Raw genomic sequence first — 44,494 nt, 5'->3', positions numbered from 1 at the left:
GCAGTTGGCATTGCCGGCGGATCGATAGACTCTCATGATCGCGCTGAAGCAATCCTTGGCGATCCGGCGCGCTCATCTTTCGGACCTCCTGGCTAAGAAATCTCGCTCGACCGTCAATTGTCCGATCTTGGCGTGGAGCTTCTCGACCTCCAGTTCGTGGGCCACCTCGCCATCCCGACCAGTGCCCGCGTCGAACGCACGAACCGCTTGATCCTGAAGCTGCTTCTTCCACGCATAAATCTGGTTCACATGCACCTGGTAGCGCTGCGCCAGATCCGTCACCGTTGATTGTTCTCGCAGCGCCTCCAAGGCGATCTTTGCTTTCAGCGCCGCATCGATTTTCCGTCTCGTCTTCTTCATGGTCCGCTCCGTTTATCAAAACGGAACGGCATCCGCACCACCTAAGCCGCCGGTCCAAAATCCGGGGTCCACTTCAGCATCGCCCCTCAAATCTTGCACAAAACATGTCTGTTCTTAATCCGCGCTTCGGTACCACGGCGATAGCGAACGCTGCATCATCCAGCAGAAAGACGGCAACTTCAAACGCACGGACATCCAGCGCTCGCCTGAAGGACGATGTCGTGTCCTCCACCGTCGGCGAACTGGATGGGCCTCGCGCTTAAGTTGCCGAGACCTGATCGCGACTTAAGCAACTCGTCAGGCATGGCCAGGAGGTTGTGATCTGATTCCGCTGCCTCGCCAATTGTGTATTTGCAAGTCATTTTCTTTTTTCGTCAGCGGGTCATCGTGGGATGCAACCCGGCGTGCCAGAAGAAAACCGGACTGAGATAGACGAGCTCATTTGAAACTGCTCGGGCGCCCTGAATCGAGGGAGCTCTCCGTCCGCGATGACGCGAAGCTGGCGGGCGACATCCGATTCCGGCTGACGATCGTGCATTCCATATGTTTTCCAAACCGAACTGATCAGCCGCTGGATCGTCTTCTTCAGAGTACAGCTCGGCATGGAGCGAAACGGAGCACCGGTGGTACAAGGTCGCGCCCTTTGAAGCCGCGTGTGATCTGCCTAACAGCCTTCGCAATCAGGAGCGCGTAGTCCGAGTAAATTTGGCTCGCGATGCTCGTGCTGTATCCTCGCAGTCCAAGGACTGTTAGGGTCAACAGGTGTCACGAAAAAGCCCCCGGCGGGCATGCCGGAGGCCTTCTTGGAGGTTTACAAGAGCAGTTCGGTTTTCTCCTTCCGCTGTTTTAAGGCAGACTCACCAGTTCCGCTGAACGCGGAGCATCATCTGGAGGCTGTTCTGGTCCTTCAGCTCATAAGTAGCCGCTGGTTTGGCAATGCCAGCCTGCACCGGCAGGTTCACAGTACTACCGCTCGCATACTTCTGGTCTAGCATCACGTAAGCGATATCCGCCGAGAAGGTCATATTCTTGACTGGGGTCCAGCGCGTGATCAGACCAACAACCGAATAGTTGAAATCAGGGTTGCAGCCGGCAGCACCGCTTGAAAGGGCAAGCGTTCCGACGAACGCGCCGCAAATGTAGCCCTTGGCCGTGCTATTGTAACGGACAGCAGCCCAGGCACCGTAGACGGCCGTGTTCCAAAATGGATTCCAGTTGTGGGTATAAGCGCCGTTGAAGCCGTAGGTCGTGGTCAACTGCTGGTCAGACCCGGTAACGAAGACGGAATCAGAGACACCGGCAAGGCCGACGCTCTGGTAAGCTCCTCCCAGACCCGTACTGCCGTACATTGCGTAAGTGTACGCCGTATAAGGGTGGAAGTTGTAACTGCTTGCCCCGTTGGTATACACGCCCTGGACGTTGATCGTATCACGCTCACCAGTCGGGATGTTTTTGATCGACAACGCCAGCTGTCCAGCCCAGCCCCATTTGTCGTCAGGATGGCCGGTCGTTTCGGCAACGCCATAGTAGCCGGCGTGGTTGTTATGCGCGGCGACCGACGCCTGGAAAAGACCCCAGGCTTGGTCAACTCGAAGCGCCGCGACGAGGTCTGGAGTTCGCGTACCGCCGATGTCACCGGCACCGTAGGTACCCGTGGCCAGACCCGCTGCCGTCGCGCTGCTTACGTTCCAAATGTTGGTCGTATATCGGGTGACCTGGTCCTCGGCCGAGAAGCTGAGCGCGATGCCGTTCCCTAACTCGGCGGTATAGGCGAATTGATTGACAGCTTCCCAGCCGCCGCCGCCCGGCAGGCCATCGAAGCTGTTCCCTGGATAGTTGGTCCAGGGAGAGGAGAACTGCGACTGCGCTCTACCGAAGGTGAAACCAGCGAACTGGATGAACGCGTAGTAGATACTGAGGTTACCCCCGGAAATCTGGCCGCTACCGCTTCCTGCGGGGTTGGTGCCGCTATAGGCCGTCGCGCCATTAACGGCCGTTGTACCGGCACCATTATAGCCGCCCGCGGTCCAGGTGAAGGCCAGCTCAGCGTACGTGCGAAGGACACCATATTCCGTGACCGTGCGCGTATCGACGTTGAAGTCGAAACGTGATTGAGCCGTGTAGTAGTTGCTGAGGCGGTTGCGCGCGCCAGCGACGCCGCCGGTGGCGGCACCCCAGACGCCGTTGGTGCCCACCACGGTCGTGGCGCGCACGTAACCACCCAGCTTGATGCAGGTGTCGCTTCCGGGGATGTAATAGAAGCCGGCACCATACAGCGAGCAGATCTTCACGTACTCGACTGCCTTGGCCTTCACGGGAAGATCGGCCGCCTGCACTCCCGCGCTAGCAAACATTGTCGCAGATGCGAGCATAATACTCTTCGTCAGTTTCATGGATGAACCTCCAAGTTGGAAACGTCGTTTCCGTCCTTCAAAGATCCGCCGCTGCTAGCCTCACCTACTGGGCGGGTGCTTGACGGACGACGTCGAGGCGCCCCCTCTCCGTCAGTCCAAGATCTAATTCGCGACATCAATTGTCGCAATTAATTAATGACAATAATTACATATCGGCCAGAAAACGTTGCTTTTCTGCCACAAGTGCGGCAGCCTCATACAAAAGAACCCCCAGGGGGCATCCTGGAGGTTCTCCTTGGAGATTAGAACATGATCGCTGACGAGCCTTCCAGCCATCTGTGCAGACGCTAGCTTAATTAATTGTATCTGTCAATTGATTTATTACATGATGGCTATGCACGAGCAGCCTTTCCCCATCGACTTAACCCGGATACCTCTCTCGGGGCGGTCAGGGAAGCTGCAGGCCCAAGTTAGGCGGAATCACTAAACATGGCTGACAAACAAAAAATCGATAGAGCCGTTAGGGACTTCATCTGGAACATTGTCGAAATCCATTCCCAACTTGAGGAAATACACAAGAGCTGGGCCCAACTCTTGGGACTAACCGAGCCACAGTGGTTGATCCTAATGGCTATCGACGAACTCGATGAGGGTCGCGGTGTCTCGGGGATAGCGGTCGCAGGCAAACTGCGAATCCATCCGGCGTTTGTCACCAACCAAACGAAGAAGCTAGAAACAATGGAGTTTCTGGCACGCGAACCATCGCTCGATGATGCCAGGTTCGTCCAAATGTCCTTAACTCAAAAAGCCTGTGCAGAAATTTCGAAACTGGCGATCAAGAGAGAGGCCCTCAACTCCACATTATTGGACGGTTTAGATGAGGCGTCGCTTGACTACCTCAATAAACGGCTAACCTCGATCGCCAAGAATACCCGGTTGGCATCGCAAAAGCTTAATATAGGCGTATTGTAGGCGGGAATGGACCAGAGCGGCTAAGCCTCACCGTTTAAACCATTCAAGGATGGCCCCCTTTGTCTGCAGCCAACGTCTGAACCGACGTCGAGCAGTTCAGCGATCACTCGCTACGCCTTCGAAACAAGCTTGGCAAAGCGAGCACATTGACGAGTGACTTAGCGGTGGACCAGAGCAAGGGCTGCACCGCGATTTTTCGTTGTAATTCGGTCGTAATGGTCGTCACCAGCAATCGTTAGTCGTCCCGCGGGGTGGAGTTCCTGGTGCGAGCGGTGGATTGAGTTTCCGTTTTCGCCGCGGAGTGGAGCGATGGGCGGAGATCTATTCGCCAGGCTGGATTGTCAACGTGAAAGCACGATCTGATGCAACGACAAGATCGATCGCGCAGCCTCTACAGCGACAAAGGCGGCAGAGGGCCGAAAGCTCAAGGCAGGGGCTCAATCGAATCCCGGTTTGTCCAACGATGGTCGAGCGCCGTGGATGCTCTATTCCCTCAGGGCTTCTTAACGGATTAGCTATGCAGCTGCAGCGCTGAGCTTTTTCTCCAACCATCTGAAGATGCTTTCGTCTGAGGTCACGAAGTTGTCCACCTCCCCCCCGGGACCGCCTTGAATGATCTGAGCCATAGCCAAATCCAAATCGATGCCCGCCGCCATACAATCCGCCTGTAGTTTGACGGCCTCTGAGATGCTGACAATCCCGCGCCCACCGGCTACGACGAGTATTGGACAAATCAATTGTCGTGCTAATCGTGAGCGACACGCCGCCACCACGTCCTCATCTGCGTCATCTTGGGTGCTCGTCATCCAGCCAATGGATCCTCGAGTCCGCGTCCAATTCCAAATGCCAGCGTCGCAAACCGCCGCAGCGACCCGGCTGTCATACGCGGCGAAATCGGTAGCTAAGGCAGCCGATAATCCATCTCCATAAACGGCGATTCGACTGGCATCGACGTCAGGCCGAGCCGACAAATGATCTAAACAAAGAGACAATAAGATTTCCGATTCGCCGCGAGAATGATTTGCGACGTCCTCGTGAGAGACAACAAGGACGGACATTCCCCGACCAATCACAACAGGCAAGAGCCTGCCGAGCAGCGTCGCTCTGTTTTCTTCTTCGCTGCTGATGCAAATGACTGCCGGGGCGCATAAATGGGAAGTGCCAGCAGGCAAACAGTAGGCAGACAGTTCGACGTGATCGCAGCACGTAATTTGCACGCTCTCGACCGTGTGGCCGAGAGCTAATCCGAACCTCTGAACGCCGGCCTCGACTTTGGCTGAAACGTCTGCACTGTCTCGATCATCGTTAGCAAGTAGCCTCCTGGCAATTTCGAAGGCTGTTAGCGCGCAAAGCCACGCCTCCGTGGCCGCACCGAAGGCTCGTTTGCCAGTGTTGAGGTCAGCAAGGCGGCAATAAGCATCGCCGGTGGTTATCCATGTCGCGGCCCAGTCCTGACGACCCGTTTCCGCGCTGTCCGCCTCGGACGGCAGGCTGTCGAAGAACGCCGAGGCGCCCCGCCGTGTAGACGCAAGATCACCCCCCACATGAGGCCAAGCACCAAACTCCATCGATTTGCCCCCGGTGCAGATCGCATGCCCAATCATTGTGCTGCTGGTTTGGAGATGAAACCTATCGGTGAGACAGTGGCTTCTCAGCTTTGGTTGTTCATCTCTTTGTAATAAATATTAGCAAGCTCCAGACGGAGAAATTCCCTTATGGAGAGGCTTGCAACTCCGAAATTCTGTGCCTGAAGCGGATTGTATGAATTTTTCATGCGCAGGCAGCCTCGGCTCCTCGGGAGAAGCAGAGATGGCTATATAATCGTTAACTGCTGGACCGACGATAGCCCGCTACCCTCAACGGTTGAAAGCCGCGCTTAGTGTGTGCTGGCGAGTGCCGGCAGTACGACGGAAGAGAGGGAAGTCGATTGTGCTGTGGTGCCCGCGAAGCGCATGGAAGTTTGAACAGTTCACCATCCATGGTTTCGATATCCCTTAACATCAAGAGGCACCGAGACCATCTCTCGCTGGACATAAAACAGAGCGCTTTCGATCTCCCGCGAGCCTCAAGTCGTGGCCCCTCGAAGCCCGCCCGAAACTGTCGGCCTCGATCGCCACCAGGTGATGTAGAGAACGATCAGCCAGAGCACCGGCAGAAGCATCAGCAGCGACACCACTGCTGCGATCGTCGGGTCGATCTCGTGTCGCATGTTCTCCCACATCTTCAGTGGCAGGGTGCGGATCGAGAATCCCCTGATCAGCGACGATTTGACGACCTCATCGAAAGAGTGGAGGAACGCAAACAGAGCCCCACCGATGATGCCTGGCCGGATCAGCGGCAGCGTTACCCTTCTAAAGGTCTGCATTGGGCCAGCGCGCATACTTTTCGCCGCCTGCTCCAGGCGCCGGTCGAAGTTCGCAAGAGTCGCTGAGACGATCACTACGACGTAGCCGATGGCACCGAGGCTGTGCGTCAGAGCAATGCCAGTTTTCGTACCGTTCAATCCAAGCTTGAGCAATCCGAGATAAGCCGCGATGCCGACGACAATACTCGGCAAGGTGATCGGCCAAGGATAGCCATGGTGAGGGAGCTGCGCAGCCGCGGAAAGGTACGGTTCAGGCCATAGGCCGCGAGTGTCCCGACGATAGTCGATAAGATAGTGACCGCAATGCCGATCTGGATGCTGGTCCATGCCGCGCCGGTCCAGGATGGCTCGCCAAAGAAGGAACGGTACCACTGCAGCGACAGGCCTGAAGGCGGGAATTGGAGAGATGGCCCAGCGCTGAACGACATGATGATTACCAGGACGCTCGGAAACAGTAGGTAGAAGATGACGAACACGACAAACACGGCTCCGATAATCTGCGACCAGCGGCCGCTGCTCGCGGCTTGGTAGAGCTTAGCGGTCCAGCGCTTCGCTCGATATGGAGTGGCAAGCTGATTGAGATAACGTGCAAGTGTGGACATTGAGAGTAGCCAGTTCCACCAATACGCCCGCGCCGGTCCCGCCGGGCGGCCCTGCGTACTGGAAAAGTCGAGCCCGAAAATGGCGAGCATAGCTGCGGCAACGGCCAAGAGGATAAAGGCTGAGGCTGCAACACTTGCGACATTGAAAGAGGTCTCGACCTGACTCGCGATGAACGTTGACAGCATTGCGTCACGCAATCCGCCGAGGGCCGCTGGTGTGATAGAGAAGCCGAGGCAGAGCACGAAGACCAGCAACGAGCCGCTGCGCACGCCGGGCAGGCTGAGCGGGAAGAATACCCGCCAGAATGCGGCAAGCGGGCGAGCCCCCATGCTGCGGGTTGCTGACATCAGCGACTTGTCGATGCCGAGCATGACGCTGACCAGAGGCAGAATCATCACTGGGAGCATGATGTGTACCATCCCCACATAAACGGCCAACCGGTTGTAAATCAGCGGCAGCGGGTTGGAGATTAGCCCGAATTCGAGTAGCATGTTGTTCACCATACCGCCGTCACCGAGGATCACGATCCACGCGTATGTGCGCACCAGCAGGCTCGTCAGATAGAGGATGGCAACGAACACCAGGAGCGCCGTGCGCACGCTCTTCGAAGCGGCGGTGATCAGATAAGCTGTGGGGTAGCCGACGATGAAGCAGATGGCGGTGGCCACCACGCTTACCTCAATCGTCTGCAAGAGCACGCGGACATTCGCCGCTTGGCCGAAAAATGCTTGATAGTTCGCGATCGAGAAAGTCGGCGCATTCAGGCTGTTCAAAAACAGCAAAACGATCGGTATGCCAAAGACGTCGAGCAGGATAGCGAAGGCTGGCAGGGTGAGCCAGATTGGCATTCGGACAAGTTTTTGCAGCGTATTCATTCGCTTCGCCTTCTTGGCGCCTCACGTAGCGACGAAACGGACGTCGGACCGGAGCCATTCCAGCCGCACTTCGTCGCCGGATCGGAAGATCTGCTGACCTGAGGCGACATGCTCGCGCACGACAAACAGGCTGCTCCCGACGTGCACATGGTATTTCCGGAGCGGGCCGGCATAGATCATGTCCGCCACGGTACCGGTAACGTACTGTCTCTGGTCCGCATCGGCACGCTTTGGCGCTGCGGGAGCCGCAATACAGATCCGCTCCGGCCGAAGCATGGGCAAGGTGCCGGACGGCTGCGTCGTATCGGAATGGATCTTGAATCCTGAGTCTTCGATAATGTTAGCCTCACCCAGGAACTTCGCTACGAAGCGTGTTGCCGGCCGGTCGTAGAGAACCTCCGGCGCGTCGGCCTCTTCAATCCGCCCTTCGCGCATGACGATAATACGATCTGAAAGCGTGAGCGCCTCATCCTGATCGTGCGTGACGCAGACAGTCGTAATGCCGAACTCTTTGTGCAAACCCTTGAGCTCGACCTGCATCTGCTCACGCAGATTGCGATCGAGTGCACCAAGCGGCTCGTCGAGCAAAAGGATAGGAGGATCGGCGATCAGTGCGCGGGCAAGCGCCACGCGCTGTTGCTGCCCACCGCTCAGTTGCGACGGCATGCGATCGCCCAAATCATTGAGGCGCACGCGTTTAAGGATGCGCTCGACCCGTTTCGCCCTCTCGGTGAACTTTATGCCCCGCATCTCGAGGGGAAATTCGAGGTTCCGACGCACACTGAGGTGCGGAAACAGCGCGTAACTCTGGAAAACAATGCCTTGGTCGCGCCTATAGGATGGGACCGCAGCAACGGATTTGCCGCCGATCAAAATGTCGCCCGTATTAGGCGCTACGAATCCGGCTAGCAACATCAGCGTTGTGGTCTTGCCGGAACCGCTTGGACCGAGAATAGTCAGAAACTCACCGCGGTGAACCGTCAGCGAGGGGTTGTCGACGGCAGCGATCGGCCCGTACAGCTTGGTGACACCGCGAAATTCGATTTGCGCGGCTTTCTCCAATGCAAAGTTGCGCAAGTTGCACCTCTCGATTCTGGTTGCGTTGCGATGAGCAAGGCCCTCCTGCTCCTCTAAAGTCAGGGCATCCGACATGGCGGCTAGTATATATCACGGATCGGCAAGGCGAACGCGCATCGCCGTCGCCCAGGCCGCATACTCAGCAGTACGCTCAGATCTAGCGAAGAATCCACTCGTTCCAGCGCTCGCGAAGCCGCTCGGTGTTCGACTTGCCGTCTGATCCGCGCTGACCGTACCAATCCACTTGGATAGGAATGAGCTTCGCAAAGTGCTCAGGGTGGCTACATAGCCTGCGACCCACCTCCTCCGGGATTAGCTTGAAAGCGTCGAGGTTGTCGGCCCGAAGGCAACAAGCTTTCCGCGCGCCGCCTGGCGGTCGGCGCGGGTGGCGAATTCGATGAGCTTCTGCGCGCTCTTTACATTCGGACTGCCCTTCGGTATCGCCCAGTAGTCCCAAGTCACTTTGGACCGGTTCCGGTTGATCTCGAGCGGCGCCCCCTGATCGATCAGCAGATTGACCCTCGCATCATAGGAATTCATGATGGTCGCCCCCTTATCCCGCACGATTTGCTGGATCTCGGACCCGTTCGCCCACCACTTCCGAATGTGCGGCTTGATCTTGTCCAAGCTGGCGAAAATGCGATCGATATCCATCGGATAGATTTTGTCCGGGGCCACGCCATCCGCCAGCAGGGCTTCTTCCCAAGGGCCCTCGCCTCCCAACGCGCCGGACACGAGCGAGCGAGCGGCAGGAAACTTCTTGACGTCCCAGAACTCCGCCCAAGAAGTCGGCCGGGGCTTGTTCGCCGGAAACACCTCAGTGTTGTAGGCCATGACGAAAGAGTAGAACAGCGCGGCAACACCAAACGGATGTTTGGCGTAATTGACGAGACCTTCTAGCTCCTCCTTCTTGTAGATCGAGTAATCGATCGGCTCGAGCAAGCCTCTTTGACTTCCAATAAATTGGGTGGATTGACCCAGGGGAACGACGTTAGGCTCATTGTTTTCCTCCCCTTCCCTTCCAGCTTGAATTGGGTGGATTTAGCCGAGTTGGGGGCGAGCGGCGTCATGTTCTTGGAGAGCTCGTCGTGGCTCGACACAGCACAAGTTTGCAAGAGCTTACTCCGCATCTGACTCGCAAGAAAGCCCTCGACGCCACCAGTAGACCGATGACGACCCGGTCGTGCAGCGATTTGGAGTCCGATTGCCCATTCGCAATTTCATTGAGAACGAATGTGTCGCGGTCGCGAGTCAAGAACGGCGTATTTTCAATGTCCAAGCCAGACAGGTAAGCGCAATGGTGTCTGCCGAGCTTGTGAAGCGTGATCATCAGGCTTGTCGTCTCTAGCACCTACGAATCGTACATCAGAGCGCAGTCATTCAAGTCGCGCCTCGTCGCCCGGTTGGCCCGTCGCCTGATGCGACGTGCTCGCGCACGACAAGCTCGGTGCCGTCGACACGTCATGGTATTTTCGCAGCGAGCCGCCATAGATCATATTCTTCACGATCCCGGTGACGGACTGCCACTGGTCCGCATCGACGCGCTTCGGCCCGTAAGATCCGGTCTGACCGAAGCGCACCGAGTAATAGACGATGCCGGATTGATCTTCTTGATTGACTCGTAATCTAGGTCGTAGCTTGAGGTCGCCGACCTTGTAGTTCTCCATGAACACGTCGGCGCCCTTGGACGCTGATGATGTCCGGCCTCGGCCTTGGGGATGTTGACGGTGACCGATTTCTTATTGCGTTGGCGCAAAGATATGACGAGTTGTTGTTCCCATTACCTCCCGGGTCGGTGAGGTGCGTCGGGTGGAAAGCGCGCCGTCGTCGCCGGTGCCCGGCCGCTCAATCTTGATCACCTCGTCGCCGAGATCGGCCAGCATCTGGGCCGATAACGGCCCGCCGAGCACGCGCTTGCAGGGCTACCGACATAAGCGTTTCTCCTGATTATTTTTCTGCGGCGCGGATACGCCCATCGCGATCTCTAATCTCATTTGCACCAGCGACAGCAAGTGTGTTCAAGCTCGATGGGCACATCGCCTGGAGCGGAGATTGCCTACGCCTGATCAGCGGAAGCTTCGCTGACAGCTTCAGGCCGGTTGATACGGGCATTGCTATTGGTCAGCCCTGTTCCTTGTATCATTTTGCAATACTACGAGTGCATCCACCGCGGCTCCAAGCTTGGCAGTGACTAGGAACGGATTGACGTCGATTGAGGCGATGCGGCCACCAGCATCGGCAATCAGATTGGAGAGTCCGACCAGCGCCTTGATCACAGAAGTATCGTTCAAGGCCGGTTTGCCACGGTAACCCCTAATCTTCACGCCGGCCTTGGTGCGGCTGATCAGCCTTTTCGCCTCGCTGGCGTCAATCGGCGCGCCAGCCAGCGCCACGTCTTTCATCAACTCGATGTCGATGCCACCAGTACCGAATAGCACCACCGGTCCCATCTCAGCATCAAGTGAGGCGCCTACTACGAGTTCGAGGTCGGCCTTGACCTGCTGCGCAATCAAAATGCCTTCGAGTTTTGGCTTGCTCTTAAGTTTCCTTACACGTGCGGCGATGTCGTTGAACGCCTTCTTCACCTCGGCCGCATTATTGAGATTGAGCACAACGCCCCCGATGTCGGTTTTGTGCAAGATGTCGGGGCTGACCACTTTCGCCATGACGAGAAAACCGATCTTCTTCGCGACGGCTGAAGCCTCTTCGGCCGTCTGCGCTATCGCCTCCTTCGAGATCGGGATGCCATAGGCCTTGAGCACCTTTTTCGAGGCGATCTCGTCGAGCGGCGCGCCGCTAGCGCGATTCAACGTCTTTTCGAGCAGCGCCCGGGGCTTGGGGTTTGGAAGAGGAAACACGTCCTTGTCGAGCGCAGCATAGTCAATCATCGCCTTGATTGCGCCGACCGCGCGGTCCATACCTTGCATGACAGCGATGTTCGGCAAGGACTTACGCAAGGCCTTTGTGTGCTCGGTAAAGCCGATGGACATCGGGCTGATGTAGATCACGGGCTTGGACGCGGCGCTCGCCATCTCGTTGACGACGCGCAAATTGCGCTCGCGCAATTCATGTGGCGCCTTGGGCAGTTCGGCGTCAATGATGACAATGTCGGTATCAGGATCTTCGATCATGATCTTGATTGATTTCATATAAATCGATGGATCGACCACTGCGGCAAAGCCGGCATCCAGTGGATTGCCAATGATTGAGCCAGGCCCGAGCATCGTGGACACCTTCTCGCTGACGTCCTTACCGAGCGGGGGAAAGTTGAGCCCCGCCGAATGGAACGCGTCAATCAGAAGCGCGCTTGCCGCCCGACAGCGTCACCGCGGCGAGCCGGTCGCCTCTGGGCAATTGAGCGTGAACGAAGCATTCCGCGGTTTCGACCAGCTCATCGAGCCCGCGCACCCGGATCACGCCCTCGCGGGTCGAGATTGCGTCGAAGGACTCGATGGAGCCAGCCAGTGTCGCCGGTATGCGCCATGGCCGCGGCGCGTCCACCCTCGGAGGCCCCGAGCTTCAGCGCGATGACAGGTTTGCCGGCGGCACGCGCTGCCTTGCAAGCATTCCGAAATGCCTCCGTATTGCGTACGCCCTCGAGATAAACCACAATGACTCGGATCGAGGGATCGGAGGCGAAATATGCCATAAGATCCGGCGTCTGCAGTCCGGCCTCGTTGCCGGTCGTGACCATATAGCCGACACCGACGCCGCGGTCCTCCAGTGCCTGGCGGATCATCATCACGATAGCACCGGATTGACCGGCAATCGCGACCGGGCCCTGCTCCATGGTGACGATCCTCGTCTATATTGGTGAAGAGCTTTTCGCCCGCACTCAGATTGCCGAGGCAATTCGGACCCGTTATTGCAATTCCGGTCTCACGCACCGCGGCCTCAAGTTCAACGGCAAGCCGCTGGCTCGCATGGTCCTGCAACTCGCTGAAGCCCGATGTGACGATGGTTGCGGACTGCGCGCCTGCGGCGGCAGCCTCGCGCAGTACTTGGACGACGAAGCGCGCCGGCACCAGCACCAGGACATGGTCGGGCTTTCGGGAAGAGAGGCGAAATCCTTGTAGCAGGTCACGCCCCAGACCGTGTCGCGCTTGGCGTTTATAGCATAAAGCCCGCCTTCGTACTTGTACTTGACCAGATTGTTCCAAATGCGCTCGGCATAGTTGCCCGGTTTGTCGGTAGCATCGACTATCACAATGTTGGGCGGACGCAGCATCGCGTGAACGCCTTTGATAACAGGACTCGCATCGCGCGCAGGCGACCAGTCATCCGACGAAAAGGCCGAAACGTGTGCTTCCATAGTTGCAACTATCCCTTAGTTGATCGTGCCAAGACTGTTCGTATAACTATTTTCAAATCTAGCCAGGGAAAGAGCGGAGCAAATCACGTCAAGATACTCCCCGGGCGCTCAAGCCGTCGGCGGCGCGCGAAATACGGCGGTGAGCAGCACAGAATGCCCATATCGACTAGTCAGCAAGCATGCCGACGAGCACCCACTGTTAGCTTGTAGACCATCCTCATGGAGCGGAATTATTAACAAGCGTATGCTGTGGGGATCCAATAGCGAAGCCGCAGGAAATGAAGGGGGTTCGATACCGCCCGCAGGTCATGGTCATCGGCTGCACGCCAAATTCTAGATCAAGGCGCATTTCCTCAAATATGCTCACAATGCGACCAGCAAGCACGAGAACCAGGCAACTAAGCTGGCGCACCAATCGCGGTAACGCGCGGACATTACATGTTCGTCCAATATATCTCCAGTAATGGTCATCCTGTCGAGGGGAGAAGATTGGCGTCCAATTCCGGAGATCACCTTCGGTGCAGCAACACGGTAATCAAACCACCAAAGTCAGCAGCAAGAGCGGGCAACCATCATTCTCACTAGACGCTCATCGGCGTAGCATTAGCATCGGCTCGAAGAGCATTCAGTGGCGTCACCTCTCTTCTCGCGTACACATCAGCCGGGCCAGGTGCCGAAATTCTCCAATGTAGACTATCGTATGGCCAAATTCTGCGCTTGATTGCAAGAATGCGAAGCTTTTCATGCGACGATCCTGCGGGCCGGGCGCGGCATTTCCGCCGTGCTCCTACCGAGATCGATCTCCGCGCGCGCCTATAGCCCCCATCTGCCGCGATCTCTATCGCAGCCCGATCGTGTAATCAAATTTCGCGAGTTCTGCCATCATCGATGGCGTGATCCTATGATGGTTTCGTATTCTTCCAATCAGTGCATAATTTCCACAGTAGCATGCTCTTTTTTAAGGGAATTCGGCTTTAAAGCGCGCTAATCTTTCATCCATGACATCGCAAACCCAACCATCTCTTGGAGTCCTGCTCCTCGAACGCGGGCTGCAGCCCGCTCCGTCCCGCCCAACGCCGCTGCCCGGCTCGCTGGTGAATCCGGCCACATTCGACTTTCCGATCATCTCGGAGACAGTCGAGGGAGCTTGGGTAGAGAATGTCGTCCGCGGGGATCCAGCCCTTGCGCCGGCCTATATCGCTGCCGCCCGGCGGCTGGTCGATCGAGGCGCTATCGCAATCAGCTCGAACTGCGGCTTCTCTATCCGGCATCAGGCAGCTGTGGCCGCGTCGGTGAATGTCCCTGTGGTGATGTCGAGTCTGCTCCTTCTGCCGGCGTTGCTTCGCCAGCTCCCGCCGTCAGCCAAGATCGCGGTTCTGACGTACGATTCGACGCATTGCGGCCAGGATCTGCTCGGCATTGATGACCCGACCGAGCGGGCGAGAATTGTCGTGGGAGGCATCGAAGGCGGTAAGTTCTGGCATGACGAGCTAAAGCGTCCAGCGCCACCGATCGACGTCGCCGCGATCGAGACGGATGTCGCAGCCTGCGTAGCGCGCCTCCGCGACGCGCATCCTGATATCGGGCTGCTCTTATTCGAGTGTGCGGGATTTCCGTTGGCCGCAGCGGCAATCCGTCGCATCGCGAAATTGCCCGTCTACGACATTACGAGCCTCTGCCGATTGACGATCGCCGCTGTCGTCGGTTGAGGACGCCGAATCCTGACAAATAGGCATTCACGAGGGCGCCGCCGCGGCTAACCATAGATCCTCCCAGCCTGCGTCGAAGCCGGTCTGTTGCAAGCTCGGCGACCTACAGCGGCGGGACGGAGCTCGCGCGGCTTTGCCCCAGGCTGCTCTACGCGGAAAATCCTTGATAGACCTCAGCTCAATGCACGCGGCGCTGCAATTCGTCGATGTGGAGCAAGGCGAAATTGTGCGCTAGCCAATAAACGCGAACGTTTTAAGTTATCCGCGATTTGAGGTCGCGTCTCCTTGGCGGGATCGCCGCATTCTGAGGCGCCCTGCAGCTCACGCATCGAATTGATGCCGTAACTCAAGCTCGCGTCCATAGGCTCGGCCATCCTCAAAGTTGTGCGCCCGGAGCCTGATCTGCTCTCTTTGTGGCGGGAATGCGCGTGCTCCGCGGAGCACGGTCCGTCTGGGGGCTTTTGGGATTCTGGATGCAGGCCCGTGCGGAACCGATGGCCCACGATTCAGTCGCCTAAGCTCAGGGTGTTCGAAGCAACGCACGTCGATTTGACGGGCGTCAACGAGACCAGCGTCGCGATCATAGAATTGGTTTGACGTGAGCAGCATGAACGCTCAGGTGATGGTCCTGTGGCTCAGATCCTCGCGAGCGCGCCTCGGCAGAGCCTCTCTTGTTTCGCGAGGTCCGCTCTTCAGCCCGGTTACTGCTCGTCGGTCGTCTCGGGGGCTAAATCCAGATCTATACATGCCGCGCCGCGGAGGTCAATCGATCAAACCAGCGTGTTGCATGGCTTCGCGGATCTGAGCCTGCGTCTTTTCGGCAATCGGTACCATCGGCAATCTAACCGTCGACGAACATTTACCGATCAGCGACAACGCAAACTTGGCTGGCGCAGGATTCGTCTCAGCGAATAGACCAACATGCAAGGGCGTGAGCTTGTCTTGCAGTTCGAGCGCCGTCAAGTAGTGCCCTGTCAAGCATGCGTTTTGCAAGCTAGCACAAAGGCGCGGAGCTACGTTCGAGGTTACGGAGATCCAGCCGTGGCCACCATGAGCCATAAAGCCGAGCGCAGTAATGTTCTCGCCCGAATTGAATAAAATCGGGCCCCATTGCGACGCGTTGCTGCGACACGCGGCCCAAGTCGTTGGTCGCATCCTTTACCCCGGCGATGTTCTTCAATTCATAAAGCCGTTTCATCGTCTCCAGTGACATATCGATGACAAAACGACCTGGGATATTGTAGATGATTATAGGAATTCCGATCGAGTCGTTAATCATCTTGAAGTGTTGGAAGAGGCCTTCCTGGCTTGGGTTGTTGTAGTACGGCGTAACGATCCATACCGCGTCCGCGCCCACCTTCTCCGCGTGTCTCGAGAAGTCTATCGCCTCTGATGTGGAGTTTGAGCCGGCACCAGCGATTATCGTCACCCTTCCCCTAGCTTCATCGACACACCACTCAACTATCTTTTTGTGTAAGTGAGAGAGAGTCGGACTCTCGCCGGTAGTCCCGACGGGGACTAATCCATGTATTCCCTGCGCGATCTGCCATTCTACGAGTTTGCGAAACGCCTTCTCATCCAGATCGCCTTCATCAAAAGGCGTGACCAGGGCAGTAAAAAACCCTCGAAAGCACGCTTTTTTGGTCATTCGCATCCTTTCAAAAGTTGTCGAGGCCGCCAATCTGTGAAAAAATCTTACCTGCTATTCCTCGATGCCGAACTTTGATCACCCCAGACCGATGCCGGACTATTTGCTCCTCCCTCCCATTTAATTCTACATAGCAACGGTCTATCGACATCGATTTGATGCAACGAGATACGCATCGACGCGTGAATTCGGCACGAGAGCGCCATTTGCGAGAGATTTCGCCGTAGAGAGCACCAAACAGGTCGAATTCATGGGCAGCGCCCTTGTGAGAGATCGAACCGGCGGCAACCGAGCTGTTAGCGCGTTCTTGGCTTGTGAGTTGTGACTCCTCTTGCGGAGCTCACCAAGAAAAGCGGCCTTGAACCTCAGACGGACCGCGCTGAATGTCTTCGTTGATCATCGAGCGGATTCCCGCTAGACCGTCGACTGTATGCTTTCGTCCAACATCTGAATTCCGACGGGTAGCCCTCTCACACCGAGGGGTGCCATTGTGATCGTCGGGCAGAAGCAGCGATATGACAGCATTGTAGTTCCGGACATCGATCGTGAATCTCGACCCCTAATTCATGCAAAATGAGCCGTGTCGTCAATTGGGTTCTGCGTTCGAAGGCCTTTCGACCAATTCCGGCTAACCAGGGCTGTCAGCACTCGTCCGGAGTAATCAGCGCCAACTCCTTGCCTTTGCGCGGGTGGGCTGCATCTGATTCCGCCCAATGTCCTGAACTGCGTATTTCGCAAGAACGGGACCGCGGTTTCGCTCACTGAGGCACAGCAGTTTCACTAATTCGCGGACGGCGTGGTGGCGCTGGGTTTTGGTTGCCTTGTTGTTGAAGTCGATAGGTATTGGTTTTGCTGTTTTGGCCGTCGGTGAAGGGGCGCGAGGCTTTTTCCTTCGCATGCTGTGCGCTTCAAGGATGACACGATAGGCGTTGTGGATGATTCGGTTGGGGATGGCGTCGGCGATGGTGGGTTCTTCGATCATATCATCCATCGGGTAATGAGCAGCTGGGCGGTTATCAGGGTGGATTTGCGCCTGCAGCGTTCTTCGAAGGCTTCGAGGAGATCGAGGCGCTGCTGGTTGTTGAGGGTGTGGGTGCCCCAGTCGTCGGGATGGCAACTGGACACGTGCAAGCTTATCGATGAGGCGAGGGAAGCGGCCGTGGAGGTATGGCGAGGTCTTCGAACAGGCGCGGCATCCGCAAATAAAAGACGGAATGATCGAGCCTGGCGGCCTGGCGTCCAAAGGCGCACACCGGCCAGTTTTTTTCGGCCACGGTCAAGCAGGTGACGATGAGGTCCTCCTGGGCTTTCAGCCAGGGCCTTGTGCCAGCTGCAGAGTGTTGCGCCGGTCAATCCCCCGCCGGGCCGCGAAGTCGATGTCTTCAATACAGGCAACGATGAAGCGTAGCTTTGCTGCGGCCAGGCGATTGGTCAGACGCCGGTCGGCGCGCGTGGCGGTTTCACGATCGATCATCAGGCCGATCCATTCGTCGCGGCCGAGATCGGCGCATTGTCCTGTTAGGCCAATTGCCAGTAGGCCGCCGGCGTGCCGGCAAGTCCGAGGGCCTGCGTTTGGTCGAGAGTCGGTTGGTCACAAATAGCGCAATTCAATGAAAATAACTGCGGTCGCACAAGCTAAGTGAACCACAAAACTCCAAAGAAAAACTGCAGTTCTCTCATGAAGTCATTTCAGAGCCGGATTGAGCGAGCGGCCCGAAGGCTTCTTAGGCGACGCATCGGTATCCACTCGCGTGCGCCATTGTTTCGGCGTGCAATATTCTCTCCTGAGCTGGGGACCCGCGTTCAAAAGCCAACGCCAACTTTGCAAATCGACTAAAAGGAAACTGGCGAGGGATTTGGAATTCGCATCATACGGGATCGCCGGAACGAAATCTCAGTGCTTGCGAAGGTCCTGTCCAGCGTTGACGGCTCCCTATCCTCGACGCTCATCGATCTTCATAAATGTACCGCACGCGCCAGAGCGGCCGTCGGTCCGGTGTGAAGCTGAAATCGCCGGAGTCAAGCGGCTCTCGCGATCATCCGGATAGCGTCACTGTCGCTTATTGGCAGTTGCATCAACAAGTGCTACCGCCAAGCTCACGCCGTTCTGCGAGTAACGTACGTGCAACGTTATCGCCGTGAATGCGCAGCATGTTGAGACGAATGCCGCTACGGCATCTGGGGGTTCAAACGCACTCTGAGCTAGCCTTCGTTTGAAGCCACGCACGAGATAACTGAAGAGGATTCTCTCGCAGCTGCGACCCTGCCGCCTTGTAGATGTGGTCTCGCTGTCAAGTCCGAATGAGGTGTGCAGCAGAACGCCGGTGTCGTCGCGTACAAAGGCTGCGTGCTCTCCCGATCGGCGCCAGGATTTCAGCGGCACTATGCGTCAAACGGGGCGTCTCTCCTGCCATGCCGGATAGTGGGGAGCCTGCGGCGGAACGTTTCAACAAAAAGACCAACATGGATATCCTATTGGGACGTCAAAGGAGCCTTGGACAAGGCTTCCCGGCACAAGGTTGTCGCCAGCAAGTTCAGCGGCCTCCCATTTCTTTTGAAGAACTCCGCGCTTGCATCAGTGGATGCCCACGCAGCATGGGTTCCTCGTTTCTCGATGGAACCCGGGCTCAAAACGATTCGACGCTCGCCGCACGCTTCCGTCAGGCCGGCTTTATATCCTTCGCACGTTCGACGGTGCCTGAAATGTGCATGGCGCCGACGACCGAAGCACGCCGAAATGGCGGGCCGACGCGGAATCCATTCGATTTTGAGCGTTCGTTGGGCGCCTCGTCGGGTGGAGCGGCGGTTGCCGTCGCTTGCCGGGTTGTGCCGATCGCGCGCGAAGTACCGGCGGGCCGACGCAGGTGGAAACTTTGACCAGCCTGTTGCTAGTAAGCGAAAACTAAGATTACAGTCTGGTGCTCAAGGGTCTACTCAGATCCGTCGCAATAAGATAAGCGCGAGTTATTTGCAATTCCGCGCCGCCTCGAAAATCCATACTTGTTTGCGAGCTCCCGGATCGTTGCAGGTGGCTAGCGACTCGACGGAATCGGCATGGGCTTGCGGTGAGCGAGCGCGGCGACCGTCGAGGTACCGATCGGGCCCACTTCGTCGTACAGCCAGCATTCGCCGATCGCGATACACCCTCGGCCGAACGATGATTCATCACCACAAAGCCGATCCATTCCGTACGCATACGACGAAGACCGCCTGATTGACGCATGCGCGCGGGCACGGCGAGCTCTAAGATGGCGTTGCGTGAAGGTCAGGCAGCTTGCTGATCGGAGGGCTGGTCGGTTTGGCGCAGGAGCTTCCATTCCCAGGGCAGCAGTTCGTGCAGGCGCGACGCGGGAAGATCGGCGATGCGGGCGAGGACGTCGGCGAGCCAGGCCTTGGGATCGACCTCGTTGAGGCGACAGGTCGTGATCATCGTCAGCATGATGGCGGCACGGTCGGCGCCGCGCTGGCTGCCGGCGAAGGTCCAGTTGCGCCTTCCCAAGGCGATGCCTCTCGCTCAGCGCAATTGTTGGTCAAGCAGATCCTGCCATCGTCGAGGAAGCGGGCGAAGTCGTCCCAGCACCTGAGCATGTAATTCATAGGCTTCAGGACCTCGGAGGAGCGCGAGAGGGTTTCGCGCTCACGCAGCAACCAGGCGTGCATGTCCTCGAGAAGCGGCTTGCTCTTTTCCTGGCGCACGGCGCGCCGCTCGTCCGCGCCGCGACCGTTGATAGCGCGCTCGATCTCGAACAACGCATCGAGGCATCTGACCGCCTCCAGCGCGATCGGAGAGACCGGTTTGCCCTTCTTACCTTCCCGAGCATTTTTCTCGATGTCAGCCAGCTCGAAGAAGCCCAGCCGCGCATTGGGGCGAAGCAAAACGCCGGCGTAATCGGCAGCACCTTCTTCTGCGGGTCGAACAGCGGCTCGAAGCCGTTGTAACAATCGGCTTGCAGGATACCGGCGAAGGCGGCCAGATGCTTCTGGGGATGCTCACCTCGTCGGTCGCTCGAGGCGTAATAGACCGCCGCCCGCGGCGCAGGCCCGGCGAAGGGCCGATCATCCCGCACATAAGTCCAGATCCGCCCGGTCGTGCACTTGCCCTTCGCCAGGATACGGATGGTGGGGTGAGTAGGCCGGAGGGATTTCACCTCCAGCCTCTCGCAGAACCGGGCGTGAGACTCTCGCCTCACCCGGCCCCCATCAGGCAAGCTTGCCGCCATCGCCGAGTCGCCAATGCACAAAGAGCCTGCGGTTCTCACGCGCGATCTTCTCCAGGAAGAGACGCGCGCGTCCTAAACGGTGATGGAAGCGCTTGTACTTTCGCTTCAGCCAAATAGCCAACGTTTGGTTGATGTAGCGTGCCAGCGGATAGAGCGCTGAGCGGGTGTATTGCCCATAATAAGCGATCCACCCCCTAACCATCGGGTTTAGCTCGCGAGCAATATCGTCCAGCGTCACCTCGGTTCGCCTGCGAAGTTTCAAGCCTCGGACCGTCGCCCGCAGCGCTGATTTACTGACCGCTGGGGTGAACCCACAGAACATCTTCTGCGAATGCGGCCCCAGAACCGATCGTGGCCGGAAGCAGTAGCCGAGAAAGTCAAACATGACCATCTCGCTCTTACCTCGGCGTCGATCATCCTTGCAGTAGACGATCCTCGTCTTCGTAGGATGCAGTTCCAGGCGGCACTCCGCCAGCCGAGCCTGGAGCGCTTCGCGAACGCTTTGCGCCTCCATCTCATTCCGACAATGTACCAACCCGTCATCCGTATACCGACACCACCTCAGAGCGTGGAACGTCCGCGCCATCCAGAGGTCAAATGCGTAGTGCATGAAGAGGTTGGCGAGAATCGGGCTCACCACGCCCTATTGCGGGTCCCGCGGCTTCGCTCGATCACTGTTCCATCCTCTTGCACCATCGGCGCTGTCAGCCATCGTTCGATGTAGAGCAGCGCCCATGCGCACGTCACATGTTTCCGGACGGCCCGCAGCAGAAGCTCGTGGTCGATATTGTCGAACAGTCCCTTGATGTCGAACTCCAGAACCCAATCGTACTTCCAGCACCGCTGGCGCGTCACGCCTACGGCATCGAGAACCGATTTACCGGGTCTGTAGCCGTAAGAATCCGCCAGAAAGATTGCGTCGAGAGCCGGCTCAATCAGTTGTTTGACAACCGCTTGTGCCACGCGGTCTGCCACAGTGGGCACCCCGAGGATCCTTTGGCCCCCACTCTTCTTTGGAATGGAGACGGCGCGAACAGGTGGCGGGAAGTAAGAGCCTGAGCTCATTCGATTCCAAATCTTGTAGAGATTGCTCTTCAAGTCGGACTCGAACTGCTCAATCGTCACTCCGTCGACACCGGCTGCGCCACCATTGGATCGCACCTGCAGATATGCTTCGTACACCTCTCTCTTGTCGATGTTGAACGGTTTGCTCGGCTGGTTCACCGTCGTCCTCCTGTTGTCAGTTGCGACGATGTCCAGCCCACCTGATCCGATCCCTTCGCTCCGGCCCCATTACGAGCCTTCGTCGCCAACACAGATCGGTCCGTCCCAGTGCTCCGCTTCGGTAATCTCGCCTCTGAGCGACTGGTTCCTGCAGTTCCGCGGCAGCGCCTGCATCCGATTCACGCCCCCTCAACGCCGATCGCCACCCGCCCGGTCACCAGGCTTCCGGCGGGCTCATCCCAGAGGGACGACACACCTCTGGTTTTGACGACGATTTCCACGTTACGACGGTTCATCGGCGGGTTCATTTTCATTCGTCTCTCGGACGCCTATCCGTTCGGGTATTCTCGACCGTTAGCTTCAACGCTCACGACCGCGCCTCTTAAGCGAAGGCGCTTGAAGTGATTTGAGACCTACTCCTGAAAGTCGATCCCGAGGGGCCTACCCTCATCGCTGCCACAGCTTGTGCCCACAGATTTTCAGATCATCTCGATCATCCTTTCTGTGTGCTTCTGCAGCACACTGTCGTCGCCATGAAGGCGCTCGGCCGCGAGTACATGGCGTTCGATCAAGTGGAAGAGCGGCATGACGGCGAAGGTCCCGTGGCCGACCTGGTCGGCCAGCGTCGACAACGGCAGGTCGATCCCCTCGGCCTTAAAGCGCGCACTCTGGCGGTTGAGCGGGATATGCATGCCGAACTTGTCGAACAGGATCGTCGCCAGCAATTGTGGGCCGATGAAGCCGCGCGGCGTGGCATGGAACGGCGCCGGCGGCTGGCTGATCTCTCGCAATCGCGGCAGGTGAACTTCTCGCGCAGCGTCTCGATGACCTTGAAGCGACGCGGGATCTCCTCCAACGTCTTGGTCACATCCTCGCCGATCTTCGCCAGCCGCGATCCGCCGCAGCAGGCGCAGCTCGTCGGAGCCTCGATGACGACGCGCTCGTGTTCGATGTCATCCGGCCATGGCTTGCGCACCGGCCGTTTGCGCATAAAGGGGCGGACGTTCTGCGTCTTCGCCGCTGCGGCCAGCGCGGCAAGCTCATCCTCGCTCGCCGTGGTGACGAGTTCTTCCAACTCCAACTCCAACTACTCGAGCAGCCGCGCCGTGCGCTCGGAGCGCTGCCCGTGCAGTTCGCGCTTGAGCTTCTCGATCCGCAGCTCGAGATGCGCGATCAGCGCCTCGTTGTCCGACAGCTCCGCCCGCGCACTGGCAGCCACCGCCTCGGCTTGCAGCCGCGCCTCACGCTCGGCCTGCAGCGCCGCCAGGGCACTCACAAGGTCCGATGGAAGATCGTCCGGCTTCGATATCATGAAGCCATTGAATCAGATCAAGCAGCAGATGCAAACCGTAAAAGCGGCTATCCGACCCGCGTCGGACGCTGGGTTTCTTGAGGGTTGCGCCAATCGATCCCGGACAACAGATAGCTCAACTGCGCCGGTGAGATCGTTACCGATTCACCGGCAACCGATGGCCAGATGAACCTTCCTCTCTCGAGTCTTTTGGTAAACAGGCATGCTCCCTGGCCATCGTGCCAGATCACTTTCACAAGATCGCTGCGGCAACCGCGAAGACGAACAGATGACCGCCAAGCGGGTCTTTGCGCAGCACCTCCTGCACTTGAAGTGCCAACGACGGAAAGCCTCTGCGCATATCCGTGTAGCCTGTCGCGAGCCACACTCGTACGCCGGTCGGAACCGGGATCATCGGCGCACCAGGGCATCGAGAACTCGACGCAGCGCGTCTCCATCAACGTCGCCATCGACCCGGATTCGGTGTCCGCTACCAAGATCGATCTCGATGATGCCCTGACTCCTCCGTCGACGCGCCGGCGCCGTCGTCAATGGCGCTTCGGCCACATCCCGCGGCGGCACAGACGGCCCAATCTTGACCGGCACTAACGGCGCTATACTCGTCTCACTGTGCTTGCAAAGCTCTTTGCGCCACCTGAACAGCTGGCTCACATGAAGGCCGGCCATGCGAGCCACCTCGGAAACAGTGGCTCCGGGCTCGAGCGTTGCTGCAACTAGCCGTTCCTTTTCATCCTGCGACCAGCGACGCCGCCGCTCGACCGATGTGATCACCTCTGCCCGCGAAATCGTCATAGCGCTTCTTCCTAGGATTACCCCCTAGGACCTGCAGCGCGCGCGTCCGTCAAACAAGGCGGCCCTCAACGGCTTTCAATTACCCATAACTTTGACCACTCGGACGGATCCGCTGATCGGCGAAATCTTGAGTCGAAAGAATCACTTGTGATTCCTTGCTGAGCACCTGATTCGCGAGGGGTGCTCTATGGGGCTGAGATTAAGGGATCGATCGGCAAAAGGCTGTTTGCGATCCTTGGAAGGTGAATGTTGGATTGATCGAGAGAGTAGTGGATGCGAGTTTAGGGACGCGCGGCTCGGCGGCAGATTCCGCAAACTGCTCACGCAGATTGGAAGCGCCATGGGACAAAGCATTCCGCTCGTCTGCCAGGATTGGGCGAATACCAAGGCAGCCTATCGCTTCTTCTCTAATGAGCGGGTCAGCGAAGCGGACATTCTGGCCGGCCACTTCCAATCGACACGTGATCGTGCCGCCGCCGCTGAAGGTCTCGTTCTTGTGCTGCACGACACAACCGAGTTCAGCTATCAACGCAAGAAGTCAGAAGCGATCGGCATCACCAAGAGCATAAACAGTGGACGGGATAAGGCGGGCCGCCTCAGATCGCACACGGTTTGCGGCATCCTGATGCATTCGAGCCTCGCGGTTACAATCGAGGGGGTGCCGCTGGGGTTGGCGGTCGTTAAGTTCTGGACCCGGAAGAAATTCAAGGGGACGGCAGCGCTTAAAAAGAAGATCAATCCGACCCGGATTCCCATCGAGAAAAAGGAAAGCGTCCGGTGGTTGGAAAATCTCAAGCAGTCTACGCAACTCTTGGATCATCCGGGACGATGCATCCATATCGGTGATCGCGAGAGTGACATCTACGAGCTCTTCTGCGCAGCACAGGAGATCGGAACTCATTTCCTGATCAGGACCTGCGTCGACCGCTTGGCTGGAGACGGGGATCACACGATCGCCGACGAAATGGACGAGGTCGAAGGGCTCCATCGCATCGAAGTCAGAGATAGCAACGGCGATCCCGACCAGGCCGTTCTTGAGATCAGGTATCGCAAGATTCGCGTCCTGCCGCCGATCGGAAAGCAGAAGCGCTATCCCGCTCTGACCCTGACGGTGATCCATGCCGAAGAGCGCGGGACGCCGAAAAACAGAAAGAAGATCGATTGGAAGCTGATCACCGACCTGCCTGTTGGTTCCCGCACCGACGCCATTGAGAAGCTCGAATGGTATGGTTTGAGATGGAAGATCGAGGTGTTCCACAAGATCCTCAAATCGGGCTGCAAAGCTGAGGAGTCGAAGCTCAGGACCGCCCAGCGTCTGACCAATCTGATCTCGCTCTTTTGCATCCTGAGCTGGCGGGTCTTCTGGATGACGATGCTCAACCGTTCCGCCCCAGACGCGCCGCCAACCCTCGCGTTGACTGCGACTGAAATCGGCGTGCTTGATCGCCTCGTCAACGACAAACCAAAAGCAAGACAGAAAACGCTCTCGCACTATCTGATCAAGATCGCCCGGCTCGGCGGTTATCTCGCCCGCGCCAGCGATCCGCCGCCTGGCAATACCGTCATGTGGCGCGGGCTGTCACGCCTCACTGACATCGCGCTGGGCGCCACGGTCGGAGTAGAATTTGTGGGTAATTGAAAGCCTCAACGGAGGGATACTCCATTCCGTCACCGGCAGGCGATGCAGATAGACTGTCACATCACTATTGATGAAAGAAAGGCCCCGATCCCCGCATTAGCAAAGGGGCTTGCGAAATCAGCACACACAGCAACCCGCGCGAATGGCGCCAACGGTGAGCCATCGACGAGCTCGCGCACCCCCCTCTTCCACTGCGGCTGCGGCCCGAGCGAGCCCACGCGGCCGACGATCGGACGCGTTGCCCACTAGCCGTAAATGCCGAGGCGCGGGTCAGTCGGCGGCGGAAGCTCGGCGGGCTTGGGCGCGTCCCAATTGGGTGGCGACCAAATATTTCCGTCCGAGTTCTGCGTCTTGCGCAGGAGCTGACAGGAGGCGCGCGCCATGCTCACGCCGTCCGAGAAGAACTCCGCTTCCACCACGCGAATGCGCATGCCGTCGCGGATCCGTCGTCGCGTCCACTGGCTTATTGATGCTAGGCAGGCGAAACATATCGACCGTGAGTCGTACCGGGACGAATTCCGGTTCCAAGTGGCGCTACTCTATGACAAAGTCAAGCAGACCGATGACGACGGGGCCGTGCAGCGATTTGGGGTCCCAGGCCCCCTTCGCAACCTCGTTGGGAACCAATGTGTTGCGGTCGCGAGTCAAGAACGGGGTGTTTTCCATGATACGCAAGCCTGAAACATCGACATAGGCGATCAAGACGTTCGCTCTCCATGATGAGAGCACATAAGCTTGAAGCAATCAGAACGATGGCAGCGAGCACACGCTCACGACTTCGCATGGCTCTCGACCTATGCACCTAAATCGATGCGGCCGGAGGCTCGAGAAATAATATGCGTCGCCAGGGCCTAACACACGTGCTTCATCGTCAACTGTGACCTCCAGGCGTCCACTGATGATAACTCCGCCTTCTTCACCAGCGTGAACGAGCTTAACTTTTCCCGTGTCGGATCCCGGCGTGTATGTCTCTTTCATAATTTGCATTGAACGACCAGCCGTATTATCTGAAGATAGGAAACTACGCCTTTGCCCATCTCCGTCAGATCCTTGTTCTTAAAGAAGATCTGCTCCCTGCCCTGCTCTTTCAACGAAAATAAATCCGCCAAACTGATTGGAATGGCATCCAAGATGCGCTTCAGCGCTCCCACAGATGGATTGGTTTGACCGGATTTGATCAAGGAGATGGTCGAGTTAACCACACCAGCCCTCTTTGCTAGCTCGCGCTGCGAGAGCCGATTGCGCTGCCTGATGAAACGAAGGCGAGCACCGATTTTTTCGTTGACGGTCATTCGTGCAACGGTTTGGCTCCTTTCAATGGCCGGTGGAATCTTTCCAGCAAACTTCGTCGACCGAGCTTGCACACGGCAAAAGCGGCTAAACCGGCTTTACCGCGCAATAGGTTCGGCAATGCATGTACCCCCGGCCGGTTGCAGTCGACATGTCAGGTGTTGCGAATCCCGCGCAGGCGTTCCGAGCGCCGGCGCAGCAGCTCGACCGTGGTCAGCACGGCGATAGAGATGAGAATCAGCACCGTGGCGGCGGCGGTGATGGTCGGATTGATCTCCTCGCGAACGCCGGAGAACATAACCTTCGGCAAGGTGCGCTGCTCGGGCCCGGCCACGAAGAGGGCAATCACCACCTCATCGAAGGAGGAGATGAAAGCAAATAGCGCACCAGAGATCATGCCCGGCAGAATCAGCGGCAGAATGATTTTGAAGAAGACGGTAATTGGTGGCGCACCAAGCCCGGCTGCTGCGCGGGCCAGCGAGTAGTCAAAGCTTGTCAATGTTGCGGTGACGGTGATGACGACGAAAGGCGTGGCCAAGGTCGTGTGCGCCAGGATGAGCCCGGTGAAGGTGTTTAGCAGGCCCAAATCGGCATAAAAGAAATACATCCCGACTGCTGTGATCACGACGGGCACGATCAAGGGCGAGATCAGGAGGCTCATTACGGCAGTGCGGTAGGGAAATTTCGGCCGGCTGAGGCCTAGTGCGGCAAGTGTCCCCAGCACCGTCGAGAGTATCGTAACCGACACTGCAACGAAGATGGAAACATACAGTGCGCCCTGCCAGCGCTCGGTGAAAAAAAAATCGTGATACCAGCGCAAAGACAGCGCTGGCATTGGATACGTGAAGAATGGCACCGAATTAAACGACAGTGGAATGATCACAAGGATCGGAGCAACGAGGAATAGAAGTATAGCACCGCAGATCAGCCGGTGCAGATAATACCAGCCCTTCTCCAGCGGCGAGGCATAGACGGAAGCGGCCATCGTTCTCACCCCATCTTGACGCGATCGGCATCGACTAACTTGCCGAAGACATAGTAGAGCAACAGAGTAACTGTCAGCAGGATGGCCCCAAGAGCCGAAGCCATGCCCCAGTTGAGCTCCTCATTGGTGTAGCGGGCAACGAAGTAGCTGATCATCTGATCTCTTGGTCCGCCCACCAGGGCGGGGGTGATATAGTAGCCGAGGCACAAGATAAAGGTCAGCAAACCGCCCGCGGAGATCCCCGGTAAAGTTAGGGGAAAGTAGACCTTCCAGAAGGCGTAGAACGGCCCAGCACCGAGCGAGCGAGCGGCGCTGACAAGGCTCGGCGAGATCGTTTTCATCACACTGTAAATTGGAAGGAGCGTGAAGGGCAGCTGTATGTAGGTCATGGCCACAATTGTGCCTACCCGATTGTAGATGAGTTCAGCAGGCTGCGATATGAGGTGCAATGCCATCAAAACGTCGTTGACGACTCCATGCTGCTGCAGGAGCACAGCCCATGCCGTGGTGCGCACCAACAACGACGTCCAGAACGGCAGCATGACCATCATCAGCAGCAGGTTGCTGGTCTTCAGCGGCAACGTCGCGAGCAGATGAGCTACCGGGAAGCCCAATATGAGAGTCGCAAGCGTCACGCTAACACTGATTTCGAGCGTGCGCATGAAGATGTCGCGGAAAATGGCGTTCTCTGGCGGAGCGGTTACGATCTCGCTGTCAGCGCCATATTGATAATCGACCGAACGCAGCAAGTAATAGGCCGTATGAGCGGACGTTCCACGTTTGAGAAGGCTCCAGACCTCATGCTGCCCCCAGATCGGATTTATCTCGATCAGCGCGGTTTTATATGGGCCAACGGAGAGCATGCTTGCCTTGCGCGCGCTCGACATCACCTCACTGCGGGCTCCGGGAAGCTCATAATTCATTCGCTTGCCAATTGCGCCCGCAGTTCTCTGCGTCCAAGCCTGTTTGAGATCTTCCGCAAGAGCGGCATAGGCGCTCTCACCGGGAAGATCCTTGCCATCCCAGTCACTTAGCGCTGCCATGGTCCGTGGCATTAGCGTCAGCAGCGTATCATCGTAGACCGCATTAAACATCATGCGGCCGATCGGCATGACGAATGCAACCAGAATGAATAGCAGGAGCGGCAAGACGAGCGCGAAGGCCCTCAGCTTACGCCGGCGCTCGACCCGCTGCAGCTTGGTCCGCAGCGGCACGCGGTCGGCCTTGCCGGCCATTTGGACGGCCATCGTCGCCATCGGCTCCTCTCTCAGTTCATTTGCTCGGCCGAGGAGGGCCGGAGCTCCTCCTCGCGGCATCTGTCTTGCCTTACTTCGCAATCCAGGCAGTGAAGCGCTGGCGCAGATCATCGCCTTTGTCACTCCAGAAATGTGCGTCGATCAGCAGTGCATTGTGCATGTTGTCGGGAGCGTTCGGCAGCCAGGGCAAGATCGCCGGATCCACGTGCGGGATCGCGTCCTTGTTGGTAGGCCCGTAGGCGATGTAGCGGGTCTTGTCTGCCTGTTGCGCCGGCGATGCCGCGAAGGCGATGAACTTGTAGGCCTCGTCCAGGCGCGAAGTGCCCTTCGGAATTACCCATGAATTCCAGCCAAGTTCCTGCGTAGCCCACACGAACTCGAAACTCTTGCCGGAATTCTTAATCGCATCGTAGATCCGGCCGTTCCAACCCGAGGTCATCACAACCTGACCGTCCGCAAGAAGCTGCGGCGCCTGGGCACCAGTCTGCCACCAGATGACGTCTTTCTTGATTGTATCCAATTTCTTGAAGGCACGATCGACGCCTTGGGGCGTGCCGAGAATCTTGTAGACGTCTTTGACGGGCACGCCGTCCGCGATTAGCGCCCATTCAAGATTGCCGAACGGGCTCCTAAGCAGTCCGCGCTTGCCGGGAAACTTTTGGGTGTCGAACAGATCTGCAAGGGTTTTCGGGCCGTTTGATAGCTTGATCTTGTCATAGGCGAGTACCGTGGCATAGAAATCGTCCGGCACAGCGCAGTCATTGTCGTCGCCCTCCACGAATTTGGATCGGTCGAGACCCAACCTTTTCCAGTCTATCCTCTCGATAATGCCTTCGGCGCACATTTGCGCCGCTGTCGTCGCGTCGGTTTTGACTACGTCCCAGCTCACACTCTTGGAGTCGACCATGGCGCGGATCTTGGCGACCTCGCCATTGTACTCCCCTTCGGTGATCTTGATGCCGGTCTTCTTGGCGAAAGGTTCGAAGTAGGCCTTGCGCTCACTCATCTGGGCAGCCCCGCCAAAGGATGTGATCGTGAGCTGATCACCTGCAAAGGCGGGCTCCGCCTGCGCAAGAATCACAATTGCCAAGCCGGTCATGGCCAAGGCGTTCGCAATTATCAGTGACTTCCTCATCGGCTACTCTCTCCCTGCTATATGAGACTAAGAACGGAGGCGGTATTCAAATCTATCCGGCGGAGTCTTGAATTACGGAGCGTCCAGTGCCCGACAATCTTCCATTTTCCAGCCGATCGTGATCGCTGCACCCGGCTCGACCTGAACCGCACCGTCCGAATTCGGCAGCTTGACTACAAAATCATCATGGCCGCAGACCGAGACCCGGGTGCGCACATGGTCGCCGAGATAGATCACTTCTGCGACCCGCGCATCGAAGACGTTCGGCAGTGAGCCTGGCGAAGGATTCAGCTTCACACGTTCCGGACGCAGCGACAGCACCGTCGGTCGGCCAACCGCCTCGACATTGATCGCCAGCGCCCGCACGTTGCCCGCACCAGGAATTTCCACTTCGCAGGTCGTGCCATTCAGCGCCACGACCTTCCCGCTCAGTTGGTTGTTTTCGCCTATGAACTGGGCAACGAACGCATTGCGTGGCTGTTCGTACAGCTCGGCGGGCCCCGCGAGCTGCTGAATGACACCGTCGTTGAACACCGCAATGCGGTCGGACATGGTCAGCGCTTCGCTCTGGTCATGCGTCACATAGACCACAGTAACTCCGAGATCTTCATGAATATGTTTGATCTCAAGCTGCATCTGCTCGCGCAGCTGCTTGTCCAGCGCGCCCAGCGGCTCGTCCATCAGCACAAGCTTCGGATCGAAGACGAGCGCTCGGGCAAGTGCGACGCGCTGTTGCTGGCCGCCGGAAAGCTGTCCGGGACGACGCTTGGCGTAGGCGCCAAGCCGAACCATATCGAGCGCCCGCTTTATTCTGGCCTCGATATCGGTCTTGCCGAGCTTGCGGACCTTGAGCGGGAAGGCCAGATTCTCCTCAACGGTCATATGTGGAAACAGCGCATAGTTTTGAAACACCATGCCGATGTTTCGCTTGTGCGGGGGCATGTTATCGATCGAGCGCCCCTCCAGAAGAATCCAGCCCTGCGTGGGCGCCTCGAAGCCGGCGAGCATCATGAGCGTCGTCGTCTTGCCGGAGCCGGATGGCCCGAGTAGGGTCAGAAACTCCCCCTTGGCGATGTCTATGTTGAGATTCTTAACGACCAGCGTTTCCCCGTCGTAAGTCTTCTGCACGTCGGAAAACTTCACAAAGGCATTGTTCGTGGCTGGCATCTCGTTTCTCCTCCCCTCGCGCCGGTTTAGCGTCGCGCCGATCACTAGATCACAATGTGCTTCTTGAGGACGTGCAGCGACGGCTGACCAAACGGCTCATAGTTTCCTACCTTGCGTATTTTTGACTCTGGGACCTTTGCGGTCGTCCTACTTCTTCTTTTAAACGCAAATAGTATTGGCTGCTCCTACTGAATTTCGCCGATATGCGGCCTTGGCTAGGCGAAATTCTGCGCTTTTGGATCGAATGCGACAGTTTTCTTTCGTCGACGACCTGCGCCGATGCGAGCAACATCTCTGACAGCGACTGAAACGGCACGTTGGGACGGCCGCTGGGATCTTGGTGTCTGAGCTATCGACGCAGCGGCGGCGCCTCTGAGAGGCGGCGGTAGGGTAACCATCACCTGGACCCGCACGAAGCCGCGAAGCCGCACTGGGCACGCGGAGTTTTCCCGACCCGTTCAGGATATGTGGCATGGTCGTCTGGTCGGGCCAGGCAGATTTCGCGCTCCAAGGGTCCGGCGGTGATCAGGCAGACGGCGCGCGCGGACGGCAAAGATTTTGGATTGAGTGTTCGCCCATCAAAGCCTTCTCGCCTCGTTAGTGCGCCCGCGATGAATTTAATACTGACTTATCGTTTAGGTATATTTTTCATCCTTTGTCCGATGCCGCTTCTAATTTTTCGTAGGTGTTCTAGAACGAGATCAATGGAGGGAAGTCGCTTGCCGACGCATTGGGCCGTTGTCGCGAAATTGGTGGAAGAACGGATCGTCAGCGGTGAATGCCCGGTCGGCTCCGTTATTCCGACGGAGCTGGAGCTTACCGAGCAGTTCGACGTCAGCTGGTCCACCATTCGAGCGGCCCTGAGGGAGTTGCAGCAGGCCGGAATGGTTTCTCGCCGCTGCAATGCCGGAACTAGGGCTGCACGGCCTTCGGTTGGTCCCGCCAGCTTTAACCAGACCTTGGCCGATATCGAGGATGTGGTCCAATACGCCGCCAAGACCGAGCGACGGGTACAGGAGATCGAAAATGAGACGGTAGATGACCCTACTCTACTCGAATCGCTCGTGGGCCAGGCTTGTTTTCGCGTGTCGAGTGTTCGTCTGTCCGCAGTCAATTCTGCTCCCCCGCTGTGTTGGACGGACGTTTATGTTAGTCCAACATTCGCCCCTCTCGTGCGAGAAAAGATCCGTGGCTATCGAGGACTTATCAGCAATCTTATCGAAGAGTTCACCGGCTATCAGACGATCGAAATACAGCAGCGGATCATCGCGACGGGGTACCAAAGCGGATCGCCAAGCTTCTTTGCACAGAGCCGGAATCCGACGCGATCGAGATTGTTCGCGTCTATCGCGACGTAAAGGGACGAGCCTTCATCGCAAGTCGCAGCATCCACCCCGCCGACCGTTTTGAAAGCCGCTTGCAGCGACCGCGCTCCGCCAAAAGTCTTCTCGCCAGGAGGTGAGGGTTGCGCAAGCTGCATACGGTTCATCCGTCGGCTGGTCGAGCGGAGCTCCTCCTTTTTGGTCTTATGGCGGATTCGAGCCTCGCGCTGTTGCTTTTTCGGAAATTACTACTGAACAGACGCCTCGTAGATGGTGCGCTCCATTGACGGAGGTGCTTGCGGTAGCGACGTTTCTCTTTGCAAATTTCTCCCTTTGATCTTTACTGCGCCTACGTGGGTACCTTCGCGTCTCGCTTCATATACAGCACGCGATCGACCATTTGTCTGGACCGCCCGAGATAGTTGACGGGATCGCAATGACGTTCCACCGCCTCGGCGCTGCCCAGCGCGTCGACAAGTTCAGGCAAGGCAAGTAGGACGTCGTGCAATCGGCTTCCACGCTCGCGTGCCTCACGACAAGCCGCATAGACGAGGTCGTGCGCGCTGCCTACCAAGCTTTCTTGCAGCAGCCATCATCACCGCTTTGGAAACGATTAGCCGTGATGTAAGGTCCAAATTCTCACGCATCCGCTTGGTGTCCACGGAAAGTCCGTCGATCATAATAATCACGTGCGAGCAGGCCGCAGCCGTAAGAATAAAGCTTTCCGGCGGGGCTATCCATTCGAGAAGCCAGGGTCCGGTCGCGCGCTCGAAATCCTGCACCATCGCGTCGAGAAATTAGCCCGACATGCTGCCGCACGGCTTTTGAGATTGCCACAACCAGTTCGCAGGAGATCGGATTGCGCTTTTGGGGCATCCTGCTCGACGCGCCGCGCCCCTACAAACGGCTCGGCGACTTCACCGAACTCGGTCGAAATCATCAACATCACGTCGGTCGCGACCTTCGCCAGCCATCCCGTAATCAGTCCAAGCAGGCCGACGATCTCGGCCACGTTGTCCCGCGCTGCGTGCAAGTAAAGGCCGGTTGCACCAGACCGAGATCCTCGCAAAGTGCCGCCTGGACCTCAAACCCACCATCGCCAAGCGAGGCGAGAGTGCCGGCAGCACCGGAAAGCGAACCGACAGGCACGGGCGCGCGGAGATCGGTCAGACGATCCAGATGACGACCAACCATCGAGAGCCAGACAGCGACCTTGTACCCGAACGTTATTGGAAGCGCCTGTTGGAGATGCGTACGCCCCGCCATCGGAGTGTCGCGGCGACGCGCTGCTAGCCTCGTCATCTTCTGCCTGATAGCCAGAAGCTTCTGTTCCAGGAGCTCAATGGCGAGCCTAATCTGCAGAACACTAGCAGTATCTATGATGGCCTGAGTAGTCGCGCCCCAATGCACGAAGCAGTCGGCATCGCCCGCCTGCTCGGCGAGTTGATGAACAATGTCCAGGATCGGATAGCCGACATTGTCGGTTTCGCGCTGCAGTCCCTCGAAGTCGCCTGACAACCGCCGACGGCATCCTCAATGGCGGCAGCTGCTTGAGGCGGAACGATTCCAACCTTCGCTTTAGCTCGCCCGAGAGCGCCCTCGACTTGCAAATACCGCTGAACCAGGCCCGTGTCGGAGAAGATGTCGCGCATTTCATCGTCGCCAAACATGTTGCGGAAGACGGCAGAGTTCAGCATGCGCTTGCCCTTCAGGTTACGATGAAAATGGCGCGGGCGCCTCGTTGGGACGCAACGCGAGCTCCCGGCGAACGCGTCCAAAATTTCCGCGACCTACGCTATCTGCTCACGCGTGACGTCGTAGGTTGAGCTCGATCCGATGCCCGATTTTCCAGAATTTTGCCTTCGCCCGGAAAGTTCGGCAGCACGCGCGTCGCCCGCCAGTCGCAGAAGATCTCCGGCGCGCCCAAAGTGGTGCAGGTGGGCGAAATGCGAGTTGCCGTATTTCGATCGGACAATGGCTTTTACACGATCAGCGGGCCTGTTTCAATATCCGGACCGGAAAAGCACTGGACGAAACAGCAGAAGTAGAGGTGGCGACGTATCCAACACGCGTCGAGCGCGGCATCGTTCAGGTTGATCTGTGACACACGCACCCTAATAGTCGGGGCCGGCCAATCCGGTCGCCGTACGGCCGAGCTGTTAGGTCGCCTTGATTGCGAGCGAAATATCTTGCTCATCGGCAACGAAGACGAACTGCCTAACGATCGGCCGCCGCTCTCGAAGGAACTTCTGCTCGGCGAAGAGCGGCCTCGTGGGCTGATGCAACGTACCCACGATGCCTTCGTAAAGCAGCGCATTGACCTTCGTCTCGGCACCCGTATAGCTCGACTCAATGTCCAGGCGGCGCATGTCGAAACGCAGGCTGGTGATCTCATCCCATACGATTCGTTAGTTATCGCTACCGGCGCGCGAGCGCGCGCACGCTGCCTCTCGCTAGCGCGCATAATCCACGCGTGCTCACATTCCGCAGCCTTGCCGATGCCCGAGCTCTGAGGGGACGACTCCGGCCGGGGGCGCGTCTAGCTGTTATGGGGGGCCTTATTGGGCTTGAGGTTGCCGCTGCTGCGACGAAACTAGGCTGTTGCGTCACGGTGCTGGAGATGTCGGAGCGCGTCATGGCACGATGGGTGCCGTCCATGATTGGCGCTCGCATAGAGAGCTGGTATCGGCTGCCGGCGTTCGGATCCGGTTGGCCTGCCCAGTACGCGATGTAAGACCGGAGCGGCATTGCTTGCGCATCGCTACGGATGGGGACGAACTTGAAGTCGACGTCCTTCTCGTTGCCATTAGTGCTGTTCCTAATACCGAGCTCGCGCGCGAAGCGGGCATTGCCGTACAGGACGGCATTCTCGCTGACGAGTGTGAGCGCACCTCGATGGCATCGATCTTCGCAGCCGGGGAAGTCGCTCGTGTCCCCCAGTCAGGCGGCCACTAAAAGCGGTTTGAGACCTGGTAGGTCGCACAGTACCAGCCAATCGCTGGTGGCGCATGCAGTCTGCGGGGTCGACAAGCCTTATGTCGAGCTATCTTGGCATTGGACCGACCAATACAAAGCATAACATCCAGATCTTAGGGGACTGTGGCGTGGGACTGGAGTGGCTCGAGCGTGAGAACTCCGAGGGCCGCTTAGCAGCACTGGGTATCGACCCCGATGGACGCCTCCAAGGCCATTCTCCTAGACAACGGACGTGAGGTAACGCCGCTGCGTCGACTCATCGAAGCGAACCGTCCAATAACGCGGGAGCGACTACTCGACGCGTCGCTTCCATTTAAGCAGCTCTGCGTTGAGATTGCATCTTAAGCATCGTTGCCTTGGAAAGGGATGCCAGCTTAGTCCAGCGCCCAGCTGTACACGAAATCTTCGAGATGTGTGACGAACCCGCCCCCCAGCTCGGCTTGATTGCGGACCGGATCTTCGTGGCATAGGTCTCAGACGCATAGATGCTGAGTGTGTGGTCGGTCAATTTGGAAGGATCAGCCGTCCCCACTTCGGCCGATCGAGGATAGTCGCAGTATCCGCCTCTCTGCCTGACAACGAAAACGTGCAGGGAAGCGGCACGAGATGAACGATGAGTCCTGGATGTTTGGCCGCCAGCGCTCCCAAGCGGTCGACGAGAAAGTCGCTTCCTTAGCCATCCGATGCCCCGAGGCGCACCGTGCCAGTCGGTCGCTTCGGTGGTCGCTTGCGATGCTTGGGCCTACTTTGAGAAACTCGCTCTCGGCGCGTTCAGCCGACGCGATCAGGTCCTCGCCTGCCACCGTGAGCGCGCAACGAGCGGAGTGACGCTCTAGCAGCTTGACAATAAGACTCTCCTCCAACGCGGCGAGTTGGCGAGCAACAGTCGCATGGTTCAGCCGCAACTGCTTTGCTGCTTCGAGGATCTGCCCAGCTCGGGCCGACACTTCCAGGAATATCCGAACCCGTTCCAATCCATGGACTACAGTTTCCGCACAGAGCCGCAAATTCGGCGTTGATGTACAAAACTATTCACTCACTGGACGCCTTCAAGGAACCGATCAGGGCGCAAACCATGTCCACGACGATTTTGAGGTTTCATGAAGCCGCGCACAGCGTTGCTTCAAGCCAGCGAAGGAATTCTTTGTCGCTCCCGCCTACGCAACGGAAGACTCGATGCTAAATCAATAGAGATTTGATATTAACCGCCGGATTTGCGAGCGCCTCAGCCTTGGGAGCAAGCCCTCTGACGATCATTATCTCGGCTAAACGTATTTCCTTGGCGATCGCACCCAGGCTGCCGAAGGCGCATGCGGCGACCAGGCGTCCATCGGCGGCCAGGTAAAAGAAGAGGTGGCCCTTCGCGCCAAGGTTCCTGGCTACCGGGACGTTCTCTTCACGACAGAGACCGGCGATTTGGAGCGTCTCGTCGTATTGATCTGACCAAAACCACGGGACGTTCTCGTAGGGGCGGTTCGCACCCAGCATGTTGGCTGCGGCCGCCGCACCCTGTTGCCACGCGTTGCGCCATGCCTCCAGCCTCATCCGCGCGCCGTAGAGGCGATGCGGGAACGAACAGCAGTCGCCTGCCGCGAAGACGTGCGGATCCGAGGTAGTCAGCGTCTCATCCAGCGCGATGCCGTTGTCGACGGCCAATCCAGCCGCTTGCGCGAGTTCGACGTTTGGCACGACGCCGATCCCAACGAGCACCAGATCGGCGAGGTGCGTGCGGCCGTCTGCCAGCACGACCTTGGAGCGTCCTTCATGCGCGTCGATACCCTCGACCATGGCCCCGCTCTCGATGCGCACGCCCGCACGCTCGTGCTTGGCCCTGATGAGTTCGGCCACGGGCGCTGGGACTGCCCGCGTCAGCAGACGCGGGCCCGCCTCGACCACAGTCACCGAAGCGCCTCTCGACACCGCACTCGCGGCAACTTCGAGCCCGATAAAGCCGCCGCCAATGACGACCACCTCGCACCCTCGCCTAATGATTTGGCGAATAGCCAACGCGTCCGCATATGTGCGCAGCGTCGCTATTCTGCTTTCCGGCGCGACCGGAACGCTCAATTTTCGAGGGCGGGCGCCGGTGGTCAGCAATAGTCGTTCGTAGGCCAGCTGTGCCCCGTCGGAGAGGGTGACGGTGTGTGCCGCGCGATCTATCCATTCGACATTCCGTCCTTGGAGATAATCGATTGCCAACTCTGCCAGGCGCTCGGGAGTGACGAGAAGCTTGGGTCCAGGATTCATCTCCTCGACCAGGATCGCCTTAGACAGCGGCGGTCGCTCATATGGCAACATGACTTCGTTGCCGATCAGGATGACTGGCCCCCGCCAGCCGCACTCGCGCAGGGCAACGGCTGCGGCCGTTCCGGCCTCGCCCGCCCCCACGATAACCATTGCGCGTTCGTCGCTCAAACGACCGAACCATGTTCGAGAGGTAGCGCCTCGAATCCCGCGTGCACATCGAAGTAGATCGGCCCACCAGCGTTCTGTGCCACCCTGATCCAGCCTTTCAGTAGCAATACCAGCCCAGTGCCGGACAGGGCGCGCGCGATCAGGGCGACGCGCGCGGGATCGACGCGTGACATGCTGCTGTCGTCAGATCCGGCTCTATTGATCATCGTCAGGTTATGTTTGATGGGGCGCTCGATGCGGTCCACCGTTCCATCGCCCAGAGTGGCTGCAGTACAATCAGGCCTTGCTTCGCCACAATGCTGTCCCCCGCTCTGGCCGGTTCAGATCTTAATAAAGACAGTGTTGCCCTCGACCTTGACCTCATAGCTGCGCAGGTCGATGCATGCCGGCGGCGCCTGTGACTCGCCGGTTCGGTAATCGAACGTTCCGAAGTGCTTAGGGCATTCGATAATGTAGCCATCGACGACGCCATCTGCGAGATGGACCTTCTCGTGGGAACAGTGGCCGTCGATCGCAAAGTAGTCGCCTTCCGGCGAGCGAGTAATCACAAATGTGCGCCCTTCGTGGTCGAAGCGAAGTGTCTCTTCGGACTCCAATGCATCGAGCGCGCACGCCGCCACCCACTCTCCTGCGGTAGTCAATGTGCCGTCCTCTGATTTAGGCCTGATGGCGTCCGCGTCGATGGTGAGGCATGATCTACGGCCACACCTAGCGCTGCCCTCGGCAGAAAGCCAGCTGTCGGCGTGCACTCAGCGCATGCGGAATGAAAGCGCATATACCAACCCGCCTTCTAATGATAATGCGAGACTGGGCGCGAGTACTTCTTAGCCTTCATCCGCTTGTACATCGCCTCGTCGGCCTCCGGCGAACCATCATGCGCCGTGCCGAGCCACTCGTCTAACGGGATCAGACGGTCGCCATAGTTTACCTCAAAGTACTTGTGGTGCAGGTAATGATTGTAGCCATCAGTGTCGATGAACTTCTCGTTGTCCGTCACGATCCGGTCGAATCCTAGATGGCCCCGCGCCGGTAGCAGCGCCTGAATCATAAGCCAGAGCATTGCGTGCAGCGGATGCGAGGGCACGACCAAATAGATCAGCACGCCGGAGAAGTAGATGATGTGCTCATACGTGTGCATCGACAGGCCGGACCAAGGACCCGGATTAACGTTCTTGTGATGGACCTTGTGGATGATGTGGTAGAGCGGTCGGAGATGGATCAGGCGGTGGATCAAATAGAAGTGCAACGACGCCCACATCGGCACGAGCAGCAACAGAGCGATGAAATAGACCGGATGTTGTCGAAGATCGACATAAGGGATGTAGCCATTGGCGAACATCCACCAAGTGAATACCTCATAGGCCGTCCACACCGGCACGCCGCTGCACATCGTCCAGAATACATTCTCGGCGGTCTGGCTTCCGAACACGAACACCGAATTGTCCGTGTCGGGCCATTTGGCATTGTACTTGAAGTCGGTCTGCTGGCGCCGCTGGATGTACAGCACCGTATGGAGGCTGCCATAGACGAGAATTGCCAGCGCCGCGTTGCGGATGAGGATGAGTATTACCCAGCCGGCGCCGACATCCCGCATCGTACTCAGTGAAGGTGTCAGATAGATCCACGCGACGAGCGAGACCGCGACAAAGACCGTAGTCCAGGGCCACAGATACCCAGGATAGCCGAACAGCCAGAGCAGGAATCGCTTCGGCTGGACTGGCCAGACGAAGACGGGAGGGCGCGTTGGCCTTTTGTTGGGCGTCCAGTTCCCCCTTTTGTCACGGGTGCCATATAGGGTTTCGTCCACGCGGCTCTCCAATGCGTTGCGGCAGCCTTGATCGGCGCGCAGGTGACGCCAATCAGATCGTGAATCTCGATCTTATTTCGTGCAAATGAACCGTGTCGTCGATTAAGTTCTGCGTTCGAAGGCTTTTCCTCGACGGATTCCAGCTGACAGGGCCTATAAGCACTCGCCCGGAGTAATCAGCGCCAACTTCTTGCCTTTGCGCGGTCAAAGTACCGCAATTCGATTCCAGCCTAGTGTCCTGAATCAAAAGTTCGATGGCGTGAACGTCTCGGTCACGCGACCGGCGATTCGGGTAGGCTCTTGCCTTTACGCTTCCGTTTGCCCTTGCGTTCCGAATCCTTCTTCCAAGCATCTTGCCCACGCTGCAGTCCCAAATAGAAGGCTTGGGTCGCGTTGCAGATTTCGAAAGCGAGTGGACGTTCTTCGTACACTCGCGACCCGCATCCCGCTAACACTGCGGCGCGCGGAAGATGTTGAATCGGTCTTGGCCAGTCAGCAAGAGAACAGGCGACGCTCAACGGCGCGCAAGCATCCGCGCAGGCGGGATATTGAATTCTGCAGAGACCCGGTAGCCGCGGAGAGACGCCATACGTCACCGCGGAATTCGAAACACATGCCCTAGATAACAGAGTCTGCTGCCGCAACGAAATCGCGTGTTACTGTCGCGCGGTCTGACGTCAGCGAAGCGCCGATTGTGTTGAAAAGACCCCTGTTGAAGCCGAAGGGGATCGCTGATTCATTCCCCCGTGTGGGTGGAGACTTGAATCGATGCAGGCGGCGCCGTTCTACGAGTTCTCGCTTGAACGACATGTTCCCGCCACTCACTTGCTGAGGGCGATCGACCGGTTCGCCGATTTGTCCGACGTCCGGCGGCACCTGGCGCCATTTTACAGCTCGACTGGCCGGCCTTCGATTGATCCCGAACTGCTCGTCCGGATGCTGCTGGTTGGCTACTGCTACGGCATTCGTTCCGAACGACGGCTGTGCGAGGAGGTGCACCTGAACCTTGCCTTACCGTTGGTTCTGTCGGCTCGGGCTTGGCGGCGAGGTGCCGGACCACTCGACTTTCTCCAAAAATAGGCATGGCCGCTTCCGCGATTGCGATCTGCTGCGCAAGTTGTTCGAGACCGTGGTTCGGCGCTGCGTGGCAGAAGGGTTGGTCGACGGGGCCGCTTTTGCGGTCAATGCCAGCCTGATTGCCGCTGATGCCAACAAGCAGCGTTCTGTCGCCGGGTTGATGAGGTTGATTGGGAGGCCATTGCCAGGACGCGCCGACCCGTCCGGGAATATCTCGACACCCTGGATGAGGCTGCCTTGGGCGCGGCGAGCGAAACGGTACCGAAGTTCATCTCGAAATCGGATCTGGCCGCGCAATGGACCGGCGCTCACAAAGGACATGCTTCTTCGCCTACGCCAACAACTACCTCATCGACCTGAAGGTCGCGATCATCGTTGACGTCGAGGCGACGCGAGCGATCCTGGCAGGCCGAGGTCGGCGCGGCACGTACAATGATCGAGCGGAGCGCCTTGAGCTCTGTCCCGAGCGCCTGGCCACCGATACCGCCTATGGCTCGGCGGAGATGCTGGGATGGCTAGTCAACGAGCGGGGGATCGAGCCGCACATTCCGGTGTTCGACAAGTCGGCCCGCGCGGATGGGATGTTCTGACGCGAAGACTTCGCCTACGATCAACAATGCGACGTTTATATCTGCCCGGCAGGCAAGGTGCTGACTTCCACGGGGACCCTGGTGAATGATGGAGCAACACTGCTTTATCGCGCCATCAAACATGGTTGCGACGCCTGCGAGCTTAAGCCACGTTGCTGTCCGAAGGTGCCCGCTCGCAAGATCCCACGTTCAGTCCACGAAAAGGCTCGAGACGTTGCGCGCGAAATCGCCAAGACTGATGCCTATGTCAGGTCCCGGTGCGAACGGAAGAAGATTGAGATGCTCTTCGCGCACCTCAAGCGCATCCTGCGCCTCGACCGTCTCAGCCTGAGAGGCCCGTTGGGCGCTCGAGACGAGTTCCTTCTGGCTGCCACGGCCCAGAAACTCCGGAAACTGGCAAAGCTGATCCCGCTGCCCACGCTCCAGCGCGCTTAAGCGCTGGTAAGCCTGCGCACGCCTCGCTTCTCCGCGCCATCCCTAACGGCACATTCGGTACTTCTTCAACACAATCCGCCAATACCGGACATTCGACTGTTTCCGGGAACGCGACGTTCTCGCGCATGCCCGGACTGAACTGGCTCTGGAGAGCGCGCTATGAGGCCACTCTTGCTCGTCGACAGCCGAACTAGTCCCGGTGATCTGATGCTAGCTGCAACCCAACCGCCGGAATACTCGATAACGGAAGTTTCCATTCAGGCACTGAGCTGTTTGTTTTCTTTTCGAGCACGCATCTACAAAGGATCAGCGGGCGCCCCGATTTGGCGCGTTATTTGGAGTTTTGCAGGCATGATCGCGAACGAGAGCACGCAATTGAGTGCCCGTTCGGTTCACGGCTCTTCAGCGATCCGGTCCCACAAGGCCCGGATCATGTTTTTCATGACCAGCGCGTCCTGCCAACGATCGGAAGCTCTTGGCCGTCTGGACCTGTGATGGCGTAAGGTGGCGGCCCCAGTTCACAGAGGAAAGTGAGAGTCGCGTCCGGTGCGGCGCGCCGCTTCCAGGAGTGCATCCCCTATTCCCACCACCGCATGAACAGAGACACCCAGTGCTTGTGCTGCGGAAAGCCAAGCGAGACCTGCACCTGCTCGCGACTCCCAATCCGGCCATGAATGCCCCAAGCATTGTCGGGAATGCGGTGGATCAGCGCGTGGTTGGTGTCATCGACTGGCCAGGCGAATTCTCGGCCGACCACATAATGCGAGAGATCAGCTGTCAGCCGCAGGAAGCAATCGAGAAGCTGGAGGGTGAAGAACAGATCGGTCGTCATGCGGTCGCGATGGGTCTCGACGTGCACCGCCACACCGGCCTCTTCCGCCAGCCGCCGCCAGCCTTCAAGTAGGGGAATACAAGCCTCCAGCCGCTGCGGACGAATATCCGGCTGCAGGTTGACGTGATCAGCGCCAAGCCGCCTCGAGCACCGGCTTTAATTCATCGACAGTCTTCGGATAGCACTGCGCCTGCCAGATCATGCCGTGCGATCTCAGGAAGCTTGTCGCCTCAGTCGCGAAGTCGGGATCGACGAAGCGCACGCCAGCGCCGTCAAACCCGGCATCGTGGATCATCGCGAGCTGGGTCTGCAAGGGCCATTCCGGAGCATCGGCCAGCCGCCGCTCCATCGCCCAGAGCGACTGCAGGACGCGCAGTTGTTGCACCATCGATCAGGCTCGCGCCGGCATGACCGCCGGCAGCCCGCCACCCGCGCAGTGTCGGAGGCTGTCGTCCTGACAGGTCTTCGGTCCGATCCAGATCGCGGCCCGGGTGCAGGCGGTAGCACATATGGTGTAACGGATGACCAGCACCGGGTCGTGACCGGCACCGGTTTGCAGCCGTAGCGATCCCCCAAAACTACGAACAGCGATTCGTCGAAACGGCCGCACTACGAAGCCAATGCCGAAGGTGAGGAACGACAACAGGGAACCGAAACAGCAGCGCAGCGACTATACCGTAGAGGAAGAAGTCGTACCATTCGAGCGCCGATCCACCGCTCGCGGCAAGGATCACGCGCGGGCAGGAGTTAGCGGCCGCGCCCGACTGCCATCCTAGTGGATCGAATCTAACAATTGGTGCCCTCGTTTGACGGTGGCCACGATTTTGTCTGGATCTGCGGTCCAAGTGAAGGGCTTTGGATCGTTGTTAGTTTCGTCGAGGAAGCGGTTGATGGCGGCCTTGAGTTCGCGGACTGATCGGAAGACGCCGCGTTTGAGGCGCCGTTTGGAGAGTTTGGCAAAGAAGCCTTCGACGGCATTGAGCCACGAGGACGAGGTGGGGGGTGAAGTGGAAGGTGAAACGCGGATGGCGATCGAGCCATTTGCGGACCTTCAGGTGCTTATGGGTCGCATAATTGTCGAGGATGACGTGGACGGCCCTTTTGGCGGGGACTTGAGCCTCGATCTGATTGAGGAAGCGAATGAACTCCTGATGCCGGCGCTTCTGCATACAGCGTCCGATGACCTTGCCTTCGAGCACGTCGAAGGCGGCAAACAGGGTCGTGCCGTTGCGCTTGTAGTCGTGGGTCATGGTGGCGGCGCGCCCCTTCTTGAGGGGCAGGCCCGGTTGGGTGCGGTCGAGCGCCTGGATTTGGCTCTTCTCGTCGACCGAGAGCACGATGGCATGGTCGGGCGGATCGACATAAAGCCCCACCACGTCATGCAGCTTCTCGACGAAGTTGGGATCGTTCGAGAGCTTGAACTGCCGGATACGATGCGGTTGCAGCCCGTGCGCCCGCCAGATGCGCTGCACCGAGCTGGCGCTGATGCCGGCCTTCTTAACCATCAAGGTCGCGGTCCAGTGCGTGGCTTCGACGGGCGCCTGCGTGAGAGCCACTACGCGGGCTGCAACGTCCGCTCCGAGCGGCGGAATGCGCGAGGGACGTGTCTTGTCGCGCAGCAGGCCCTCGAAACCCCTCCTGCATGAAACGTTCCTGCCAGCGCCAGACGCAGGTCTTGGACTTGCCGGTCCGCTGCATGCCGAACCCGTCCACGCTCAACAAGACAATCTCGGCCCGCCAGACCT

Annotated in this window: 36 protein-coding genes and 11 pseudogenes; 12 read left to right on the top strand and 35 right to left on the bottom strand. The window is 58.3% G+C overall.

Annotated elements, in window-relative coordinates:
- Positions 1-72: 72 nt before the first annotated feature.
- Complete coding sequence (locus tag J6524_RS35490; protein WP_225678522.1) at positions 73-360, bottom strand: transposase; 288 nt, start codon at positions 358-360, stop codon at positions 73-75.
- Positions 361-1,217: 857 nt separating this feature from the next.
- Positions 1,218-2,753 (bottom strand): porin, encoded by a 1,536-nt coding sequence (locus J6524_RS35485; RefSeq protein ID WP_225678521.1) that lies wholly within the window; start codon positions 2,751-2,753, stop codon positions 1,218-1,220.
- Between the two features lie 450 nt (positions 2,754-3,203).
- Here J6524_RS35485 and J6524_RS35480 point away from each other — a divergent pair, with 450 nt between their 5' ends.
- Complete coding sequence (locus J6524_RS35480; RefSeq protein ID WP_225678520.1) at positions 3,204-3,686, top strand: MarR family winged helix-turn-helix transcriptional regulator; 483 nt, start codon at positions 3,204-3,206, stop codon at positions 3,684-3,686.
- Between the two features lie 515 nt (positions 3,687-4,201).
- On the opposite strand, the gene J6524_RS35475 is transcribed toward J6524_RS35480, so the two are convergent.
- From J6524_RS35475 to J6524_RS35440, 8 genes and pseudogenes are all read right to left on the bottom strand, one after another.
- Positions 4,202-5,254 carry an alpha/beta hydrolase family protein gene (locus J6524_RS35475; RefSeq protein WP_225678519.1) on the bottom strand — a complete coding sequence of 351 codons (1,053 nt, stop codon included), beginning with the start codon at positions 5,252-5,254 and terminating at the stop codon, positions 4,202-4,204.
- 497 nt (positions 5,255-5,751) lie between these two features.
- Positions 5,752-6,189: an ABC transporter permease gene (locus tag J6524_RS35470; RefSeq protein WP_249789783.1), complete on the bottom strand. Its 438-nt coding sequence runs from the start codon at positions 6,187-6,189 to the stop codon at positions 5,752-5,754.
- On the bottom strand, positions 6,186-7,529 hold the full coding sequence (locus J6524_RS35465) for an ABC transporter permease subunit (RefSeq protein ID WP_225678517.1): 1,344 nt from the start codon (positions 7,527-7,529) through the stop codon (positions 6,186-6,188). The genes J6524_RS35470 and J6524_RS35465 overlap by 4 nt, the downstream gene beginning before the upstream one ends.
- A gap of 21 nt (positions 7,530-7,550) precedes the next feature.
- On the bottom strand, positions 7,551-8,606 hold the full coding sequence (locus J6524_RS35460; protein WP_225678516.1) for an ABC transporter ATP-binding protein: 1,056 nt from the start codon (positions 8,604-8,606) through the stop codon (positions 7,551-7,553).
- A gap of 312 nt (positions 8,607-8,918) precedes the next feature.
- Positions 8,919-9,548, bottom strand: a complete 630-nt coding sequence (locus J6524_RS35455; protein ID WP_249789782.1) for an extracellular solute-binding protein — start codon at positions 9,546-9,548, stop codon at positions 8,919-8,921.
- Between the two features lie 434 nt (positions 9,549-9,982).
- Entirely contained in the window at positions 9,983-10,273 is a 291-nt protein-coding gene (locus J6524_RS35450; RefSeq protein WP_225678515.1) for a hypothetical protein, read from the bottom strand.
- 72 nt (positions 10,274-10,345) lie between these two features.
- On the bottom strand, positions 10,346-10,516 hold the full coding sequence (locus J6524_RS35445; RefSeq protein ID WP_225678514.1) for a CoA transferase: 171 nt from the start codon (positions 10,514-10,516) through the stop codon (positions 10,346-10,348).
- 204 nt (positions 10,517-10,720) lie between these two features.
- A pseudogene (locus tag J6524_RS35440) lies at positions 10,721-12,918 on the bottom strand (acetate--CoA ligase family protein).
- A 1,094-nt stretch (positions 12,919-14,012) separates the two neighbouring features.
- On the opposite strand from J6524_RS35440, the gene J6524_RS35435 reads away from it, so the two are divergent.
- Positions 14,013-14,627, top strand: a complete 615-nt coding sequence (locus tag J6524_RS35435; RefSeq protein WP_312002537.1) for an aspartate/glutamate racemase family protein — start codon at positions 14,013-14,015, stop codon at positions 14,625-14,627.
- 762 nt (positions 14,628-15,389) lie between these two features.
- Here the strand turns inward: J6524_RS35435 and dapA are convergent.
- The 3 genes and pseudogenes from dapA to J6524_RS37515 form a co-directional block, all read right to left on the bottom strand.
- Positions 15,390-16,275: pseudogene (dapA, locus tag J6524_RS35430) on the bottom strand (4-hydroxy-tetrahydrodipicolinate synthase).
- 661 nt (positions 16,276-16,936) lie between these two features.
- The gene (locus tag J6524_RS37520) at positions 16,937-17,257 is read right to left on the bottom strand and encodes a hypothetical protein (protein ID WP_283843380.1); all 321 of its coding nucleotides are present in this window, start codon (positions 17,255-17,257) and stop codon (positions 16,937-16,939) included.
- 327 nt (positions 17,258-17,584) lie between these two features.
- The gene (locus tag J6524_RS37515) at positions 17,585-17,749 is read right to left on the bottom strand and encodes an ATP-binding protein (protein WP_283843379.1); all 165 of its coding nucleotides are present in this window, start codon (positions 17,747-17,749) and stop codon (positions 17,585-17,587) included.
- A gap of 803 nt (positions 17,750-18,552) precedes the next feature.
- Here J6524_RS37515 and J6524_RS37785 point away from each other — a divergent pair.
- Positions 18,553-19,152, top strand: a complete 600-nt coding sequence (locus J6524_RS37785; RefSeq protein ID WP_312002536.1) for an amidase family protein — start codon at positions 18,553-18,555, stop codon at positions 19,150-19,152.
- 155 nt (positions 19,153-19,307) lie between these two features.
- On the opposite strand, the pseudogene J6524_RS35415 reads toward J6524_RS37785, so the two are convergent.
- From J6524_RS35415 to tnpA, 7 genes and pseudogenes are all read right to left on the bottom strand, one after another.
- A pseudogene (locus J6524_RS35415) lies at positions 19,308-19,465 on the bottom strand (acyl-CoA thioesterase domain-containing protein); the annotation flags it as partial.
- A gap of 75 nt (positions 19,466-19,540) precedes the next feature.
- Positions 19,541-20,396, bottom strand: a pseudogene (gene tnpC / locus J6524_RS35410) (IS66 family transposase); the annotation flags it as partial.
- Between the two features lie 79 nt (positions 20,397-20,475).
- Positions 20,476-21,719, bottom strand: a pseudogene (gene ltrA / locus J6524_RS35405) (group II intron reverse transcriptase/maturase).
- Between the two features lie 179 nt (positions 21,720-21,898).
- Positions 21,899-22,033 carry a hypothetical protein gene (locus J6524_RS37510; protein WP_283843378.1) on the bottom strand — a complete coding sequence of 45 codons (135 nt, stop codon included), beginning with the start codon at positions 22,031-22,033 and terminating at the stop codon, positions 21,899-21,901.
- Between the two features lie 201 nt (positions 22,034-22,234).
- Positions 22,235-23,031 (bottom strand): annotated as a pseudogene (locus J6524_RS35400) (IS66 family transposase); the annotation flags it as partial.
- Between the two features lie 47 nt (positions 23,032-23,078).
- Positions 23,079-23,425 (bottom strand): annotated as a pseudogene (gene tnpB, locus J6524_RS35395) (IS66 family insertion sequence element accessory protein TnpB).
- The gene (gene tnpA, locus J6524_RS35390; RefSeq protein ID WP_225678511.1) at positions 23,422-23,823 is read right to left on the bottom strand and encodes an IS66-like element accessory protein TnpA; all 402 of its coding nucleotides are present in this window, start codon (positions 23,821-23,823) and stop codon (positions 23,422-23,424) included. The pseudogene tnpB and the gene tnpA overlap by 4 nt, the downstream one beginning before the upstream one ends.
- Positions 23,824-24,010: 187 nt before the next feature.
- Between tnpA and J6524_RS35385 the strand changes: the two genes are divergently transcribed.
- Positions 24,011-25,462 carry an IS4 family transposase gene (locus tag J6524_RS35385; RefSeq protein WP_225678510.1) on the top strand — a complete coding sequence of 484 codons (1,452 nt, stop codon included), beginning with the start codon at positions 24,011-24,013 and terminating at the stop codon, positions 25,460-25,462.
- A gap of 245 nt (positions 25,463-25,707) precedes the next feature.
- On the opposite strand, the gene J6524_RS37780 is transcribed toward J6524_RS35385, so the two are convergent.
- The 7 genes and pseudogenes from J6524_RS37780 to J6524_RS35355 form a co-directional block, all read right to left on the bottom strand.
- The gene (locus tag J6524_RS37780; RefSeq protein WP_312002535.1) at positions 25,708-25,893 is read right to left on the bottom strand and encodes a hypothetical protein; all 186 of its coding nucleotides are present in this window, start codon (positions 25,891-25,893) and stop codon (positions 25,708-25,710) included.
- Between the two features lie 103 nt (positions 25,894-25,996).
- Positions 25,997-26,164 carry a hypothetical protein gene (locus J6524_RS37775; protein WP_312002534.1) on the bottom strand — a complete coding sequence of 56 codons (168 nt, stop codon included), beginning with the start codon at positions 26,162-26,164 and terminating at the stop codon, positions 25,997-25,999.
- Positions 26,165-26,206: 42 nt separating this feature from the next.
- Positions 26,207-26,754: pseudogene (locus tag J6524_RS35375) on the bottom strand (cupin domain-containing protein).
- 152 nt (positions 26,755-26,906) lie between these two features.
- On the bottom strand, positions 26,907-27,737 hold the full coding sequence (locus tag J6524_RS35370) for an ABC transporter permease (RefSeq protein ID WP_225678509.1): 831 nt from the start codon (positions 27,735-27,737) through the stop codon (positions 26,907-26,909).
- A gap of 5 nt (positions 27,738-27,742) precedes the next feature.
- Positions 27,743-28,993, bottom strand: a complete 1,251-nt coding sequence (locus J6524_RS35365) for an ABC transporter permease (protein WP_225678508.1) — start codon at positions 28,991-28,993, stop codon at positions 27,743-27,745.
- 70 nt (positions 28,994-29,063) lie between these two features.
- The gene (locus J6524_RS35360; RefSeq protein WP_225678525.1) at positions 29,064-30,092 is read right to left on the bottom strand and encodes an ABC transporter substrate-binding protein; all 1,029 of its coding nucleotides are present in this window, start codon (positions 30,090-30,092) and stop codon (positions 29,064-29,066) included.
- A gap of 108 nt (positions 30,093-30,200) precedes the next feature.
- Positions 30,201-31,295 carry an ABC transporter ATP-binding protein gene (locus J6524_RS35355; protein WP_225678524.1) on the bottom strand — a complete coding sequence of 365 codons (1,095 nt, stop codon included), beginning with the start codon at positions 31,293-31,295 and terminating at the stop codon, positions 30,201-30,203.
- A 719-nt stretch (positions 31,296-32,014) separates the two neighbouring features.
- On the opposite strand from J6524_RS35355, the gene J6524_RS35350 reads away from it, so the two are divergent.
- Positions 32,015-32,653 carry a GntR family transcriptional regulator gene (locus J6524_RS35350; protein ID WP_225678507.1) on the top strand — a complete coding sequence of 213 codons (639 nt, stop codon included), beginning with the start codon at positions 32,015-32,017 and terminating at the stop codon, positions 32,651-32,653.
- A gap of 313 nt (positions 32,654-32,966) precedes the next feature.
- Here J6524_RS35350 and J6524_RS35345 read toward each other — a convergent pair.
- Positions 32,967-34,314 (bottom strand): annotated as a pseudogene (locus J6524_RS35345) (class-II fumarase/aspartase family protein).
- Between the two features lie 396 nt (positions 34,315-34,710).
- Here J6524_RS35345 and J6524_RS38115 point away from each other — a divergent pair.
- The 3 genes from J6524_RS38115 to J6524_RS38105 are packed head-to-tail and all read left to right on the top strand — an operon-like array spanning position 34,711 to position 35,572.
- A complete protein-coding gene (locus J6524_RS38115; protein ID WP_376712120.1) occupies positions 34,711-35,130 on the top strand; it encodes an FAD-dependent oxidoreductase in 420 nt (139 codons plus the stop codon).
- A complete protein-coding gene (locus J6524_RS38110) occupies positions 35,016-35,351 on the top strand; it encodes an FAD-dependent oxidoreductase (RefSeq protein ID WP_376712122.1) in 336 nt (111 codons plus the stop codon). The genes J6524_RS38115 and J6524_RS38110 overlap by 115 nt, the downstream gene beginning before the upstream one ends.
- Complete coding sequence (locus tag J6524_RS38105; RefSeq protein WP_376712119.1) at positions 35,261-35,572, top strand: FAD-dependent oxidoreductase; 312 nt, start codon at positions 35,261-35,263, stop codon at positions 35,570-35,572. The genes J6524_RS38110 and J6524_RS38105 overlap by 91 nt, the downstream gene beginning before the upstream one ends.
- Before the next feature lie 539 nt (positions 35,573-36,111).
- Here the strand turns inward: J6524_RS38105 and J6524_RS35335 are convergent.
- From J6524_RS35335 to J6524_RS37770, 5 genes are all read right to left on the bottom strand, one after another.
- Positions 36,112-36,540: a LysR family transcriptional regulator gene (locus J6524_RS35335; RefSeq protein WP_376712121.1), complete on the bottom strand. Its 429-nt coding sequence runs from the start codon at positions 36,538-36,540 to the stop codon at positions 36,112-36,114.
- A 232-nt stretch (positions 36,541-36,772) separates the two neighbouring features.
- Complete coding sequence (locus tag J6524_RS35330) at positions 36,773-37,990, bottom strand: NAD(P)/FAD-dependent oxidoreductase (RefSeq protein WP_225678523.1); 1,218 nt, start codon at positions 37,988-37,990, stop codon at positions 36,773-36,775.
- A 14-nt stretch (positions 37,991-38,004) separates the two neighbouring features.
- Positions 38,005-38,253, bottom strand: coding sequence for a hypothetical protein (locus tag J6524_RS35325; protein ID WP_225678505.1), 249 nt, complete (start codon positions 38,251-38,253; stop codon positions 38,005-38,007).
- A 75-nt stretch (positions 38,254-38,328) separates the two neighbouring features.
- Complete coding sequence (locus J6524_RS35320) at positions 38,329-38,649, bottom strand: Rieske 2Fe-2S domain-containing protein (protein ID WP_225678504.1); 321 nt, start codon at positions 38,647-38,649, stop codon at positions 38,329-38,331.
- Between the two features lie 149 nt (positions 38,650-38,798).
- On the bottom strand, positions 38,799-39,815 hold the full coding sequence (locus J6524_RS37770; RefSeq protein ID WP_225678503.1) for a sterol desaturase family protein: 1,017 nt from the start codon (positions 39,813-39,815) through the stop codon (positions 38,799-38,801).
- A 768-nt stretch (positions 39,816-40,583) separates the two neighbouring features.
- Between J6524_RS37770 and J6524_RS38300 the strand changes: the two genes are divergently transcribed.
- The 4 genes from J6524_RS38300 (at position 40,584) to J6524_RS38285 (ending at position 41,917) form a co-directional block, all read left to right on the top strand.
- A complete protein-coding gene (locus tag J6524_RS38300) occupies positions 40,584-40,895 on the top strand; it encodes a transposase (RefSeq protein WP_512699580.1) in 312 nt (103 codons plus the stop codon).
- On the top strand, positions 40,822-41,271 hold the full coding sequence (locus J6524_RS38295) for a transposase (protein ID WP_512699579.1): 450 nt from the start codon (positions 40,822-40,824) through the stop codon (positions 41,269-41,271). The genes J6524_RS38300 and J6524_RS38295 overlap by 74 nt, the downstream gene beginning before the upstream one ends.
- Positions 41,189-41,482 carry a hypothetical protein gene (locus tag J6524_RS38290; RefSeq protein WP_512699581.1) on the top strand — a complete coding sequence of 98 codons (294 nt, stop codon included), beginning with the start codon at positions 41,189-41,191 and terminating at the stop codon, positions 41,480-41,482. Before J6524_RS38295 ends, J6524_RS38290 begins: the two co-directional genes overlap by 83 nt.
- Before the next feature lie 81 nt (positions 41,483-41,563).
- Positions 41,564-41,917, top strand: a complete 354-nt coding sequence (locus tag J6524_RS38285; protein ID WP_512699578.1) for a transposase — start codon at positions 41,564-41,566, stop codon at positions 41,915-41,917.
- Positions 41,918-42,309: 392 nt separating this feature from the next.
- Here the strand turns inward: J6524_RS38285 and J6524_RS35305 are convergent.
- Positions 42,310-43,137 (bottom strand): annotated as a pseudogene (locus J6524_RS35305) (sugar phosphate isomerase/epimerase family protein).
- Positions 43,138-43,521: 384 nt separating this feature from the next.
- Positions 43,522-44,494: pseudogene (locus tag J6524_RS35300) on the bottom strand (IS630 family transposase); the annotation flags it as partial.

This window comes from Bradyrhizobium hereditatis, from assembly GCF_020329435.1.
GTDB lineage: Bacteria > Pseudomonadota > Alphaproteobacteria > Rhizobiales > Xanthobacteraceae > Bradyrhizobium > Bradyrhizobium hereditatis.
The sequence above is the reverse complement of the archived record's forward strand: the minus strand, read 5'-3'. Positions and strand labels throughout refer to the sequence as shown.

What these genes read in the sequence shown, in the direction of transcription:
- J6524_RS35490 (WP_225678522.1), bottom strand. Translation starts at nt 360, where the DNA reads ATGAAGAAGACGAGACGGAAAATCGATGCGGCGCTGAAAGCAAAGATC.
- J6524_RS35385 (WP_225678510.1), top strand. Translation starts at nt 24,011, where the DNA reads ATGGGGCTGAGATTAAGGGATCGATCGGCAAAAGGCTGTTTGCGATCC.
- J6524_RS35475 (WP_225678519.1), bottom strand. Translation starts at nt 5,254, where the DNA reads ATGGAGTTTGGTGCTTGGCCTCATGTGGGGGGTGATCTTGCGTCTACA.
- J6524_RS37520 (WP_283843380.1), bottom strand. Translation starts at nt 17,257, where the DNA reads ATGATCGAAGAACCCACCATCGCCGACGCCATCCCCAACCGAATCATC.
- tnpA (WP_225678511.1), bottom strand. Translation starts at nt 23,823, where the DNA reads ATGACGATTTCGCGGGCAGAGGTGATCACATCGGTCGAGCGGCGGCGT.
- J6524_RS35365 (WP_225678508.1), bottom strand. Translation starts at nt 28,993, where the DNA reads ATGGCGACGATGGCCGTCCAAATGGCCGGCAAGGCCGACCGCGTGCCG.
- J6524_RS38300 (WP_512699580.1), top strand. Translation starts at nt 40,584, where the DNA reads ATGCAGGCGGCGCCGTTCTACGAGTTCTCGCTTGAACGACATGTTCCC.
- J6524_RS37510 (WP_283843378.1), bottom strand. Translation starts at nt 22,033, where the DNA reads ATGAAAATGAACCCGCCGATGAACCGTCGTAACGTGGAAATCGTCGTC.
- J6524_RS35480 (WP_225678520.1), top strand. Translation starts at nt 3,204, where the DNA reads ATGGCTGACAAACAAAAAATCGATAGAGCCGTTAGGGACTTCATCTGG.
- J6524_RS35330 (WP_225678523.1), bottom strand. Translation starts at nt 37,990, where the DNA reads ATGGTTATCGTGGGGGCGGGCGAGGCCGGAACGGCCGCAGCCGTTGCC.
- J6524_RS38105 (WP_376712119.1), top strand. Translation starts at nt 35,261, where the DNA reads ATGGGTGCCGTCCATGATTGGCGCTCGCATAGAGAGCTGGTATCGGCT.
- J6524_RS37515 (WP_283843379.1), bottom strand. Translation starts at nt 17,749, where the DNA reads ATGATCGATCGTGAAACCGCCACGCGCGCCGACCGGCGTCTGACCAAT.
- J6524_RS37780 (WP_312002535.1), bottom strand. Translation starts at nt 25,893, where the DNA reads ATGCGCATTCGCGTGGTGGAAGCGGAGTTCTTCTCGGACGGCGTGAGC.
- J6524_RS37785 (WP_312002536.1), top strand. Translation starts at nt 18,553, where the DNA reads ATGTGGTCTCGCTGTCAAGTCCGAATGAGGTGTGCAGCAGAACGCCGG.
- J6524_RS35450 (WP_225678515.1), bottom strand. Translation starts at nt 10,273, where the DNA reads ATGGAGAACTACAAGGTCGGCGACCTCAAGCTACGACCTAGATTACGA.
- J6524_RS35355 (WP_225678524.1), bottom strand. Translation starts at nt 31,295, where the DNA reads ATGCCAGCCACGAACAATGCCTTTGTGAAGTTTTCCGACGTGCAGAAG.
- J6524_RS35370 (WP_225678509.1), bottom strand. Translation starts at nt 27,737, where the DNA reads ATGGCCGCTTCCGTCTATGCCTCGCCGCTGGAGAAGGGCTGGTATTAT.
- J6524_RS35465 (WP_225678517.1), bottom strand. Translation starts at nt 7,529, where the DNA reads ATGAATACGCTGCAAAAACTTGTCCGAATGCCAATCTGGCTCACCCTG.
- J6524_RS38290 (WP_512699581.1), top strand. Translation starts at nt 41,189, where the DNA reads ATGGACCGGCGCTCACAAAGGACATGCTTCTTCGCCTACGCCAACAAC.
- J6524_RS35485 (WP_225678521.1), bottom strand. Translation starts at nt 2,753, where the DNA reads ATGAAACTGACGAAGAGTATTATGCTCGCATCTGCGACAATGTTTGCT.
- J6524_RS35360 (WP_225678525.1), bottom strand. Translation starts at nt 30,092, where the DNA reads ATGACCGGCTTGGCAATTGTGATTCTTGCGCAGGCGGAGCCCGCCTTT.